The sequence below is a fragment of the Patescibacteria group bacterium genome (assembly GCA_020148045.1).
In the GTDB taxonomy this organism is placed as follows: Bacteria; Patescibacteriota; Minisyncoccia; order Minisyncoccales; family GWA2-38-27; genus JAHCRG01.
Map to the genome: position 1 here is coordinate 1 of JAHCRG010000007.1, position 57,671 is coordinate 57,671.

Here is a 57,671-nt window from a genome sequence, read left to right on the forward strand (position 1 = left end):
ACCTTTTCTTCTCCCAGTATCTCCAGCACTTTCGAGTTCCAGATAAAATCTATTTTAGGGTCGGCCTTCAGTCTCACCTCGAACACCTTATCCGCGCGCAGTCTCCCCCGGCGATGGACGAGAGTAACGCTGCGCGCAAATTTGCTTAAGAAAAGGGCCTCTTCACAAGCGGCGTTGCCTGCGCCCACTACAATAATTCGCCGGTTACGGAACAAAGGGCCGTCGCAGGTAGCGCAATATGAGACTCCGCGTCCGCTAAGTCTCTCCTCCCGGGGCACGCCCAGCCTTTTAGGAATAGCCCCGCAGGCCAGAATTATGGAATGGGCCTGGTAAGTTCTGCCTTCTGTCTTCACGGTATATCCGCTTACGGCCTGGGAAGACCCGGCAAAAACAATCTCTTTTACCTCTTCGCTAATAATCTTTAATCCCGACTTAACAGCCTGGGCCTTGAATCTCCCGGCGAGCGCCTGTCCATTTATCCCTTCGGGAAAACCGGGAAAATTCTCCACAAGGTCGGTTAAAAGCATCTGTCCGCCGGCAGAGGCCTTTTCTAAGACTTTAACCTTCATTCCCGCCCTTACGGCATAAAGTCCGGCGCTAAGACCTGCTGCTCCTGCGCCAATAATGATAATGTCGTATTCCGCTTCTGCCATCTTTTACGCCCCTCTTTTATCCATCTTCAAAACAAGCGCCACTAATCCTGCAATTGTAAGCATTATCCCTACAAACAGTAAAATCCAGAAGCGCCCAATCCTCTCCGCCAAAAAGGAGGTGAGAAACATAAACGAAAGAAAGCCCAGGTGCGCCACTACCTCCAGCGCCCCGAAGATTCTCCCGCGCATCTCTTCCTTGGTTACTTCATGAATTAGAGTGTGGGAAGATATTATAATTGGCGAAATAGTCAACCCTAAAATGAGACTTAAACCCTCGGCCAATAAATTTGAGGGACGGAGTTTCAAAAGGACTGCAAATGCGCTTAAGGCCGTCCCGCTTAACATTAGAGAAATAAATATTATTCTCATTCTGGAGACCTTCTGGCCAAACTGCCCATAAACAAGCGTGCCCAGGAAAAGGCCCAGCCCCAAAAACATCGCTAAAAACCCCAAGTCCTGAGTTACCGAGCCTAAAGAATCCTGCACGAAAACAATGCTCACTATATAAACCGCCCCTACCGCCGACCATAAAAGAAAAAAGGTCTGGGCGATAAAGCGCACATCGCTGTCTTTTACCAGATAATACCAGCCTTCTTTGATATCGGAAAAAAGGGTCTTCTTAAATAGCCTTTGCGCATCCTTAACTACTATTACCGGGCCTTCTTTTTTAAAATAAACGCGGGCTCTGGCGGCAATCATAAAGACCATCAATCCCGAAACAAGGTAAGTGAGCGCATCGACAAAAAATCCTCCCTGCGAGCCTATGCGTTCGACAATCAGTCCGCCCAGGCCAAATCCGGCAACCGCCGCAATCATCCCGCTTGTGGAGGAAAGGGAATTGGCTAAAAGCAGCTTCTCTTTAGAAACCAGTTGCGGGATAATGGCCATTTTCGCGGGGATAAAAAAACGGCCTACGGAAAACATCAGAAAAAGGATTATATATACCGGCCAGAGATTTTCTGCTCCTATGAAAAACAAGGCCAGCGAGGCCACCAGCGCCGCCCTTAAAAGGTCGCAGACTATCATTGTCCGGCGGCGGTCCCATCTATCTACATAGGCAGCGGCAACAGGCCCCACCAGAAATACGGGGATAATCGTAAAGGACAGGATTTTGGCCAATTGCAAGGTCGAACCGGGGGCGCGGGCGTAAATCAGGGCTATCAGGGCCATCTGACTTAAGCGGTCGCCGAACTGAGAAGTAATCTGGCCTAACCAGAGAAAGAGAAAATTTTTATTTTTCAGGACCTCTTTAAACTCAGCCAAGGTTATCCTTCTTCAGGAGCAGGCTTATCGCACCTAAATCGCCTACCGCGTCTTTTAGTTTAGCCGGCACAATCTTGCAACTGCGATAGGGCCTGGGCCAGGTGTAAGCGCGCACGGTCTTCATAAGCGGCCGAAAAAGTATCGGGCCGGCCCTGGATACCCCCCCGCCGATAACAATCATCTCCGGATTGATTATCTGAATAACATTGGTTATACTTAATCCGAGATAAAAGGCGGCCTGGTTGTAAATTGCCAGGGCAAGCCTGTCTTTTTTCAAAGCTGCCCGGGCTACGCAAGCCGCATCGATATCTTTCCTTTTCCCGGCCAATTTTAAAATCAGGGAACTCCTCTTTGCCTTTTCTCTGGCAATTCTGGCTATGGCTGTGCCGCTGGCCAGGGCCTCCAGGCACCCCCGCTTTCCGCAGTTACATCTCGGGCCTTGCGGCAAAACCACGGAATGGCCGATTTCTCCGGCGTCAAAACTTGCGCCGTGGAAGACCTCCCCGTTGATAATTAGACCCCCGCCGATGCCTGTGCTCACCGTGTAATAAAACAGGCTGTTCACGCCTTTGCCTGCGCCAAAGGTCTTCTCGGCAAGTGCGGCGCAATTTGCATCGTTATCCACAGCTACCGGGAGCCCGAAACCTCGGGCAAAGATTGTCTTTAAGGGCAGATTACGCCAGGTAGGCATATTCGGCGGGTTAATCAACACGCCCCTTGTTAAATCCAGAGGCCCGGCGCAGGATACGCCGATGCCTTTAATCTTTTTTCCGGCCTGCCGGCAGCTCTTTAGATAGGCCCGGATAATCTTTTTTGCCTCCCCGAGTGTGGCCTGCGCCTCTTTAGTGGGGAAAACCTGACGAATTAAGATTTTGCCCCGGCTTGTGCCCAAAGATACGGAAGTCTTTGTTCCGCCTATATCTACGCCAATAAGGTAAGACATAACTTATCTCCTTAGATTAGATTACTACAACCAGGGCAATCCGTCAAGACTCCTCTGCCGTTATCTTCCTCTTTTCTGCCAGACCCGGATAAACCTTTCGATGCTGCGCTCATAAGTTTTTTCTACATCGGCAGGGAAAAGACAGGCGGGCAGCTGCCCCTGCTGCCAATGATATTGGAGACACTCGCAGCACATCCCCTTTCTGGCGCAGGGCTCGTAAGTGCAGTTGCAATTTTGCTTATTTTGCTCTATTTTACATTCCGCCATGTTAACCTCCCCTCTTCAAGATAATATCGCCTAACTTACAGCCCAGATGTTTAACCACTACAGGGCACTTTGCCCTGAAGAGAAAAAAGAGCGGGGCCTTTTCTCCTGCTAAGGCCTCAAAGTTGCCCTGACCTTTACTGATAATAAATTCTGCGTCTCTAAAAATCCTCCTGAAATTTCCTGTGCAAAATTTTAAAATTGTCCCCGGCGCATCGCAGCCGGAAGAGACAATCCGGGCATATTTATCTATTCCGCAAAATGCGGCATCTTGGGCAAGGGCATCGTTAATTATCGGCCCTCCTCTTACAACATAAATGATTTCTTTGTCTTTCATTTCCTCAATTAAAATTTTGTCGAACACAACCTCGCCGGCATTATCTCCAATATAAAGAATCCTTCTTGCTTTCTTTAAGCTCCTTTTAAAAGCCGGATAAGCAAACAAGGCCTTGCTTTCTCTGCGAATAATCCTATCTTCCTCGGCAAAGAGCTTGTCTATCTCCCGGCCGATATTTAAAGAGCTTTTTATTCCGTAATCGATAATATTGCCGGCTATGGCCAGCTCAAGAGCGGCTAAAAGCCTGTCTTTAGACCTCTCTACCTTCTTTTTTAGACGGGGATATAGAGATAAGGCAAATTCATTGCTCTTTTGTTTAATTTCTTTAAAAGGGTCGTGCCTTCCGGTAATCTGCCTGACAAGTTTATAAAGAATCCTTCCCATAGCCGTGGGGCACTCTTTTAAATCAAACTTAAGAACCTCTTTAGAAAGCGCCTTCAGTATCCTTTTTTGAGCAGATTTATTTGCTCCGGCAAGTTGCGCCGCATCAAGCGCCTGTTTGAAGAAGCAGGGGATGCAGTCTAAAGATGTTTTCATTCTAAAATCTTGCCCCTTCTAAGCATTGTGCCTTTTGCGCTAATGGGGCGGACTTTTTTGCGCCTTGCCTCATCAAACGAAATTACCTTCATCCCGCGAAAATGTCTTTTTATTTCTAGAATCGCACGGCGGGAAAGGGGTTTAACTGGAGAAGGCCTGGTGGGCGTGCAAATCTGGATTTCATCGGGCTGGATACTTTTGGCAAGTTTTGCTATCTCTTTAGCAATGCCTTTGTTTTTCTGCACAAACATCACCTGCAGGGCTAATTTTCCGCGAAATTCTTTTCTAAATTGTTTAATAGCTTTTAGGATACTGGAAAACGTTATTCTTTTTGCTGGTCGATTTATTAACTTTAAAGACCTTGCCGAATCCGCATCCAATTTCACTGCTACCAAATCGGCCAGAGAAAGTTCTTTTCTTACGTCCTTTCTACACAGCAAAGTGGAATTGGTCAAAACGGCTACCGGCTCTTTGCGTATTTTCTTTATTGCCCTGATTGTCTCACCCAAGTTTACGGCCAGTGTGGGCTCGCCTCTCCCGGAGAAGGTAATGTAATCTATGCGCACATCCGGCAGCCTTTTTATCTCTTCAATAACCTTTTCCGTAGGGACATACAATTTCCTTTTCGTAGCAAAACCCTTCGTCTTGCCGAGTTGGCAATAGATGCAATCAAATGTGCAGACCTTTTTTTTAGTCGAGAGCAAATCTATGCCCAAAGAACTGCCTAATCTCCAGGAAGGCACCGGCCCATAGATATACTTAAAGTTATTTTTCCTCATTATTAGTTTTTCTGCGTTTTTTGAGGGCCATTTTGAGGTAACTAATGTTTTTTATTATCCTTGGAATTAAACAAGGATGGAAAAAGGCCAGGTAACTCCAGAGTTTAATTTCATAACCGATTATCCAGGGTAGATTAATTATAAAGTCTCTCGGGCTGTCGTTTTTTAATATAGTCATATACCTGTTTTTCACCAGCGAGGTCTTCAGCTCCGGCGACAAATAGGCAAAGTCGTATCTCTTTAAGAAACTTATTCTGGGCACATAAGCCTTAGCTGTGCCTCCTCTACGGTGGCAAGCCAGGGCTTGCGGATTGTAAAAACCTCTCCAGCCAAGAAGATTTGCCCTCCAGGCAAGGTCTAAATCTTCATAAAACATACCGTAATTTTCATCAAAATATTCGCCGTCTATCTTTATCTCTTCAAGCATCTTGCGTTTATAGAGAGGGGCTATGCCTCCGGCACTAAAAATATAGCAGGGCTGGTCAAACCTAGCGCTGTCCTTCTTTTTATATCCCCTCTCTACGGGCCGGCGCGACCTGCCGAGCAGCTGTCCTGCGGAATCAATAGTCGCTCTACCCCAGGACATAATCTTTCCGCATACCATACCTATGCTTTCATTGGCCTTCGCCGCCTCAAGGAGCTTTTCTACAAAATCTTTCTCTAACACCACATCGTTATTTAAGGAAATTACATATTCGCCTTCTGCCGTCTCGATACCCTGGTTTTGTGCCCGGCAATAAAGCTCATTATGTTCGTTGATTATTAACCTAACTTGAGGAAACTTTTCCTGTAACATCTGTTGCGAGCCATCGCAGGAGCCATTATCTACTACAACTATCTCTATAGGACTATGGGTCTGATTTAACAGAGAATTCAGGCAACTCTTTAGATATGCCTTTTTATTCCAGTTCACAATAATCACAGAGACCAATTCCATTGACCCTATCCCCATATCTGTGTTAGAATTATACCATAATGCAAGCCCCTAAATCAAATGTGGCCTGGAGAGTGCTTTTATTCCTTATCTTCTTACGGCCCTTTATCTGCCAGAGGTGCTATCCCCGTTTTGAGAGCTATTATTGCCTCATCTTTCTATCGTGCGCTTTGCTGTGGATACTCTTCAGACCGAAAACTTCCTTTAAGAGCCGTCTCAATTATCCCATTCTCCTTCTTCTTATAGCCCTGCTTATCTCTACAACATTTTCCATAAATATTCGTTTAAGCCTGAAGGAGATATATAAGTTTATTCCATATCTTGTGGCTTTCTATCTGATGTTCAGCATATCGCCCGGGCAAAAAAGAGAAGTCTTGATTGCTCTCATTGGCGCCGGCTCTTTATTAAGCCTGTATGCTATTTATCAGTTTTTCTGGGGCTTCCAGAATATCTTGGATTATCTTAGCCAAGCAGAGCCCTATCTTTATGCCGAGGAGTTTCTGGCCAGAAAAAGGGTCTTTGCTACCTTTCTCTCTCCGGATATGTTTGCCGGATACTTAATTATGATACTCCCTTTAGCCGCAGGCCTGCTTTTAGAACTTGCTGAAAAACGCCAATTTCTGTCATTGCGACCCCGAGCAAAGTCGAGGGGCAATCTCATTCTTTGCTTATTAGCAGGCCTTTCCGTAGCCTTTATGCTCATCGCGCTTCTGCTTACCAAATCCGCAGGGGCATGGATAGGCCTTTTTGTGGCCTTTTTAGTCTTCTCTGTCTTGTTATTTGTCTATCGTCCTCCCTTTTTAAGGCGAAAAGTTCTCTTAGGTGCTGTCATTACCTGTATCGTCATAATCTCAATTTTAACAGGCATTTTTCTCATCCGCACAGAGCAGTTCTTCGACTTCAGCAATCCCCAAAATTCCATAATTCAAAGAGCTTACTTTTGGAAGGCTGCGGTAAAGATAATTAAAGATTTTCCTTTCACAGGTGTGGGGCCGGGAAGTTTCGGCCTCATTTATCCTAAATATAAAAGCCCCGAGGCCTTCCAGACTCATTTTGCTCACAACAGTTATCTCCAAGTCTGGGCAGAGATGGGAATATTGGGGTTTTTGGCCTGGCTTTGGTTAATATTAAGGTCTTTTCAGGTTGGACTAAGGAAGTTAAAAGTGTCAAAGGGCCAGGGCTATTTGACAATCAGCCTGCTTGCCGCAAGTTCGGCTTTCCTGGCACATAACTTGATTGATTTTGATTTCTTTATACCCGAGGCGGCCTTTCACTGGTGGGTAATTGTGGGGTTTTTGCTAAATAAATATACGAAAGCCCCATCAAACTCTTCCCGCCTGGCTTCTTTGAAGTTTCCCTTTATCCTCTTGATAACTTCATATTCTTGACTGTCTATGCCTTTAAAACGCCAACTAGAAAATACTATCCACAATCTATGATTTTTTTCCAGATTTTTGACAATTTTGAATTCTTCAGGCAAAAATATAGTTGGGTGCAGTCCTTTATAGTCTATTCTAAATAACTCCTTTTCTTTAAATACATCCGGGTTAAAAACAATAACCGTGCCTCTATCTATTTCTTGAATCAAGTCGGCATTAGGCGATGTTTGCCTTATATAAAACTTCAAAGGAAAAACTGTATTTCTACAGGTGTGTACAATTCTGTCTCCTATTTTGTAGTTATCTGAAATGAACTTGTCAAACCCTTTAATATTCTGTCTTTCTACCACCCCTACATGCTGAGCATACTCATCTGGCAAATAATTTAAATTGTAATTTCTCAAGGCCAAACAATTGAAGGCAGTTATAGCTAAAACGAAAATAAATACGGTTTTCTTATTCATCCTGCTTAAGCCTATAGCTGCCCCCAACAGATAGAACGGAAACACAGAGAAAAAGTACCTATCAACATAGCAGTTTTTAATCCTGGATATAAAGAACATAGTTAAGAGCGGGGTAAATAGACAAGTTAAGAGCAGTTTCATTCCGATTTTCCTGAAAGACCATAGAGCGCCTGACAAAAAGAGAAAAAGACAAATAAGAGTTACGCACTTACCAGCAAGTGAATGATAATCTATATTATATCCGATACTGAAATTCTTTAGTGTATATATTAAGCTCCCGATATTAAGCTCTGCTCTCCATATAGGAAAATCGCTCATTTCAGGAGGAATTTTATTATGAAGAATAAATTCTAAATTAGGGTACAAAGTTAAGAAAACAGGTATAATCAAAATTATAATTACCCCATGCGAGAGAAGAAAGGACCTTAGAAGATGTTTGTATCTTCTTATTCTAAAGATGAAAAAAATGCAAAAAGACAATAGCGCCATTAAGCTCATATAGTGAAGATATACGCTCAACACACTAAAACTAATATAAGCAAGCCAATATTTTTTGCTTCCGCCGGTTATCACCTTTAAGAATGAATACGCGCTAATTAAGGTAAAAAGACATATAGCAGCATAGGGCCTTAATTCTTGGGAATAATATATATGAAAAGGCGAAATAGCAATAAGGAAAGCGGTTAATCGGGCAATCTTAATGTCAAAGAAGTCCTTTGCCAATACGTATAACATATAAATACTCAGAAGGGAAAATATAACCGAAGATAGTCTTAAAGCAAACTCCGATTCGCCAAATAACATTTTCCAATAATATACAAAGCCGTGAGTATAAAGCATCAAATAATCGTGGTGGTTAAGCAAGAAGTTGCCGTCGAATAATTTGGACAAAGCAAAGAGCTGGCCCACCCTCCGCGCATCCAACATAGCAATTGCTTCATCATACCAAAAGCTATATCTATCGAGGTTGTACACCCTAAGGGCCGAGGCTGTCGCTAAGATTAACCCCAAGATAATTATATACCTTAATTTGGAAGAATGCTTCATGTCAAAACAATATCTTAGTCTTTGTCTTATTGCCATTATAAACTTGAAAATTAATTTTAATAATGTCTTTTAATATAATAATACCGTCTTTCAACAATTTTACCTTCGACGTCTTGTTGTATGCCCACCTCACCGGCAAATCTTTTATTTTATAACCAAGTTTGTTGGCGATATATAATATCTCCAAATCAAATCCATAGCCGTTTATACTCTGCCTATTAAAAATCTTTTGCGCAACCGAACGAGTAAAGCATTTAAAGCCGCACTGCGAATCGGAAATATTGTGGCATATGAATATTTTTACCAAAAAACTAAGAAGAAATCTTGCAATCATCCGAACTCTCGGCTCCTTTCCATCAACTTCTGCGCCAAATAATCTACGAGAAGCAATTGCTATATCAAATCCGTCTTGCAAAGCATTTATTAGTTTTTTTAATTCTTCAATTTGAATCTGAAGGTCAGCGTCTGTATAGAATATATAATCGCCTTGCGCCTCTTTTATACCCCTCCTTATAGCAGCCCCCTTGCCTAGATTCTTGCCATTTCTATAAAGCCTAATTCCTTTCGTAGAAGTCTTTGCTGCCTCTACAATCTGGCTGCATAAATCGGTGCTTCCATCATCTACGACAATAATCTCATATTTACATTTTTCTTTCTCCAAGAATTTTTCTATTTTTTCTAAGCTGGCGGAGATAACCGCTTCTTCGTTATAGATGGGAATTATCACTGAAAGAAAAGGTTTGTTGCGTTCTCTTGCTTCTTTCTTATGCATCTTGCTAATTATATTAACCATTGGCGAATATGAATATTATAAAGTTTTTCCCAATTTTTTCACAATAGACCTTCCTAAATTCCCCAGGAAAAACATCTCGCAGTAATTTTTCGCTACAATAATTAATTTTTTTAATTTTGTTTTCGATGTATGTGACCAGCCTAAAAAGAGGTCCCTTTTGTTCTCTGCGTTGTGCCAATTCAATAACAATCAAAAACGCTTTTTTTTGCATAACTCTCTTTATTTCTGATGCAAGCCTGGCCACTTCTTTCTGGCTCATGTGATGCAAGACATTATTCAACATAATGAACGCGAACATCTTATCTTTAAAGCATAGATTCTCATTACAGGCAACATATGAATCTAATTTGTGAAATTTTTTCGCAAAATTTATAGAATCGAAATCTCTGTCAGCGCCGAAATATTTTACTTTGCCGTTCTTAAAAAGATTGGAAAATAACCCTTCGCCGCAACCAAAATCAAGAATTCTATTATTGTCCGTTTCAAGCTTCTGTAAAACGGAATTTTCTATTTGTCTTTTCTCTTCCTTTATTGTCCGTGTTAAAAACTGAAGGAAATAGTGGCAGAAAGAATATAAACTTTTAGTTGTTTTCATATTTAATGCAGAGTTCGGAAGGCGATTTAAGTTCCCATCAAGGATAAAACAACAGAAGCCTTTCTCCACAAAATTTACATCTGCCTTCTGCTGTATTATTTACAAAAAGAGTCTCTTTGTCTTTTCTATGTAAAATTAATTTGCCGCAATTAGGGCAGTATATCTTCTCTTCAAAGTCGGGCCCGGGATATTCTCTTAAATAATAAATATACACGCGCCTAACGCCTTGTGTATAAGCCATTTCTTTTGCAGCTTTTAATGTATTCAAAGGAGTGGGGGGGATATTCTGGAGAAGATAGCTTGGATGATAGCGAATAAAATGTAGCGGCACATCTTCCCCGAGGTTCTGCTTAATCCAAACACATAAATTCCTTATTTGCTCTAAATCATCGTTTACTTTGGGAATTACTACATAGGCTACTTCAAATCCGATCTCTTCATCTCTCAAAACCTTCAAGGTCTCCAGGACTGGGCTAAGTTCTGCAGAACAGTATTTACGATAAACTTCTTCTGTGAAACCTTTTAGCCCCACACTTACTCCATCCATATATTCCAATAGCTCTATCAGAGGTTCTTTATTAATGTAACCGCAAGTATTCAAGACATTCTTCCAGCCTCTTTCCTTAGCTAATTTAGCTATATCTAACACATATTCATAATATACAGTAGGCTCATTAAAGCAGTAATTTATTATCTTGCAATTATATTTTTCCGCCAAAGCTATAACCTCTTGCGGCGTGAGAGCAAAATTCATCTTGTTGCCCCCTAAGTATGTTGCTCCACTTATAGCATCTATGTTGTTTAAAGAAGGGACAATTTCTATTTCTTCTGGTGTGGCCTGACTATACTGCGATGTTAAACAAAATTTGCACCTCATATTGCAACCCACTGTCCCTAACCTTAACATTCTGTAGTCTGCGGCACAGTAAATCAAAGACCGCTGGTAGATAGGAAATCCGTTAGTATTTACACGCGCCTTTCCATAGACTAAACTGTAACACTTGCCTTTCTTATTTATCCGCGCATTGCAGAAACCCCTCTGACCATTTTTTAAAATACAATTTCTCGGACAAAGCAGGCATTGGATTCTATTATTTGGCAACTTTGAATAATACAGTGCCTCATGGAGAGCTGGTATGTCGTTAGTTCCGGAGGCAATTTTTTTATAGTTGGCGCAAGGCCCGATAGCATGTATCCAAGAATATTGCGCCAACCATATTGTTCCCAAGATCAGGCAAAGCATAATTGCTTTTTTTAAAATACCGCGATATAATTTGTATCCTTTAGAAAAGCTTTTTTGCATTTTCAATTTTTAGGTGCCTTGGTCTAAAACAAATTCCTTGTAATGTAGTATATAAATTTCAATACCTTTGAGGTCTTCGTCTTTTTAAAATTTATAAAATTACTTAAAATTAGCTTAATGCGCTTGGGGCGAATATAAGAGGTAATATAAGCAGCGGAATAAAGCTTTTTTAATTTCTTCGAGGGGATTTCTGAAATATCAAATGGGCGATTCCCGAAAAAATAAAAATTGTTCCAATCAATCGAGCTTAATCTTGAATTTTTGTATCTTTTATTAAAAATTTCTGTTCCGGGTAAGGGAATTGCATGGCTGAAAGATAAATAATCCAAGTCTGAATTCCGGGCAAAGCTTATAGTCTGTCTAATAGAATCTACAGTGTCTTGCGGAAGGCCTAAAATAAAATAGCCAAATGTCTCTATTTTAAATTTTTTAACCATATGGATCTTCTCAAGGATTTTGAGTCTATTAATGGGTTTCTTAACTTCATGCAGTACATTACTGGCAAAAGACTCAATCCCAAAGGCTAATTGATAACAGCCAGAAGCAATAAATGCCTCTAATAAACCTTCATCTAACGTATCCAGCCTCAGCCCAACCGTGGTTCTCCAAACAATATTAACTTTTCTTTTAATAAGTTCTTCGCAAATTCCAATTGCATGATTGCGGTCTTCTGAAAAGGTATCATCAGAGAAGTTAATTTCTCTTACACCGTATTTTTTTACCAGGCATTCTATTTCGTTGACTACATTTTTTGCTGAACGCTTCCTTAAGCCTCGCCCATGGATAAGATGAGAAGCGCAAAAAGTACATTGATGAGGACATCCCCTGGAGGTTAAAATAGAAGCGCAGGGAAATTGTCGAGGAGATGTCTGGCCAGCAACATCACCATATGCAGTTGGCGGAATAGCCTCCCAGTCAGGAAAAGGCAAATTATCTAAATTCTCAATTAGGTTGCAACCAGGATTTAAGACAGCCACATCGTCTTTCCAAAAGGCCAAACCCTTAATATCCTCAAAATAATTAAAATGTGATAGGGAGCGTTTAATTATCTCTAATATGGCTTGTTCGCCTTCCCCTACTACAGCAAAATCCGCTCTCAAACCTTCCAGACTAAATTTTGGCAAAGCTGAAACATGAGGTCCGCCAACTATAACTTTTATTACAGGAATAGCTTCTTTTATTAAGCGTATCATAGATTTAATCGCATTATAATTATAACTATATACAGTAAACCCAATAAAATCGGGTTCCTTTAGGATTATCTCTTTTACAGCCCTGTCTAATGAGTACTTTTTTTTAGAAAAATCTAATATTTCTACATCATACTGATTTTGTTTCAGCACAGCGGTAATATAACCTAGTCCTAGGGGGTAGGCGCAAGAAAAAATTTTTACGGGCGCAATTACAAAAATTATATGATGAGGCACTTTGTGAAGAATCATTTTTTAATCAAACCTAAAATAAATTTTAACAAAAGGATAGAATTAGAAAACGTTAATTTCCATTGTCTGCTTATTATACACGCACAAAAATATCTAAATAATATTTTTGGCCTTAAATAGTATTTTCTGTAGGCCTTCTTCCTTAAACTCATAAGCAGACCTCTTGAGAGGCATTCTGTTTCAAAGACAGGTTTTGTATGAAAACTATATTTAGACCAATTATATGTGTTTAGATAACCTTTTTTAGAAAAATTATTAAAGCACTTTGTGCCTGGAAAAGGAATTAAGAATAAGAAGGAGCAAAAAGTCGGGTCTATTGCTTTGGCGAACTCTATTGTTTCCTCTATGCTTTGTTTATTTTCTCCTTTATTCCCTATAATAAACGTAGCCCATGAATTAATTTTTGCCTGTTTTAACAATTTAAAAGTTGAAGAAATAGTCGAGGTACTTATTCTTTTATTGCAATTAGCCAAAATACGATCGTTGCCGCTTTCAATTCCAATCTGCATTTCTAAACATCCCGAGGCCTTCATCTCTTTTAATAAATCCAGAGACAGGCAATCGGCGCGGGCATGGCAAATCCACTTTAATTTAGAAAAATATTTTTTCTTCCTTTTGCAAAACTCAACAACCCTATCTGCGTCCTCTGTAAAATTATCATCGTGGATAAATAATAAGGATATATTCGACTCTTTTATTAGTTTTTCTATTTCTTCGCAGATGTTATCTAAACCCCTGTATCTGACTTTGCGTTTCCACATCAGTTCGTTTGAACAAAAATTGCAATTGAAGCTACAGCCTCGAGAAGTAATGATAGTATCATAATTAGAGTTATCTAGGCGATAAGGATAAATATGCCGGAAAGTATATTTAGGAAGTAAGTCGCGCGCGGGAAAGGGCAATTGATCTAAGTTATCTACAAGAACTCTCTCCTCTGTCTTACAGTAGCTGCCGTTCCTTCTAAAGGCAATGCCTTTTATCTTATCCAACGATAAGCCATTTAGGAAGTTATTTACAATCTCTGCAAAAGTTTCTTCGCCTTCGCCAATAACACAGACATTCGCAACATCTAAGTTTTCGAATGGCAGAGCACTAACATGCGGGCCGCCAAATACAATAAAGGCCTCCGGCAGCAGGCGCCTGGTGCCTAAAGCTACGGTCCTTGCAAATTTCACTGTTGGAGTAGCTGTGGTTATTCCAATAATATCTGGCTTAAATAGCTTGATGTACTCTAAGACACCATTTTCTTTAATATTTAAGGCCGATGCATCGCAAATTTTTATATCCACTGGGCAATTTCTTCGAATATACGAAGCAAGGTATGTAAGCCCTAATGCCGGCTGTTTATAATTTATTGAGTTCTCTAACCACCCAGGAAAATATTTAAAATCAGGATTTATTAATAACAGCTTTTTCAACATTTAAATCTTGCCAGGTTATTTTATAAATCTATTACTGGTTATGAGTAGTAAATAGATAGACATTAATCTTATTGCTTTTCCAAAAGGACTCTAAGTTTAAATTGTACTCTAAAAAGTTTATATATTTCTTTAAGAATTCCTGGTTTGTGCTCGGTATACCAAAATAATCTTCCCAAGGAACAATCACCCAAAACCTTTCGTAGCACAATTCCTTCTCGAATAAATCTGCCGGCCTCATGGTTGAAGAACTCCCTTTCTCCCCTCCAAAATATCCAGAAGAATTAAAGTAGATAGCGTAATTTATCCAGCTCACAGGCCAGACAACATAATCATTGTCTTTTAGTTCTTTCTTAATAAAGCTCAATGCCTCTTTATAGGAAGGGCCTAGATTCTTCAATAACAGCTCGTTGGATAAATAAGCGTTCCAGATAAATATTAGAGAGAAAGAACAATAACCCATTATTTTATATAGCTGTTTTTGTTTGCTTAAGATATATAAACCATAAGCATAAACGATGGCCACAAATGGAATTAACCATACAAAATGTCTAACGTTAAAATATGTCTTTCCTATACAGCGCCATATGCCACCTAAGAATAATAATTCAAACAACAAGCCGGAAAATACTACACATCCAAATAAGGTATAAAAAGAAACATGTGCCCTCCTTAATTTAACGATTATAAAAGGCAATATCAAGATAGGTAAATAACCAATTACTTTTAATAGGGGTAATCCTAAAACTAATTTTCCAATACTGTCAAGGACAGAAGCGATATTTTCTTGCGGCAAATAAAAATTGTTGCTCCAGGCATTTTGAAATAAAAAAGGGTTGTTGAAGATAGATAGATAAATAGCAGGGGCATATAATATAAAGATAAAATTTAAGATTAACATTGCTTTTAAAAAACGCAAAAACGAAAAAGTTAGATTAAAGCGGTGTGTTCTATATCTAAGTATAAAGATTGCCAGAAATTGGGAAAGGACAATGTGAAATGTTAAATAGTGAGTAAAAAAACATAATATGGTAACCAAACAATACTTCCATACCCCTCTTTCCTCTCCAGAAATAAAAGTCTTCCAAAAATACAAGTAACTCAATAATGATAAGAAACATAACATAGAGTAGGGTTCTATTCTTCTTGAGTAAAATAAAAAAAGGCTGTGAATGTTGAAGAAAACAAACCCAGCATAAGAGATAAATCTGCTTTTAAAAATCTTTTGAGAAAAAAAGAATATTAAATATCCAGACGCTACAGCAAAGAAAATAGAAATAAGCCTGGGGAAAAAAGTATAATAATCAAAACCCGGCAATTGCATTGTTGCATTCAAAATTAATTTATATAACGGCTGGTGACCAAATGAAATAAGATTTTTAAACGGTAAATTATGCGGTAAAAAGATATTTGTATGTATTTCTTGCGCCGCGCCCATATTAAATGATTCCATTTTGTCAAGGCTTTCACTGCCTAAATTAGTTGTCTTCCAAAACATAAATGCAATAGCTAGAATAGTGAGTAGGACAAAATCTTTTCGCGACAGTCTAATACTGCATAAATCGGGCTCTTGCCCAGCAAGTTTTTCCCTTTTAAAATATCTATTTATCAAAAGGAGCAGGGAAAAATTTAAAAAAAGTGCGATAATAATCCAAGGCCAAAGATTGCGATAGCTATCTATTAGTCTAAATAATGGGTTCTGATGTTTTAAAAACGACTCGAAAAAAATAATGATGATTATCCCCCTATTTTCTGGCCTCGAATTGTCGCCTCTTTAAGCCTTATTTCGCTATAAGATTCGCTTTCTTCAACCATAGCCCTTTCCTCAAGTTCAGGCGACCCGGCAATCCAATTTTTTTGTAACTTTGTTTCTTTGACTTTACCAATGCCCCTGGCATACCAATCTGTTTGTGCAACAGTAGTTTTAAAGTTCTTTGCCTCAACAGAAATTGAAATGTAAATTTTCTGGCAGTCTTCAAATTTCCCTGCGGGGACAGTTATGTCTTCAGTTCCTTCAAACTCACTTTTTATCTCAAATTTTCCTTCAGTAAGTGCTTCGTTCAATCTCAATGCCTCTTCGCTGGTATCGTAGATTTTGACTAATGCTGAATCATTTCTCTCTGGATTCGACTTCTGAAAAAGTACTGTTATCGGAGGAGAAAATACAGTATCTCGGCCTCCGGATATCGCTTTATGTAACTTTATCCCATCTCTATCTAAACTATAATAGAATATATGTTTTCCATCCGGACGATTTGACTCGACCGAATATACTTCTTTACCATCTAACATCTCTTTAGCCTTAACAACAGTAGCCATAGTATGTTCCACCATCGCTTCTTCTAATGTATAAACTTGATATACCCATTTATTCCCTATATCCAACGGAAAGTATTTAGATACTTCGTAAGGTTCTTCTGCTTTTGTAGATATTCCGCTTAATGAAATTAAAATGCAAAAAACAATAATAAATATATTCATTTTTTTAATCATTTATTCCTCCTTGAATTTCTGTTTCGACATTATTAATGGGCCTAATTATTCTCCTTGCATCTAAGCGCATATTAGTGTGCCATATCCACCTCCTTTCAGTTAAGCTTCAGTCCTGAGAGCCAGGCAAGAAGAGCTATGCATATTCCCAAATTAATTGGGGTAAATACTTCCCTGCCTTGGTCTGAGATGGGTATTCCTGCAATTCTCGCATATTTGGGGTCATCTGGGTCATAAAGAATATGTACCTTGTCTCCTTTTGACAGTTGGTTGCAATCTTTACTTTTTACTTTGCTATACCCCCTATGTATTCGGCCTTGGCTATCTCCGTACTCATATATAACCAAATATTCTCCGGATACATTCCCTGGCTCATTTACGGTACTTCTTTCGACAATAGTCGCAACACCAATCTTGGCAATCCGTTCAAGCCGACGGTATTCATTAACAACCTTTAAATGGGCAACAGACCTCATCACTCCCAAAACTATTAAAACCAACCCAATAGCCCACATTGCTAAAACGATCTTCCGGAGCATATCTCTATTTGCCTTTCTGTTTACAAAAAATTTCAGTTATCTACGAAATAACGCATCAATATATCTATCATTTATATATCTTGCTACAATCTTATCTTGCCGGCGTTTTAAAGAAATCCAAGGGCAAATGCATATTAAGAAATTAACTATTTTTCGTGGCGTCGCAATAATAAGTTTTTTAAAAAGAATAAAGTACAGTCCGAGAATTTCCCTTCGGTGCCTTGTATTACTTGAAATCATTATTTTAAAGGCGTTGCCGTTAATTATTGATTGCAGTCGCTCTAAAATAGAAATAGACACCTTGTTCCGTTTACGGCCATTATATGCAGATATATACCTGGCATTATAAAATGTGTCTATTGCAATAATTCTTCTTCTTTTAAGTCCTTCGTATCCCAAGATGCCCTTCATGGGTATAAGCTCCTGGTGCATAGCAATATCGCAAACTGAATGATGCTTCATCGTATTCCTGTAAATGTTGCTCCCGGAAAGGCTATCTTCGACAAATGCACCAAACACAAGTACGTTGCTCTGCTTCAAGGCCTTATAGACGTCTTTGAAATTCTCAACTGCCATTCCATCTTCTATCTGTTTACTATACTTCTTTAGGATTTCTTCATTTAGGCTTTCATAGCCGATTATAACTTCTTTAAGGCCGGCCTTTACGGCAAGTTCTATAAAGTCGGGGTGATTAAATATTAAATCGGCCCGGCAAAACATCCATAAATACACATTCATATTTTCACTTATTATACCTTCTAAGATTCTTTTATCTCGTTGATAATTTGAACCGAAGTTATCGTCGGCTATTACTATATTATCGATGCCCCTTTTATAGAGGTATTTAAACTCCTTAATTACTCTTTCTACAGATTTATATCGTTGAGAGTATCTCCACATCGAGCTTGCGCAACAAAATATACATTTATGTTTACAGCCTCTGGAGGTTTCAATAGAAGCAGTGAAGCCTTTGCCCCCCAGCTTAAATTTATAATTAGCTAAACTAAGCTTATCCCAAGCAGGAATGGGCAATTTATCGAGATCCAAAATATGGTCTCTATCGGCAGTAGCAATGATTTCGTCATTATATTTGAAGGTAATCCCTTTGATTCCCTTCAAATCCTCATTGTTGCAAATGGCGGCAATAACTGCCTTAAAGGTTTCTTCTCCTTCCCTTCTAACTACAATATCCGCCCCTTTCTGAATCCATCGCCTGTCATAAAAAGTTGCATGGTGTCCCCCTAAAATAACCGTAATGTCTTTTGATATTTTTTTAATCATTCTAATCGTAATTTCTGTATTTAAGGACGCTGCCGGCGATATAACACTGATGGCAATAATATCATATTGTGCTAATTTATCTTTATACTCACTTAAACTAATTTTTTCCACATTCCCGTCGAAAATATCGCAATAATACTCAGGAATAACTGCCGCCAATTGGGGTAGAGTCGTACCTGCTATTTTCCTCCAGCATCTCCAAAAGTCTGTTGGAAATGGCCAGCACTCATAAAAGATTTTAGGCATTAATAACAATATTTTCATATTTTTTTAAATACCTTTTCACAATTTTTTCTTGATAAAATCTTTTACCTAGCTTTGGTGCATGCAAAATATAATAAAAATCTTTCATGCAATCAAAACTAATATTGCAAAAAGAATGAAATAAATAATTATAAAGAGATCTAAAGAAAGAGCTTGTAAGCCCATTTCTATTAAATATTTTTAATAATGTTGCCGGATTAAGGCAGTATTTGAGTATAAAATTTCTATGTGGAATTATAAAATCTTCCGAGTTATATGTCCTTACTTGAGAATCGTGATAGAACATATCGTCTAATAAACTATCTTTTACTAATTCATATGCCTTCGTGGTTCTTGCAGGGCGAAAAGGGGTCATTAAAGGGTAGTCGCATACTAAACTATGCTGAGCAAGAGTGAATTTTATATCTTCGATAGGCTCGCCGGGATATCCAATAACAAACAGCCCTAGCGTAAATATATCGTTTTTTCTAAATAGTTGGTATATCTTTTTGTAATCCTCCAAAGTCATATCCGCGCTATAACCTTTATTCATCAAAGAAATATTTTTTGTAGTCATTGTTTCAAAACCGGTTAAGACTAACTTCAGACCGGACTTAGCAGCAAGTTCATATAGGTCGGGGTAGTCCTTAATATAGTCGGTCCTGCTAAAAGCCATCCATTGAATATCGAGTTTTTGTTCTATAATTTTTTTACATAAGGTAATATCTCTTTCATAATTTGCCCCAAAATTGTCATCAACAAAATAAAATTTGTTTATCCCCAAGCGCCTCATTGACTTTAACTCTTCAATCACTCTTTCCGCAGATTTAAATCTTTGCCTTTGGTTCCACAATCTCGAGACTAAACAGAAATGGCATTTAAATGGACACCCCCGGGAGGTCTCGACTGAACCGGTAAAACCCTTTTTCATAAAGCGGGAATTGTATCTTTTATAATTTATCAATTCCCATCTTGGCATAGGCAGATTATCTAAATTCTCAATAAAAGACCTATCGGGATTGACTATAATTTTTTTTCCAACTTTATAGCTGATTCCTTCGACTTTACTTAGGTCCCCATCTGCTTCAATGGTTTCAATAAGCTCTTTAAAAGTTATCTCGCCTTCTTTTCTGATGACGAAATCCACGCCTTTCTCCAGCCACTCTCTATGGTAAATTGAAGGATGATGCCCCCCTGCTATTATCTTAATATCCGGCTTTATTTTTTTTATCAAGCGTACATTTAGCTCAGCATTTAAAGATACAATACTGGAGTGTATAGAGATAGCGACAATATCTTTGTCTTTTACTTTCTTGATAAACTCTTTTAATCTTATCTTCTGTACCACGCCATCCAAGATTTCACTTTCGTGTTTTGGAACACATGCCGCTAGTTGAGCAAAGGTAACCGAAGGCACATTTAACGAGAACCTTACAAAATCCACAGGGAACGGCCACCTTCTATACAGGGTGATTGGATTTAAAAATAATACTTTCATTTGTATTGTTACTTCAAGAGCCCAGCGCAAAATAATGCTTAAGAATGCAGCGCAACATGTTGCTCAGTAAGTATTTAAGAAGAAAGGAAAGATATATCTTAATAGATAAATTTTTCTCGGCATTCTTATGAATAATTTAGCCAGTCTTTTGGGATTTAGATAAAATTTCCTATAAGCGCTCTTTTGGGTTTTCCTTAAAGGCAGGCCCAGCAGTTTCTCATAATGAATATTTTTAGCATAATAATAATAATACTCGAATTCTATCTCAAAAGAAGGATAGCGCTTTTTAATCAATCTATACAATTCAGTATTTTTTTGTGGGGTAACTATAAAAAAACTCGAGAATGTTAAAGGAGAATTGCAGGCAAAATTAACGGTTTCTTCTATCTCTTTAATTGTTTCGCTGGGAAAACCAATCATAAAATAACACTTTGTCAATATCCCCAATTTATCTGAAAATTCAATAACTCTCTTCAGTTGTAAAATGTCGATATTTTTCTTTAGCATTTTCTGCAACCGAGATGAAGCAGTTTCTAATGCATAAGTAATTGCGTAAGTGCCAGCTTTTTTCAATTTCCATATCAAGTCTTCATCCATAATATCGCCCCTAAGCCCGTTAGGGAAAGCTAGTTTTATAGGCAAATTAGAAGATATTATAAGGTCGCATATCTTCTTTGCTCTCCCCACATCCAGGTTAAATACATCATCGAATATATGGAATTCATCAACATTATACCTATAATAAAGCTCTTTAATCTCGTTAAGAATGTTCTCCGGCGACCTTTTTCTGTGATGTTTACCAAAGATATTGTGACAATAAATACATTGATAAGGGCAGCCGCGCGAAGTAAAGATACCCATGTATCTGCGACCAGCTAATATTACATTCATAGAGATTACATTAATACTAGAGTATTTATCTATTTCTAGCAAATCCCAAGCCGGAAAAGGCAAGGCATCCAGATTCTCAATTGGCTTCCTTGTTTCAGTTACTTTCAAATTGCCATCTTTCTTAACAGCAATGCCGGCAACATGTTCAATGTTCTCTTTCTTCTCAAACTGCTCTAACAATTCACAAAGAGAAACCTCTCCTTCCCCAATTACTGCTATGTCAATATTAGAATCCCGTAAAATATCCTGGAAATACATAGTGGGGTGTGGGCCACCTACGATTACTTTGCTCTTTCCATTGAGCCTTTTAGACAACTTTGCTATCTCGTGCATGCATCCATCTTCATCGCTACACACACTACATGCTATAATGTCGGGCTTGAAATCTCTCACAATTTTAATTAGCTTATGGATAGGCATCTTGTAAAGTTTCATATCGACCAACTTTATAATATAAGCATCTGCGAACCTCTTGCGAACTGCCGCAGCTAAATACATTAAGCCCAATGGTGGAGCAATAGAGAAGTTGGGTTGATAATTATATGTTCTGATAAATAGAATTCTCTTCATTTCAAAAATAGCTCTATCTTAAAAAATGCTTCCGAAGACTTCTTTAGATATTTTTGTCTGGGTTTTCCTGTCCTTTTAAATTAAAGAGATACAGCTTAATATATTCGAAATCTTGAGAAAGTATAAGCTGATACCTTTCCAGGAACCGCTTTAGCAGCATGTCGCTATTTTGGTAACCCACTAAGGGGATGCCAAAAAATTGTTCACGAATATCCACAAACCAGATTCGTTTAATCTTTCCTTCGGCTAATGTCTGTTTGACCTCGTCAGAGTAAACGTTCCCTGGAGAATCCGGCTCAGGCCATATCGGCCCGTAATAGCGTATCTGGTTTTCCAGTTTCGCTTGAGGTCTTGCAATTATCCTCCAATTTGCGAAAAACATGTTAGATAAATCCTCTGTATCCCGATGCATATAGTAATTAAAGCCATAAACAAACCATATATTGGGGAAGAATACAGCATCTTTATCGGCGATATTACATTTTACAAATCGAGTTGCTTTTGACAGATTTGGCTTTTGTTGATTGGCAATTAAGTTATAATCGGAATAAATGGCTGCTATAGTCATCAAACAGAATATGCCTGTTACTGTCTTTTTCTTAAAAAGGTGGCCAAAGAAATAAGCCCATACAACTATTATTAATGGGAGTATATAAATAATATGGTCCCACATAATATAAACGCCTGTTAACGCAAGTTTCATACCACGAGAGCCCACTATATGACAAAAAGCATGAAAAAATAAAACTGTGAATATTGCAATAGCCAGGAGGATATATTCTAATTTATCATTTTTGTTTATGGCCCATAGGCCTATTATAAAAAACACGATGGCTATGATAGATACATAAGCTGAATGCACAATAATACCTGAAAAAGATGGAATTATCCTGAGCAATACCCAAAATGACTGGGCTGTCTGCAGAGAATAGGCCTTGTGTTGGGAGTAAATAGTGCTATGAATATGGCTATTCAACGAATAATGCAAAAAAGGAAACCAAATAATAACAAAGTAACTAAATATGCAAAGGGTTAATAAATAGCGAAGTAAATTTTTAGCGTTTTTACTGTGCATCTGCCTTATAGAAATTATAATCAAGCTCAGTAATTGCGCAAAAATAACAAATATCATAAAATAATGCGAAAAAAAACCAAGTATTATTGAACCGCAATACCAAATCGCTGCATTTGGGATATTTTGAATAAATGCCCTATAGAAGAAGTAGAAAGATAGAACTGCAAAAAAACAATAAAGGGCGTAAGGAGAAATCTCTCCGGACCAATAGATATGCATAGGATTTATAGAAATAAGAAAGGAAGAAATTAAAGCTATTTTCGGTCCAAACATACTCTGCGTTAACTTGAATAGCGCGATTATAGTTAATGTTCCCCAAAACAAAGATAGTAATCTCAAAAATGTCTCATTTGTACTGAATCTACTTAAAAGAAATAACATAAAATTGTATAAAGGTTGATGGAATAGGTTGATAGATATATCGTGAAATATTACTTCTTTTACATTATCGCTAAGAACGCTTGGTAAATAATAATAATGTTCTCTTAAGCCCATGTCTGCACCCGTATTAAGTCCAATAATACGGAGAACAATACCGATGAGCACTATACCTGAAAGAATATAGAGCTGCTTCTTGTCTACTTTTTTCCAACGGGACATATGGCTGGAAAAAGATAAGGCCCTATATTTTCTAAAGATTAAATTCGAGATAATAGATAGCATAAAGGTATTTAAACAGAAAAAAACCGCCATTAGCTTTATGGCTGAAGGGTTATAAATATGCCTGTAGTTAACAAAGGGAAAGCTCATAATCCCTGCTCTTTATTTTAGTGGCTTTTTACATTTATCTCGAACTCTTCTGCAACTTTTATTATCAAGTCATTATCGGCTAACAGTCTTTTTTCGAATTCTTCGGATAACGAAGGATTTGGGATATAATCTTTATACCCAACCAATAAATAACTCCTTTTGCCTAATTCTGTTCTTTCTCTTAAATAACCGCGTGCAATAAAACCGGCTTTCTGTAAATTGGCAAAATATTGTTTAAGGAATCCGCTTCTTTTATGCCTTGAGCCTTCTATCGCTATGGCAATAACACCTCCTGGCTTCAGTTTGTTTTTGATTTGCTTAAATGACTGGACAGAATATGAGAAATGAGATGGGGCAATGAATCTTCTGAACATTCCAAATTTACCCCCGGTATTAATAATATAGATTAAATCGTAGTCCTGCCCAACTGTTTCGAGATATCTGTTTGCTTCCATAGTAACGCATTTTACATTTTTTCTTAAAAAGATATTTTCATTGCTTTCCGGGCACTCATTCTGTAAGGCATAGATAATTTCAGATATTGGCTCCAGGGCAATAACTTCTTTAGGGTCAAAAAACAAGGCATACTTAACCTGCATTCCACCCCCTGCGCCAATTATTATTATAGAAGAATTTTTAGGAAGAAGAAGAAAAGGCAATATATCAAGGCTCTCTTGAATAGAAGGCGGTGAAGTTAAATAGCTTGTATAGGCCCAATTGAGTCTGCCATTATACAGCCCATATAAATATCTGCCGGATTTTATTAACCCTAAGTGGCAGTATTTAGTCCACTTTTGAAACAGGATTTCCGTAACATCAAAGGTATTATCCCTTTCGCCAAACTTAGTGTTTAGTGGTTTCATGGCAAATTCTTTATTTAAAATAGATTTTGTGCTGAGTGCACCATTGCCTTGAATAAAAACAACAAATTTGTCTTCAAAATTAGAAGAACCTGTAGATAAAAAGTATAAAACAACAATGCAGGCCATCCCAAATAAATATCTTTTAGCTAAAGCGGTTGTGTTCACTAAGAATTGAATAAATAATAAGCTCAGGAAACTTAAAAGTATTGTTTTTATTAATCCGATATAGGGAAAGGTAAAGTTTGCAAAGCAATAAGCTGCAAAGGCCCCTAAAATAGATATGCCGTAAAAATATTTCCTTTTCTTTAGCTTTCCCTTTGCCAATTTGTATGCACTGTATTCCGATGCGCTCCATGCAATGAAGAATGGAGAAAACAAAAGTAGCTCACTTATCCATAAAAGACCTAACGATAAAAAAGGAAAGTGGTCTTTAGCTATAAAAGTTGAAAGAGGGTCGGCAATTTTTAGGCAAACGGTAAATCCTAAAAGAGAAAATAAAAGGGCGATTTGCAGGAATAAATTGCTTCGCAGCAAATTTATTTGGGATTTTGCAAAACACTTTAAAGTAATTATTCTGCCTATTGGGATACAAAAAACTAAAAAAAACAAAAGTACCGGCATCAATGCAACAGTAAATGAAAGCACTCTAAAAATACAGATAAGAAAGAGTACGCTGCCAAATGCAAGCAGGAAAAACGCCAAGGCAAATGGAGGCTTTTCTATTCGTTTATTCTTAATCATGTTTTAATTATTCAGGTTATAAGATTTTAGCAAAAGCCTGTAATAGTGGTCTGTTCCCTCTAAGGACACGCTTCCAAATTCCTTTACAATGCCTATATTTGGGGCTTGCCATACAACCGAGTAACCATTTGGTCGTTCATAGTAATATTTGTAACATCTAAAGCTCCCGGCTGGTACAGTTACTTTTTCATTTGTTGACTTTATGGTCATTCGCTCGCCTTTCCCAAGTTCATAACTTTCTCCCGCAATACCGGGATACTTAAATACCAAAACCGGAGACGCGAACATGCCATATTCTAAAAAAAATTGTCGGCCAAGAACGCCATATGAAAATAAGCCACCTTCTTTATTTTTAAAATGCTGGTAATAATGCTCTGACTTGCTGGAGATATCTACAATATATACTTCATCGCCTTTTAACTTCTCGGTCTTTATTACCTCAATATAATATTCTGGAGATTGGTAACCATGATAAACCCAGTTGTTCCCTACTGCTAAAGGCCAAACTACATTTTCTGCCTTTTTGTCTATCCGGTATTTTAGTTCATAATTCCAGCATTCTATTAAGAGCAGCAATATTGCTATTCCAATAATAGTATTTTTTTTCATAAAATCTAGCTATATAGTAATGCACGGACCTTAGGAATTTTTCTCATCCATACAATAATTGATATAAAAAAGACAAAAGCGGCTGTGCCGATGAGGAAAGAATTCGGCAGGTAATACATAGTTATCTCTCGATTATATCTATTTACCGGAATGCCTATTAACCCACGGTGATTAATGACTTGGCCCTGAAATGAATGCCACCCGGGAAAATAATTCTGATTTATTACTAAAATATCCTCCTCTTCTACAGCTATACTAAATTTGAGTTTGTTCGCAGAGAAGTATATCTGTTCTACCTTCCCCGAATTATTCAATAAAAAATACTCTCCCCTATAACCCTGCCTTTCTCTTGGAATAACTTTTGTCTGGATCTGGCTTCCAATATTGTCATACCCATACACCAGTCCTTGATTATTATAGATACTTTCAAACATTTTTTTGCTATTGCCGCTAGACTGGGAAAATGCACTTTCTCGATTACTTAAATTATATCTTATTATTGTGCTCTCTTTAAAAATTTTTCTAGCGCAATTAAAGACATTGAAAGAAATTAAAGAGAATAAAATTAGGACAGCGAAGAAAGGCAGTTTAAGCAAGCGCGGAAGTCTCTTCTGCAGTTCCTGTATTACCAGGCCCAAAGATAACGATAACATTGCAATTAATGGCCCAAAGAATTTTTTAGGCTCTTTAAACGCACTTAGAAAAAAATGCAAAATCCGCCATAAGTTGACCGGGCTATTGTCACCTAAGGCCAGTAAAAGGAAAATCGCATTTATAGCTACCAATATCTTGTATTTGCGCCATAATAAAAAAACGCTTAAGACAAACAAAGAAATCGTAATAATTGAAAAATGATACCCGATCATCTCTTCATTTATGAATCGCGAAGCAATATATGTATTCTCTCTTGAGAAGAAAAAGTGTCTTAGTTCAAGTAATCCCGCATATATATTATTCATATTAAGAAAGCCGGGAAATGGCGGCAATCCTGTATGGCGGGGGTATTGGTTTAATAGTTCCAGCATAGGAAAAAGCTTTATGCCTCCCAAAAAGAGAACAAATAAAGCTATTTTTAATAATAATAAAATAAATTTTGCTTCTTTTTTAACAATTGCATAATAAATTGCATCGATAGATATTATCATACACGTCATAATAAAAATATAAATATTTCCCGCATAGATAATGAGGGCAAGAAGAACTGAAGCAACTAGGAGATATTTTTTTTGAATCTTGCTTTTCTGGAAGAATAAATATATCCAAGGAAGGAAGGATATATTTAAAAATGTAAATCCGCCAACAAAGGTTAAGATATTAAAAATGTTTAAGAAGAAGATAGAGCTTAATAAGCTTAAGATATAGCCTAGCCCATAGTGGCGTGACAAAAAATACATGCCTAGTAAACCCGTAACTGCTTGAATAAGATAAATAATAATTGTTCCTTGAATGGTTCCAAAAAATAATATAAATATAAAATAGGGCGATAAGAAGTCTGAGTTAGGGCGAGCTAACCATGGGGTCCCTCCGCTTAGATAAGGACTCCAGAGAGGAAACTGACGATAGAATAAAATAGTTTTTCTTTGCAGTTCATGGAAAGTAAAATATTTATCCCAGTCACACTGGTCAAGCGGTTGAAAACCGGAAAAAACAATTATCCACCACAATAATGCGATGGCAATAATAATAAAAATTGAAATCAAATCTTTTTTCAGCCGTAATTTATTCCCCATAATTTCAGAATTGAAAAGTTATCTAAAAATTCATAAAGATAATCACAATGTTAGTAGTGAGGCTTTGCATAATATTTGTTTGGGCTTGAACATTTTTTAAGCATCTTTTCATTCTGCTGCTCTTGAGCTTTCCCAGTACTGCCGATAAACAATATTTTTTCTTTAACTTGAACATTTCCTATGCCCTTTGCGAGAAAGAGTTCTTCTGTAATACGCAGCGCTGTCTTCGCCTTGAAAACAAAAAAAGTAGAAATTTTTAAGCAATTCTTAAATCTACCTGCGGGGACACTGATATCTTCAGTCCCTTCCAACTTGACTTCTCTTTCAATTATGCCTTCCTCAATTAACCTATCTTTAGTGTCGTAAACTTGCATTTTCGAATAACTGTTATATTCCCGGCCTATTTGTAGCCTGCGGGGGAAAAACAGCAAGCCGGAAGAACAGATTATATATCTATCGGCTTCTTTAATTTTATACAAATAAATACCTTCCCCTTCTAAACTGTAGTAAAAAATAGGAAATCTGTCTTTATCTGGTTGAAAAAGATACGCCTCCTTATTATTTAACTTTTCTTTCGAGGCAATTGCGCTAACGCTGTTAATCTCAGATCCTTTTTTGCCTTCTAGAAAATGCCAACCTTGATATTGCCACTCAAATCCAACATCCATGGGAAAATAGCTAGAGATATCGAAAAACCTTGCTGTTAAGAAAATATAACTTAAGGCAAAAGAAATGCAAAGCGCAAAAATAATTAAGAAGGCCTTTTTCAATCTCTCTCACCCTTCTTTTTCTTGGCTAAAACCATCGCTGCTCCTATAGCTGCAGTTAATTGCGGAAGAGCAAGCCTTTTAATGTCCATCATAATCTCTTCTTGTAAAGCAAATAACAAGTTATTATTCTGCGCGGGGCCGCCGTCCAGATAAATCTCTTGCTCAATATATAATCCTCGCATCAGGTCAGATAGCCTTCTTGCTATAGACTGATGTATTCCGGATATAATATCTTCTTTCTTGGCTTTTTTATATAAAAGAGATGCTATTTCGCTTTCAACAAAGACAGCACATGTGCTATTGATGCTAACTGCCTGGAGATTCTTTCCCTCTAAATTCCCAAATTCATTAATGGGGGTATCTAATATCCTTGCTGCCTTTTCAAAAAATCTACCTGTTCCTGCTGCACACTTATCATTCATTCTAAAATCCAATGTTTTCCCATCGGAACGAATTTTAATAACCTTGATATCTTGTCCCCCTATATTGACTATTGTCCTGGCAGTTTTATTGCTTAAATGATAGGCCGCTGTGGCAATTGCTGTAATTTCATCTACTTTTTTTTCTGCTGCTGGGAAAATCCGTTTTCCATAACCTGTAGTAGCGATACCCGAGAGTTCTCGTTTTTGTATGGAAAGCGCCCTTAGTCCTTCTTTTAAGAGTTCTTCCGATATCTTAAAATTGCCAAAAGTTGCAGGAGCAACTTTTGACCAAAGCAATCTATTCTCCTCATCAATAAAGACAACCTTAATCGCGGCTGTTCCCAAATCAATGCCTGCTATTAGCATATAACTCTCCCTCTTCTAGTGAAGTGTCTCCTTAAAGGCCTCAAGCCTTAATAATATGCCCTCTTTATCCTCTACAGAATAATCTGTCTCTATTCTTATAAAATGATAGCCATTCCTTTTTACTGCTTTTTCGAAACTAAAACTCTCCATATCAAAAGGATGGCATCCTTTAAAGACATGATAGACCACACCTTTTATGTTACGCTCTTTCATTGCTACTAAAGTATTCTTTATTTTGCGCTCATTATCTACGAATGTAGGGCAGGTACAAGAAAGTTGGTACCTCTCTGCTACGGCTCTAAGAAGTTCATATTCAGAGGTCCCATCGTAAACTATGCTATTAAAAAGCCTTTCGGACGTACATAAACTGTCGGCTACAATAAACATGCCTATCTCTTCAATTAATTCAGAAATCTTCAAATGCGGGAAAAACAAAGGGGAGCCAGCAAGAAATATTTGTGGTTTTTCATTATGGCCAGAATTATTATAGCTGTTAAGAAGTTTGTTTGTATTTTCTATCCAGGATTCAACATCATCCAGCATAAAGGCATTGGCTATAATAATACTCCATGTACCAGAAATTAGCCCCTTGCACCGCAGTTCGATTAAACGACTGAATGTTCCCCAGGCCCTCATATATTTATGGATCGAGCTCAAAAAATTCTTACAATTTAATTTCTTTTTTGTGTATCTTTCTAGATATCTTTTCAAATCATAGGATTCCTCCAGCCATCTTTTTTGGCTTTTTTCGCTTTCCTTCGCATGGGGTAATTCCATCTGGTAAATGTGTTTTTTCTTTTCCTTTATTATCTCGGGAATCTTAACTCTCCAGTCACAACTAGTAGGCATTACTACTAGGTCGCACAATTTTTCTAATGATTGTTCTAAATGGTAGGGGCTGACAGAAGATTTAATCACAGGACAAGCTAAAATAGGTAAAAAGGATGACGAAAGTTTTTGCACGCATAAGGATCCGCTGCATAATCTAACGGGATGGAATCCAAATGCATCTAACAGTTCTAATGGAACACTATTGCAGTAAAGACCGGCAAGAGGATTTTTAAATCTTTCCTTAAATCTTTGGGGATAAAGTGGCAACGAAAGGACTTCTAAAAAATATTCAAGTTCCTTAATAAAGTCGTCCCTTGTTTTGAGGGAAGCAATTTCTCTTTGGGTTTCCCTGAGGACCTCCTGGTAAACTTTTTCCTGCATTTTTCTGTTTACATTCCCAGGCAAAACTACCATTGCAATCTATGCCTCCTTTTAAACCAATCGGAAAAGTATTTTTTTGAGGAAGAAATAATATTTTTCTTTAGGAATGTGGCAGATAATGCCTTATCTTGCGGACATGCCTCTATGCATTTTAAGCAGAGATTGCAGTTTTCTTTAAGGACATCTTTCTCTTTTTTCTCTAAATACACTTCTTTAATATCCATGGGGCACACGCGCCAACAATTTCCGCAACCAGTGCAAGAATCCGCCTGCTTTTTAAGCCGGGGAAGACCAATTCTACGAAATGTATCAAAGAGAGCTCCAACAGGACAGATAAGGCAAAAGATGCGATCTCGGAACATAATTCCTACTAATACAATCCCTGCCAAGGCCGAGGTAGCAATACTTGTCCAAAATCGTTGTATGCCAACAGTAAAATCAACGGCCTGGTTTAAGAAATTCCCTTCAAATGGCGGTAGAAATAGCTTAACCGGGCATATCCTGCAATATGGCGGGTCGATATCTCTGGGGAAATCGCTAATTAAGTAAAAGTGGACACCTAAGAAAAGTATTAGTAATATATATTTAACTATCCGCAAATTTCTCTTTGTCCTATAAGAGATTTGACACTCTCTAATTGAAAACCTTCTTCTCATTGAGGCAATCCAATCCTGAAATGTGCCGAATGGACAAGCCCAACCGCACCAGAATTTACTAAATATTAAAGCAACTACAAAGAAGCTTAGGAATAAACGTAAATATGCACCGGAACAACGCCAAATAATAGTATATCCGGGGAAAGGCATCATTCCTCTCTCCTTCTCCGGATCCATTTTTATTCCATATTGCAATCGCTGTAGTGGCAATAAATAACAACCGCCGCCTAAATAGCTGTCATTGTTAGAACATTGCTGAGCGGGAAAGAGATTGCCAGCCCGCAGCCCAAGATAACCACCATAAATTAAAAATAAAAAACTTAAAATTTGGATTAAATAACGAATTCGATAAACTTTCATAATTTAGATTTCTTTCTTGCAATAATTGCGCCAGTAAGCGAAAGAACAACCGACAAAATAAATATAGTGGTACCCTTTTTCATATCTAGATCCCTTCTTTGCGTGGCTACATGGCACTTGTGTTTAAATAAAACTGTGTAAGCATATTTATAGACTATGCTGCCTAAGATACGTTCTGCAACGACTAAATTTTGGCCAAAGCCCTTTTGTCCTTTTTGAAACGCTCCCGGATTCCGAGGAATATAGAAAAAACTACCATTTTTATCTGTCTTTATTTGTTGAATATTTCCGGAATTATCAATTACATCCACCTCTTGATAGCCAAAGGGCTTCTTGTCAAAGGCCACTGTAAGCCTTATAGGAAAACCAAACCTGCGATAGAGGGTATTACCTTCGTTTATATGCTCTCGATAAATAACCATATCAAACCGATTGTCAGTCTCTGTCGGGGAATACCTGCTCTCTCCACCCAAGCTCTTGCTATTGCCAAAGAGGAAGAAAGACGCCTTTGCCAGAAAATGGTATTTTATTTCTCTTTTAAATTTCTTTCCCTTGACTAAAACCGTATACCTGTTTGTGTCTGTTGAATTAATACAAATATATGGCTTATTCTCTTCCGTTCCAATCTTTAGTTTATAAAAAATTATTTCATTCTTTTTGTCTTTTTTGTCAAATGTATAGATTGCCTCAAGCGCGTCTAATTGGGAAATATCCTTTTTTTGGTCAGGGAACTGACCATAACAGATATATAGCAATTGAGTTACACTGCCATCTTCATTTTTAACCTCATTGCCATACTCGAGCCAGAGATAATCATCCTTCAGCAAACTTCCATGGGCCTTTTGGGCGCCTATGCTCGTTAAGTTAAGAAAAAGAACTATTGCTATAACTAAATTACTCCGCATCACTTTCCCATGTCTTTCCTGCGATAACCGCTTTTTTAAGCTTGAATACCTCGGTAAACGGGCCGCAGTATCTATTCATTATAGTTTTTTCTCCGGCCCTAATATATCTTAAATTTTGAAGAGGAATAAATGTGTGCATAAATTTGACAAACCCCAGCCCGGGAGCAAGCCAAAAATTATAGATATGCATTTTTTTACTATTCTCTGCTGCATCTCGATAATTATGCCTTACAAAGAAATGGATACATTTAAATTTTCCTGCTTCTACAGCTATATCTTCAAACCCCACGAAACTAATGTTGGCTTCTATTCTTTCCTTATCGATTAAGTTGCCTTCATAGTCATAGATAGATTGGATAGCCGAGGAAGAAATATTTTTTCCTAATTCGGAGGGTATCATTAAAAGCGGTGGGGAGAATTCTCTTATTACCTTCAAAGGCACCTCCCCTACCAGATGCTTATTCATGCAAAACAATATGCCTTTAGAAGAAAGTATATTTGTCTGAATGCGATCGTTATATTCGCCCTGCCAGAGAAAATTAAATTGTCTGCCCTCAGCTACCTGCTTAACATTTTTAACAGTTATAGTTACTATGCCTTCAACAGAACCCTCCCGATGCGCATATATGTATTGATCATTTTCATTTAAAGGGAAAAAATCAGATGCAAAAGAAGGGCTCTTTACTTTCAAAATATAATGCAAGCTTAGAGTTATAAAAATTATTAATATTATACCCGTCGATAGCCGGTTAAATAATTTTTTCATCCAGGAAGTCCTTAATATAATAGTTTATTCTCAAGGGCTATTAATTCTTGCCGATATTTAATCTCTTGTTTGCCGTGCTCAATAGATACAATATATACCTGTTGATTAAGACATACCCGCCGTAAAAGAATTTCCAAAGATTTGCTTTTCTGTATCTTAAATAAGATATAATCACTTTGGGCCTCAGGTAAAATTCACACATTGCTTTTCGCTGAAAATTTAGCAAATCCTTAGCGTCCATATCGCATGGGACATAGACAGGGTTACCACTGCAATCAGCCCAATCGTGCCAGGAAGTAAACTTTTCCGGCTCAAAAATAGAATCTGTATTTTTAAAGAGGTCTTCAAAGAACTTGGAGCCTGGATAGGGAACGGCAAGGTTGAATTTTGTAACATCGCAATTTAATTCTTTAGCAAACTTGATGGTCTCTTCACATGTCTCTTTTGTCTCCCCGGGTAAGCCTAAAATAAATGAGCCTAATGTATATATCTTCGATTTCTTAACAATCCTCATTGTCCTCCTTGCTTGCTCTAATGTAGTTCCTTTATTATTCCTATCTAAAACGGCCTGGTTTCCCGACTCAAGGCCAAACATGACCAGATGAACGCCTGCCCTCTTCATCATCAGCAGTAATTCTTCATTTACTAAATCTACCCTGGTCTCTGTGCACCACTTAATCTTTTTATGCAGGCCTCTTTGAATCAGTTCTCTGCAAAATTGCAAACCGAATTCTATAGAAAAAGGGAAATTGGTATCAAAAAAACCAAAATATCGGGCATCATATCTATTGCACATATATTCTAATTCTTTTATAATATCCTCGCTCTTTCTATAATTTGGCCTTGGATAAATTTTGTCCTGGGCGCAAAATGAACATCTATAAGCGCATCCCCTCGAGCCTAAAATTGGCAATGCCAACTGTTTATCTATAATTGCAAGCGGAATATCTGTATAACGCCTAAGGTCAAAAAGATGCCATGCGGGATAAGGCAGTTCATCTAAATTTCTAATAAAAGGCCTGTCTGGATTGTGGGTTATAGAATTCCCATCTAGAAAACTAATGCCTCTTACACTGCGTAAATTGCCTTTTTTCTTAATCGCTAAAGCAAGCTCCAAAGTCGTAACTTCGCCCTCTCCTCTCACAATAATATCCCCGGTTTTTTGCCCTAACAGTTCTTCTGCAAAGATTGTAGCATGGATGCCTCCTAATGCTATCGGGGCATTGCTAAATCCCCTTATTTGATTAACAAGTACTTTTACATTATTAATTGTCGGCGTAAGGCAAGAGAAACCTATAATTCCCGGATTATATTTTTTAATTTCGTCTAGAAGTCTTTTGTTATTCATCTTATTGGCAAATTGATCTATAGCCTTAACTTCTATGCCTGCTTTCTCAAGAACAGCGGCAATAGAAGCAATGCCAAAAGGAAGAATGGGGCGAAAAAAGCTTCTAAGTTTTTGGCTTTTTTCGACCAAAGCCGATGTAGGGTTTACTAATAATATTTTCATAATTTATTATTACTTATAGGAGTTTCCCTACCAAATTAACCCCAATATTTAAAAATTTCGCCTGAAATAATCTCTTTCAAAAACCTGCTGTAATTATTAGCATCGTTTTGTTTATATTCAGGGTTAATCCTAACAGTTTGTTCGGCAATTTTTATACAATATCTGCAATCTTCGCAAGAATTGAGGTAGCAGTCTTCTTTCAAGAAATGGTCTATAAAGCCATCTAACTTTCTATTGTCAATATAGACATCTAAATCTTTCAGCAGGCCTTTTTTTCTAACTAATTTAAATATATTTACCGCAAATGGATGGAAGAAGTATTTTATTTTATGGAGAAAATTTGGCCTTTTAAGCCATAGGCTCTTTGATGGATTCATAAACAGGTCATACAAGTTGCCATCGTGTTTCCTGTTTAAATAAGTATCTACAATAAAGGCGATGGCTTCGGTGGTCATATTCCTATCTACAACCTTGAATTTTTCAATGCCCATGTCTTCATAAACTGCAATATCCTCCGGCCTTATCCACGCCGAACGGATAAAATTTACTGGGTCGGCAATCATCTTGCTCCTGCACATAAACCGGCAATAATCGAACATAAAGATTCCCAGCTTACTCGATGTTTGCGAACCGTGTGAACTAAGATTATGGTGGTAAAGAAATAACGGACAATCTTGGATGCAATTATCATTTACAATAAGTTGCAATTCGCATCTTACGCTTTCCTTAATCTTTTTCATCAATTTAAATCTGCGTGTCATCTCGGTTTGCGGCAAAGTGATTATTGAAGCCCCTAAGTCTTCCCAAAACTTGGCCTTAATTACCGAATTGACATGGGCAAAACAAGATACCGAAATTTCGAAATGGGGGTAATGCTTCCTTATCAACTGCGTAAGATAGGGAATTGCTACCACAACTCCGTCTGCCTTAATTTCAGACAACCAAGTTAAAAGTTCATGTATTCTCTTCTGGCCAGACCCGGTCAATTCTCGACCGCCTATACAAGTAGAATTTAAGATATAATAAAATTTTAAGCTATTATTATGGATTTCACAGATGTGTTTCTTTATTTGCTTCTTTGTTACTTTTAGCGATATACAAGAAGGCCTTCCGCCTCCAAAAAAGTCCCTGTCCAATTTTCCATACACTGTGTCTATATTTGGTTTATTTATTTTCTTGATTAAATCGTTCTGCCAGTTTGTAGGAACCGTTAACTTCATAGCAAGCAACGCCTTTTATTTTTATAATTCTTTGATTTAGCGATAATTCCTTTGAGTAGCATTGAAGCCAGCCACAAAAATCCAAGAAAAAGGTTTTTCAAGGTTACTGTTCTCTGTAAAATATGGTTCATAATAGCCCTAGGCCTTACATAAAAATCAAACATTGCTCTCCTCTGCAAATATCTCAGGGTCTCGCTGTCTAAATCTTCCGGGCAATAAACAAGGTCGCCTTTTGCTGATGTCCAATCGCTCCAACTAGTAAACTTTTCTGGCTCAGCTACCTTTTTATTATGCCTGATGAAATCTTCAAAGAATTTGGATCCGGGGTAGGGAACGGCAATATTAAACTTTACCAAGTCGCATCTTATCTCCTTTGCAAATGTTATAGTCTCCATACAAGTGTCTTTAGTCTCACCCGGAAGTCCAAGCATAAACAGGCCCTGGCTCAATATCCCGGCTTTTTTTGTTTCCTGTACTGCTATTCTCGCCTGTTCTAAGGTAGTTCCTTTATGGATACTTTTAAGGATTCTTTTATTTCCGACTTCTATGCCATACATAATAAGATGCACCCCTGCTTCTTTCATTGCCTTTAATAGTCCCGGGGAAACCTTATCAACTCTTGTCTCTGTACACCACTTAAGCTTTTTGTGCAGCCCGCGCTTTATCATGATATTGCAAAACTTTAATCCGGATTCCTCATCGAAAGGAAAATAGGCGTCGGAGAATCCAAAATACCGTATTTTACAAGAAGTTAAGAAGTATTCTATTTCATCGACAACCTTATTTAAATCGCGATACCTTACCTTAGCGTATACAGTGTCTTGAGAACAATAATAACATCTATAAGGGCACCCTCGTGACGCCATTATCGGTATTGCCCTTGAATTAGATATCGCAGATAGAGGAACTTCACTATAATCATCTAAATTTAAAGCATCCCATGCCGGAAAAGGCAGTGCATCAAGATTATCAATAAGCCTGCGCTCTGGGTTGTGTCTTATTCCTCCAGGCAAACGGAAACTAATGCCGGCTACATCCTCTAATTGTTTGCCCTGCATAAGATGATTGCATAACTCCAGCATAGTTGTTTCTCCCTCTCCCCTCACTACAATATCAGCTGTGTAATCCTTAAGCATTTCTTCAGGAAAACAGGTGGCATGAATATTACCCAAAACAATTTTACTGCTAATTCTTGACTTGCGGATCAGTAAAACCAGCCTTCTAATATCGGGCATAACCGGCGTAAGCGCAGAGAAACCTATAATAAACGGCTTTTGCTTTTTGATAGAATCGATAAGTTCGCTGTCAGGCATCTTTCTTGCATACTGGTCGATAACAGAGACCTTTAGGCCATTGTTACGGAGCACGGCGGCAATATAGCATAGTCCAAGCGGAGCGATAGGAGTGCAGAATCTGCGGTAGCCCCAACTGTTATTTATTAATTTAGAATTAGGATTTATAAGCAAGACATCCGTATCTCTTTGCATTTGCACAGGCCCTTAAAATTTCAAACTGTTTCGAAGAGTTTATTAATCTCTTTCAATAAGCATTCTTTTTTGGTCTGATCAACCGAGACCTCTACGCTGTCCATATAAAAGGTATCCTTTGTTAAATATATCTTTAACAGGGACTTAATATGCCTTTCCTTTGAAAGTACGCCATAGAGCTCTTTGCGATTGCAGAAATATAAGCATTTGAGGCCGGTCCTAATAAAAAGCGTGGGAAAAAATTTTAAGAGAATGCTAATAATCGAAGAATATCTACTTTCCGCAACCGAAGTGTTTACTAACCTAAAACAATTGCCGTTATAGCTTTTTTGGGAATATGCCATCGCACAATTAATAATCCAGTTGGCAGGCTTGGTTCTTCCCCCCAGTTTAAGGAAATCAACCCCTATCCCCTCATATTTTTTCACATCATTTGGGTAAATAAACCCCGTCTCTCTAAATAATGAGGGATTGTTTAATTTTAGCTTTAAGCACTTGAATATCCCTTTTTGAAAGTGCCCTGCGCTCTCTAAGTGCTCTCTCCAATAAGGGCAATTGGGAAGGCAGATGTTATTTGCCAAAAGCTTTATCTGTAAAGCTGTCTTTTGCTTGACCAGCCTGATAAACTCCAAATCGCTATTTTTAGTATAATCTAAGCAAATGACGTCACAGTCGAGTTCTTTAAATAGCATTGCCTCCTTAAGAGAATCGATTTTGCAGGCAATGGAACTGCAGATTTTGAAAGGATATTCCTTCTTAACGAATGAAATAAAGCTGTAATTGGAGGCAGTTACCATATCCACATTGATTTTGCTGAGTCTATCTAAAAGAGCAATCCTCTGTTTGGTAATAGTTATATTGGGATGATTTAGGACATAGTTAAATTTGATGCCTAATTCATGAGAGTATTCTACATATTCTTTAAATCTTCCCGTATCAACTTTAGGCAAAGCGTACGAAGGCAAAACAGTTCCGCCGGCATCATTCTGTAAACTACCATAAGTATCGTGGACTGTGCCTTTCAGCTTTTCGAGAATCCTAAAGTCAAAGTTTGTGGGGGCGGATATCTTCATTTTTGTTTTATTCTAACAGAAGTCGCATAATATAAATTAATGCTTCTGCATTTTTATTTTTATTGTATCCTTTTCTCGCCAGCAGCCAGCCGTCCTCCATATGCACTACTCCGTAGTTATCTTCCGCCAAAAAGTATTTTAATTGCAAGAGAAGTTCTTTCCTATCGATGTGATAAAGGTCGTCTTTTAGCAAATCTACAAATATATAATCCCATTTATATTTCCTGATAAGGACTTCTCGGGATAACACACCCAAGAATTTACATCGTCCAAGGTGCGGCGCTAAGGATTGTAAAGTTATGCAAGATGCTCCGGAAGGAATCTTCTTTAATAATTTATGTCCGATTTCGCTATGTCTTGTGGGCCTGTAATATCCAAAATGAAAATTTTTGCTAAATGGCATAGGCCCCAACTTATCCCCAAATACGCCTTTCGGCTTTACATAATAGTGCTGCAGAAATGCAACTATTAAGATCAGTACAGCTAATATCTTATGTAATAATTCCTTTTTTATGCCTTTATATTTAACAAAGAACTTATTAATGGCCTTCTCTGTTCCATATACAGCGCCGGCAAAGATAAAGGCTAAGATTAAAAAATGTCCCGAGGAATGCTGATTTCTGAGCAATATAAACCCTATTTCTGGTATGATAGGCAGAAGATGCAAAGGGGACAAAAATACAAAGATATTAGGCAAAGGATAAAAAGCATAAAGGAACATATTGTCTAGGTTGAAGAGATTTTTTATAAACAACGATGGGTTATTTAAAGCGTATCGCAAAGCCTCTATCAGACTACTGCCGTATCGGTCAAAATGCAACATTGGCGCGGGGAAAGACTGAGCTGTTAATTTAAGATAAATAAAGCAAAGGCCCGTTGTAACTATTAGCCAAATAGAGCTGATTTTTACAACTGTTTTTCCATATTTGCTTTTTGCTTTAGAAAAGGATAGGATTAACCCCAAAATAAGAGTCATTACCACTGTATCGACCTTTGACATATTAGCTAAAATTATAAAAAAAATGAATTTCCCGAAATTCTCTTTTTCCAAATAATAAAAAGCAAACAAAAGGAAAGGCAGCCCCAGCGAAAGAGGAATATAGCCTAACATTGCGCCTGTGGTTACAATAGGATGCAAAAGATATGCGATAGAAAAGGCGCCGGCTAAATAGGCACTATACAAGCGCTTTCTTGCGAGAAAATATATAGGCAGAGCCGCGCTTGCCATTATAATACTTTGAAAAATATATAGTGCTTCGGCTCTGAGAATAAATTTATAGATAAATGCGATTAGGTAATTAATAGGAGTGAACAAAAAAAACAATACAGCATATTCGGGGCAAACATATACATTAAAAATACTGATACCTTCAGATAATTTTGGATAAATATGTATGAACTGCCATCCAAATAAAGTAGGAGAAAATATTTTAAATTTTAAAATATTTATAAAAGCGAAGGCGATTGCAAAAATTAGGCTAAAGACGCAAATTATAATAAAGCTTAAATTATAATGTTTGTTGGAGCTCATGCGCGCGCTCTGTAATGTATTTATTTTACACCTTTCGGGATAAATAATTATGGATTGTCTCTGCCCTGAGGTCCTTTCTTTTGCACCATGCCAGAAAGTTATCCAGCAAGCCTAAAGTCTTATTTCCCGTATTGCGTGTTATCACATAAGGCAACTTAAAAGGCATTTTCCGGTCAATATTAGCAAAGTCCCAAGAATGAAAATAAATGTTGATATAGTCATGAGTAAAGAGCGCCCAAGATGTGCAAAATTTAGCATAATTCAGGCCAAACCATCGAAACCAAATCCAAGAGAAAGGCAACCTGATAATTGGAGTAACCGAGATAGGAATATTTACTAATCCGCTCTTTGACTTCATTCTCCTAGATTTCAAAAAATTACAATAGCGACCGGGGACATATGTAGGATGGCAACTGTTGTCATAATCAAATCCAGACTTTCTAACAATATCAAAAGGCAAAACAACTAATTTGTGATTTTTGAAACCGTAAATCTTCGTCCTTATATTCTTTTCTATTTTTTCTTTGATATATTTAATCTCGGCAATGGTCTCCTGGGCATTGCCATTTTTTTTATAATCTATGTTAGCATGAAGGCCCACTTCATGCCCATCAGCGATTAATTGCCTTAATAGGTCGGGATACGTCTCTGATATCTTCTCAGTAACAAAAAAGGTAATTTTAATTGAATGGTCTCTAACAACTTTAAGCAATCTCTGTATTCCCGCAAAAGCTGTCTCGAGCATTAATTCTTCCGATATCGCTGCTCCGAAATCAAAAGGCAGGCTAAACTCCTCAAAGTCGCATGCTAATAGCAATATTTTCATTTTTTACTCGAATGTCCCTTTGATAACTTTGATTAAAGAAGGTATTTTAAACAAATAAACCATATTAAGCTCTAAAGTCCCTGTGCACCAGCAATATGGGCAGGAATGTAACGGTAAAGCGCTAAAGGCTTTTTTTACGCCGGCGTTTACACAATTTGCTGTGCCTGCAACTCTCAGGCCTTCACAGGGGTGCATATCTCCATTTGGTTTAATATGGCAAAAAATCCTGCCGCCGATGCAACTGTTAAGTTTTTTCCCCTCGGGGTAAAATCTGAGATAACTTAAAGCGGGCAGGGAATTAAGCACGTATTTATTTCTTTTAGCCTCCCGTATAATATACGCAATCTTTTCTCTATATAGACCGGTGGGAGGAGTTAACCATTTTATATCTTTTTTGCCAGAGTGGATATATTTTAAAGGAGAAAACCTCACGGGAATTTTAAGTTCCTTGCTTTTATTTATTATAAATTCAATATACGGTAAATTTAATCTATTCAATGTAGTGTTAAAAGCTACTTTAATTTTGTGTTTCTTGGCTATAGAAGCTGCTTGTAAAGTCCTCTTATATGCTCCTGGTCCTCTTAATTCATCCTGAATGAATTCTGGACCATCAAAGCTCAGCTTTAGCATATATATATTCTTTAAAGATTCTATGCGTTCCGGGACCAGGGCTCCATTGGAAATAACTTGAGTTTGTACATTTTTACGCCGACAATAATTGATTATTTGACCGAGGTCACTCCTCAACAATGGTTCTCCGCCGCAGAAACTGATTATCGCAGTCCCCATTCCTTTTAAATCATCAATAATTGATAAAACTTCGCTCGTTTTTAACTCGCCCCCTGAATCAAACGCAGGAATACCGCAATATTTACAATTATAGTTGCATCGGTATGTCAGATACCAACTCACCGCCAAAGGAAGCCTTTTATTGAATAATCGCGCACTCAAAAGCCCTAATGCGCTTTTACATTTTGACCTGAAATCCATTTTTCAGTATTAAATATAGGATTTTTAAGCCCTTTTGCTATTTTCTTCATTGTAAAATAGGAATAACGAATATAATATCTTCTCCGGGAAATATCCAGCCGGTCCTTTGCCAGCATGGTAAACGGGGCCTCGATGATTGACGGACTAAATAAAGGCAAGAATAGATACAGCCTTTTCTCAATAAACCAATTGTATATTCCCGGGGGCAAAAAATGTAAAATAAGCAACAACCAATGAAATCTAATTTTATTTTTCGGGTGAACTTTGTTCTGCAGCGTGTTAGCTGCCTTGCATGGGTTCTCTTCCAAAACATCAATAAGTTCATTGGTTAAAGCTCTTTCTCTAATTCCTGCTTTAATAATTGGGGTGCCGGGAAAATATATTAACCAAAAAACACAAATCCTATTTGGCCTATTCTCATTATAGAATTTTGCCATTTCTACCAAATCATTCTCGGTCTCCTGAGGTAAGCCGATGATATTATCTACCACGCAGCGAATTTTGAATTTTCTGCACAGATGTATCACTTCTCTTACCTGATTGTTGTCTTCTTCTCTGTTGAGAATCTTCTTTCTTAAAACCTGGCTTGTGCTCTGGACCCCCAGGCATAATTGGTAACATTTGATATTTTTCAAATATTTCATTACATTTTCATTGATGGTGCCTGGCGAACCAAAACAATATGACGGTATGTCTATATATTTTTTATATTGATTAGAAAATTCTTTCAACCACTGCTCATTGCATGTAAAGAGGTCATCGTTTATCCGCAGGCGTTTAAAATTATATCTTTTTTTTGCCTCTTTTAACTCTTGAATAACATTTTGCACGCTTCTGAAGCGTATTTTCTTCTGGCCGGGATAAAGCTTCTGCCATACGCTATTGTGGCAATAGGAACAGCTATTTACGCAACCCCGGCGCGTTATCGCTGTATAACCATTCCTGTATCGAGGGATTACCTCATAGTATAATTCTTTATCGGGGAAAGGCAGTGTATCCAGGTCATCAATATAAGGCCTTAGGGGATTCCTGATGATTTCGCCATCATGTCTAAACCAGATATTTCTAATTGAATAATCTACCTTTTTCTTTCGAAAGCTATTTGCCAGGTCCAGAAGCGGGTATTCTCCCTCCCCAATAATTACGGAGTCTACGCAACTGTTTTTCAACACCTTCTCAGGCACAGATGTAGGATGAATACCGCCAAAAGTAATGTGCGCGGGGGGAAGATGTTCCTTTAGCTGTTGAGCTAATCTTAACGCCCAAATATATTCAGAACTAACTACAGAGAACGCCACGATATCGGGGCAATAGTCTATGATTTGCTTTATGAGAAATTTCTCATAATTAAAGACTTTATCTAAATATTTAATGCTAATAAACGGATCGTTAAACAATTTAGGATCGAATGCTAAACGGGTAAAATGGCCATGCGATTTTAAAACTGCTGATAAATATTCAATGCCTAAGTTCTCAAAAGCGCCATAAACGAACATTAGTTTCATATTAACTTCTCAATCTAATTTTATATCGCTTTTCACTGTCCACAGCCCAATAGCAGACCTGAAATATCTCTTACATTCATCGAAGGATTTTATGCCAAAAATAATTTTTGCTAAACGGGAAGGCCTGAAATAAAATTTACGATACGCTTTAATTGTATAATGTTCGATTTCCTTCTCAGAAACATCTGTCCAGGGTGTCGGAAGACGCTCTTCGCCCGCTATTCCCAGAATATGCTCTCTCCAGTAGTCTCTATTTGTAATTCTTTTTACCTCATCATACAAAATTGTTGTTGGCTTAGCCACAGTTTTGTGAAATTGTGCATAGTCCAAATTCAATTTCGAGGCGAAATTAATAGTATCTTTTATGGTCTCTATAGTATCGCCCGGCGCGCCTATAAGGAAAAAACCGAGAGTTAATATGCCTTTTTGTTTAGTCAGGTTAGCAATCTTCCTAATGTACTCTAAGGTTATGCCCTTGCTTACATTATCCAAAATATTTTGATTCCCACATTCTATTCCATAATAGATTCTACTGCAACCTGCGCTTTTCATCTCATTCAATAATTCTTCATCTATTTGATCGGCTCTTGCTCTACAAGCCCAAGACAGACCAATTCTTTTTTTTCTTATAGCTTTACAGATCTCAATTACTCGCCTTTTATCAAAGGTAAAAATGGGGTCGAAAAATTCTATCTCGCGTATATTGAATTTTCTAAAACACTGCTCAATTTCATCAACAACGCCCTCTGCCTTTCTGGCAGAATAAGGTATGTTTTTCACATGACAGAATCCACACTTGCTTGGACAACCTTTAGAAGTAATCATTATCGTGAAGTTTTTTCTTTTAGACATAACTGTGTAATACTTATGATTAGGCAATAGCTGCCTGGCGGGAAAAGGTAAGGTATCAAAATCTTCTTTTAATGTGTCGGGAGAGTTAATAAAAACCTCTCCCTCACGCTTATAACAAACCCCTTTAATCTCACTAATATCTGCTTTATGCTTTAAAGCGTCTAATAAATGTGGTAAGGACTTTTGGGCTGAACCAATAATGCCATAATCTATTTCTTTATGCGACATTACCTCTTTAGGGTAAAGCTCCAATAAAATATTTCCTACTATCATTGGTAAATTTGTAGTCTCTTTTAAGGACTTTATCCATCCCAATGTCTGGCGAAACATATATACCGTAAGCATAAAACCCAGCATATCCGGTTTAAAACTATTAATCTGCTGTAAAACTTTTTGTTTTGACAATCGGGGGCGGCAATTAGCGTCGATTATTATTACTTCGTGCCCTGCTCTTTGAGCAATAGCAGCAGCATACGCTAAACCCAAAGGCGGAGGCTGTGTAAACTCCCGGCTTACAACATCTATATCTTCTTCAAACCTCTTGTGGTCAAAAGGAGGAAAAATAAAGGCAATTTTCATAATTTTAATCAATTATCATACCATTTTGGTCTTTTTAAACGCATAAAACCCGTAATTCCCTTATATTTCTTTCTTCTTAAGATAATATCTCTAATCTCTAAAAGCATCATCTTTATAGTATTTCTAAAAAACCACCAATAAAGCCCCCGTTTGTGTTTGTAGCGAGAAAAAAGGCCCCTGACTAGCCAATGAGGACGATACAAGACATATCTCTTATTAAGTTCCATATTCAAATTAGCGAAATCCTCTCCGGATAAACCGGTGGAAGAACGCATTACGGGAGTAGACCAATCATACTTTGTGAAATCCTTTTCTTCCAAGAGATTCTTTTGTTTGGCTTCTTGATGAAGGTAAGTACCTGGAACAGGGGCAACAGGATGGAAGGCAGGGTAATCAATATCTATCTCCACGGCATACTTTACTAAATTCAACATAGATTCTTTGGTATCAAAAGGTAAACAAGTAACGAAAGTCCCTTGTCTAAAGACCTGGGGATATTTCTTTTTAAAGATTAAGAAAACCTCTTTTACTAATTCGCGAGTATAAACAGATTTCTTGATTTTTCTAAGGTCTTCACTGCAGTCCCTTTCTACCCCGATTAAAGGATGAACCAATCCTGCTTTGACCATCTTTTCTAAAATTCCCGCGCGTTCGTCTCTTAAAACAAAGTCGGCGCGTAAAAATGCCCACCAATATAGATCTTTATAATTTCTCTTCAGGAGTCTTTCGCAAAATTCGTCCGACCACTCGGGGTCCACATTAAAGGTAGGATCAGCCCAGATTATATATCGCCTATTATATTTCTGATAAACAATATCTATTTCCTCCAACATCCTATCCACACTCTTACTTCTATATTTCGGATTTACTTCCAAATTTCCTTTTTCTATATCTACTTTGACTTGCCTGCCCCAGAATGTCCAGAGAGAACAAAAATTACATCTATCTATACATCCCCGAGAATGTTCCAGAGTAGCGCTTTGCGGCCAAAGATAGCCGAATGGAGAATACTCCCCCATTGGCATAAGGTCATAAGCCGGTAAAGGCAATGTGTCTAAGTCTTCAATTAAAGCTCGTAAAGGAGTTCTAATTATCTGTCCGTTACTTTTATAAGCTATTCCTTTTATTTCAGATAAGTCTGCTTTATTCCTGAGCGCATCGATTAATTCTACTATTGTCTGCTCTCCTTCAAACCTTGCAATGATATCAATTGGAAAGTTAGTTAAACTATAATCGACCATCCAGGAAAAGAAGTGGCCGCCGGCAACTGTAATTGCTTCCGGGTTTACGTCTTTGGCCAACTTAAATAACCTTACTGCCTCATGATGGTAAAGTGCTTCTTCCCCAGCTCCTACTATATCTGGTTTCTCTTTTTGCAATATTTTCTTTAAGTTTTCCCACCCTATTTTCAACGGCGGGCAATCAATAATCTTTACTTCTACCTCAGGCAATTTTGCTCTTATGGCTGCGGCAATACAGGGTAACCCCAGGGGTAAAAGGAAATTATCGGATTCATTTATAAAAGGCCAGAGATACCTCGGAGGCCTTACTAAGAGTATTTTTTGCATATTTTTCTCCTTTTCTTTTCCCTCGTGTGGCATAGTATTCTGGAATAAGCACCTTATCTAAAAGTTGAGGATCTTTTTTAGACATCTCAGAAATCATTGCTATCATAAGTTTTGTCTTATAACGAAATAATTCGCAATAATAAGGATTTGGTTCTCTTAAATTTTTATTTGCGAAATAATTTAAGTTGTAACAAGAACCGCAACCCCTACAAATCCTTCTTGCCCAACATTTGTTGCAGGCATCACTTGAAGAAATTTTGATAGCTGTAAAGTTTTTTAGTTTTTTCTCATTTATCCCATTATTTACTGTTCCTATTCTACACTCTGGAATTCCTATAAAGGCAGTGCAAGGATATAAACTTCCATCCATATCAACTGCAATAAGACTGAAACCCGCAGAACAAGTTCCTACAACTGACTGAATATGATATAAGCGGCTTAGCTGTTTAAAGAAACGATTAAAATAGGTATTCTCATAAGCCAAGCTTCCTTTAATAATCTCTTGGGTGTAAAAAATAGCTAAATTGTAGTAAAGGGATTTAAGCTTCCGTAGTCCATCCGGACCAGAAAAGAAAAACTGATTATTTGATTCTAATCCATAACCGGCTTTCTCACTTTCACAAACCTCTATACGCTCAAATCCTAAACCGCGTAAAAATTTAAATGTACTTATAATTTTGGTATAATAAGGAGTGAACGTTGCCCTTCCCACTATGCGCCTTCTATACTTCCCTTTAAGAGAATTTATATTATCTATTATTACCTCAAAAGAACCTCTGCCATCAGGAAAAGGGCGCTGAACATCCTGAATCTTCTTTGAACCATCAAGACTCACAGCAATATCCACCCCATTTTCAATTAAAAATTTAGCCCTTTCTTCAGTAAGCAGCGTTCCATTAGTAGCAAGCAAGAAACGGAAGTTAATCTTCTTTTTCTTCTGAATCTTTCTACAATATTCAACAGTTTCTCTAATAAGGTTGAAATTTAAAAGAGGTTCGCCTCCATAAAAATCTACTACTAAATCTTTAGCACCTTTTGACTCCTTGATTAATAGATTTACTGCTTTAAATGCAACTTTTTCCTCCATTTTTTGTTTGCCTGTGAAAAAACCGCCATAGGCACCACTTTGATTCCAACAATAGCGGCAACGTAGATTACAGTTATTTACAATATTTAATGTAACATCGGTTATCTTCCTTTCAATATCTCTATCATTCTTTACCTGCACTGGTGAAAAAAGGATTCTTTTTTTCTTTAATTTGGATAAATTCCTGATAGCCACAGCGACAGATTCATATTCATATTTCCCGCTGAGTCGATGCATTACTTCTCTTTCAGGATAGCGATGCAATAGAGTAATAGCTTCTGCAGCAATCTTATCTACTTCAAAAAAATTACCGCTCCCGATATCTACAGCAAAGCTTTTACCCCACATTTTAAATTGGTAAACTTGCATTTTATTTGTCCTTTTTAATCAAGAAAATCGCTGCGTCAACAGCACCTGCGGTTCGCGATAACTCTAATACGATTTTCGCAGTGGTATCTGATGTTTTTATACTTTCCTATACCATAAAGAAGATGTTTCACGGGGGGAGTGCCGGTAGGCATTCCCCCCGTGAAAGAAAACCTTACCAAAGCACCCGACCACAACGACAGAAAGCTGCACGATACTTACGTGTGCTTTTGCGCCTGTTTAGTAATCGAACCACAGCCACGCCTCCTTTCCCTCATTTTAGAATCCTATACTTTAATAGGGTAAATATGGCTATAAAACCGTCGAACCAACGAATCTTCTTTCCTTCTTTCCTGCTTCGTGGTTGATAGATAACAGGTATCTCTTTAATCCGACACCCTCTCTTCAGTAATTTAGCGGTTATCTCAACCTCAAACTCAAATCCTTGCGAATCAAAGCCTATATCGCTAATAATTTCCCTCCTAAATAGTTTAGTTGGCGTCTCCACATCCGTTAGCTTGGAAAGAAATAATATATTTGTAAACCATGTAACCAATTTGTTCCCCGCCAGCATCAATATTGGGAATTTATTCCTTTTGTATAAGAACCGTGAACCATAAACTACTTCTGCTTGTTCTTCTTCTGCCGTCTTTAGAACTCTTAATATTTCTTTAGGCGCGACCTCCAAATCAGCATCTTGAATAACGAGATATTCTCCTCTCGCATGAGAAATAGCTGCTCTAATAGCAGCTCCTTTGCCTTTATTTTTCTTAAAATAAATCTTTTTAACAAAAGAGGGAACCTTTTTATTTTTTATTATCTCATCGGTGCCATCAACAGAGCCATCATCGATTACTATAATTTCCTTGTCAATGGGTAATTCTGCTGTTTCATTTATAACTTTCTTTATGCTGTTCTTTTCATTATATGCGGGGATGATAATAGAAACCATTTATTTTAAGGCTTTTATCGTACCTCTATTAGTAAGAACTAGATAAAGTAATCGAGGTAAGTCATAAAATAATAAAGGAAATACTCTTTTCGAATAATTCTTAAGACCTTCATTTTTTATTATGGAATAATAGCGGTTGCGAAAGCAAAGATACTGTCTTACCTTTTTGGATGTACCTGAGCTATTGCCATAATGATAGCAAATAGCCTCCGGGCAAAATAGGGCTTTCCAGCCTTTTCTTTGCGCACGCCAGGCTAAATCCACATCTTCAACTAAAAAGAAAAACCTTTCATCAAAGTAGCCTGTATCTTCTTTTATATCTTGGAGCATCTGCTTTTTATAAAGTGCGCAAGCTGTGCAGGCACCAAAAATATATTTAGATTTGTCAAATCGTCCACAATTCTTTTTTCCCTTCCCAATATCGTAGAATCTTCTCAACCAAGAAAGATATATTCCATAAGAGTAAATTGTTTTTCTATCAGAATTTAATATTTTTGGCTGCAGTATACCTATTTCAGGAGAGAGATCCCCGATTGCTTTAAGGACTTTAGAGAAAAAATCTTTTTCTAAAATTACATCACAATCTAAGATTAAAATCCATTCGCCTGAGGAGGCTTCAATAGCTTGATTTCTTGCCCCGCAGGCGCCAAAATTTCTTGGATTTTCGATTAAGTTAACTTCAGGATAGTCTCTTTTAACTAAAGCAACGGTACCGTCTTTTGAGCTATTATCTACAATAATAGCCTCAAAATCTTTGTAATCCTGGTAAAGTAGAGAATCTAAGCAGGGTTTGATATATTTTATGCTATTGAAGGTTAAAATTATTATTGAGAGCAAGTCTTATCCTTTCTAAATCTCTATTGCTCAACTCTTGCGTCTTTACAACACACTTATAATTAGCATCATAGTCTGGCCAATGTTCCGAAAGCAGCCTTCCTTTATTCCTGATATATTCGAAATATTCGGTTCCAGGGAATGGAGTGGCAAAAGAAAACTGCAATGAATCCGGCTGGGAATCTTGAATAAATTTAACCGTCTGCTGGATGGTTTGTTTTGATTCTCCCTGAAGTCCCAGACAAAAAGTTAGATGCACCTTTATACCCAACTTTTTAGTGAGTCTGATTGCCTGATACGCTTTATCTAAATCCATATTTTTTTTACAAAGATTCACTATATTCTGGTCTGCCGACTCAATGCCATATTTAATAGCGCATAACCCAGCACAAGACATAGACTCCAAAAGGGTCTCATCCATAAGGTCAGCCCTTGCCATAGCTGCCCAAGGGATTTCAATCTTTTTCTTTATTATTTCATTACAAATAGCTAAAACATGCTCTCTGTCAATGTTAAATACATCATCGTCAAAATAGACTGCCTTAAAATTAAATCGCCTAATCAAACATTCCATCTCTTCTACGACAGCTAAAGGGCTTCTTTTGCGGTGTTTATGCTCTCTATACATTGTTTGCGGCCAAAGGCAATAGCTGCAATGAAACGGGCATCCCCGAGTTGTCCACATCTGCACATTAGGAGAAGGCAGGCTTGCAAAACCATCATTATATTTATAGATCGGGACATCCTCCCTTTCCGGCCAAGGCAAGCTGTCCAGGTTGTCAATAGAGGGCCTTTCGTTATTAATCCTAACTTCCTCACCCCTGCGATAGGCTAAACCTAATATCGATTCTAAATCCAAACTGTTTTCTAAACAATTAACCAAATCTAATAGAGTATACTCGTATTCTCCGACTAGTATATAATCGATAACGTCGTATTCTTCGAGACTTTCCTTAGAGAATACGCTTGCATGAGGGCCGCATATTGCTATGCGGCAGTTGGGTAAAGCGTTATAGATTCTATGAATAGTCCTTAAATCGTTCTTAAATGAAGGGGTAGAACTCTCCACAACGATAAGTTCTGGTTTAAAAGAATTTAACTTTTCAATCAGGCATTCTTCACCAAGACCCTCGGCAATGGCATCGATTAATTTAACCTTTCGGCCTTCTTTTTTCAGGAGCGAGGCAGCATAGGCAAGAAAAAAAGGAAAAGGAATATAATGGATTAGGCCGTCTTTCTCCGGTAGAGAAGTAAATGGCCATCGTGAACCAGCCCTTACGCCTAAACGCCGGTTCTGTCTCCATGGAAGATTCAATAACGCTATACGCATCATTTCTTAAGGTCTAAACGCCTTTCGATTTGTTCAAAAAAGGCCTTTATTTGATAAATATGTTGGTTTATATCCTTTAAATCGCAATTTATTTGTTCGCAGTTGTTAGAAATGGACTGCAGTTGTGTCTTTAGGTCTTTTTGGAAATCAATCAAGAGAAAATCTTTTAAATCAAAAAGCATTTGCCCAATATCGCCAAGCATTCTAATTACTGCAGCTAAAAGCAGGCCGCCCAACAGTATTGAAAGGCCGCCTATTAATGAACGGACTTCACCAAATTTGAAAATGATTAAATAGCCGCTTATGGAAATTGCAGAAATTGCAATTAACCAGGAAAAAACCAATAAAGCCATCGTTATAGGCATCTTATTTATCTTCATTTTTTAGACATCTCCTTTCTAAAAATAGAATTATCATAATCTGTTCTTTCTGCAGAAACTTCAATCATCTTAACTATTTTCGGGAAAGCGAACATTAGCCCGTCTAACCACTTCTGGAAGTTAGAAGATAATTCTCCCAAAAATAAAGTATTGAGGTTGGAGTGTTCCTTTTTGCAAAATTGATGCCAATTCGGGTGCAGGTCGATTAGATTTAGTAGCTTATTTAATAAATAATAGTCGCTTATTTCATAAATAGAAAGTAATAGATGTTTATATAATATCTCCTGAAAATGTTTACTGTTAAATCTCTCCTGAATGAATCTACCCAAAACTAGATTTAAAGCAAAAAAGTTTTGTAAAAAGGAATTTATCTTCGGCATTAATGTGGATAAATTCTTTTTGGCAAAATCGAGATGGTAAAATAAAGTTAAATCCAGCAAAGAGAGCCAAAAGGACAAAATAGGATTGCTTAAATATTCCTGCTTGGCTTGAGAAGTAAAATACTCAAAATCTTTCAGGGAATGGTGCAAGGCTAATAAAAAGTCCAAATAAATTAATTCGTGTTTATCAGAAGCGATGTCTTCTCCTATATACCGATTTGCCAAACCAATATTATCCTTCAGTTTGCAAGAAAAATTGTTTTGATTAGAATAATATTTCCTGTCCCGGTAATAAGCCGCATTCCAGCTCCAAAAAGTATTTAGGACTGAACAGATATTATCCCGTTTTAAATGGTGGGCTATTGCTTTAGGTTCATAGATAAGTGTATATTCTTCTTGCTTAAGTTGCTTGCATATATCTACATCCTCGTAATTATTCCTGAGGTGTTCATTATAAAGGCCCGCCTTTACTAAAGCCTGCCTGCGAAATACTGCATTTGAACCAAATAGGAAAGGAGGCGCTGTTTGCTCGTCAATCCAATACTGCTTCATATGCACACGCCGCCAGAGATCAAATACCGAAGAAGAATGCGCTTCCAGGAGCCTCCCTCCTACTCCTGCTATCTTAGGTGAATCAAAGCGCTTCATCAGGCTTTCAAGCCAGTCAGGTTTAGGGATGCAGTCCGCATCCAAAGCAGCAATAAATTCCGCATTTGTATTTTTTATCGCTGTATTTCTGGAACTTGCTAATCCTGCATTATTTGTATGTCTGATAAGCCTCACCGGGTAGCGAGAAACAATATCAACAGTTCTATCCGTCGAAGCATCATCTATAACTATAACTTCATCGGGGGCAAGGCCTTGCTTAAACACTCCTTTAAGCGCTTCTTCTACATATGCCTCGGCATTAAAACAAGGGATATAAAGACTAAGTTTCATCTTTCCTTATTTATTTCTCTCCTAAGCCTTTCCTTTAATAGACCGATCTCTTCAAGCGCCTTCTCAACTTTATCTCTATTGTCCAGAGTTATGGCCTTAATTCTTTTTTGAGGATTTTTAGATACCCTATTAAAGATGTTTTTCAGGGAGCCCCTGTAAGACCTATAAAACCTATATCTTAATTTCATCTGAGCAAGTTCACTCCTTAAGAATTGAATAAATTTATTTATTAGTCTTTTGCAAGAGATGCTCTTTATCTTTTTGGCCTTATTAAGCAGGCATTTTTTTCGCCCGTCCTGTCCAAACAGCTCATCATAACAGCTCATCATGCACCCGGGACAACCCTCTTTAACGATTGATTCTCTTATATAATTATGTCTTTTTGAATTCCATAATTCAAAAAAGCTGATTTCTTTCAGACTCCCTATCTGCCTATTCCCATTTGCAATAACCCAGCAAGAAAAAACATCGCCTTTTGCATTTATGGGACAAGATGTCCAAAGCGCGCTGCAGTCCTTCTTAGAGACTATCGTTTCTCCGCTTAAATAAGAAGGGACCATCCTCAAATAGCTTTCGGGATTAGTGGAAATACCGTATTTAGCGCTAAGGATAATTATTCCCTCAAATATTTCCCGCAATTTCTTTTTATCTTTCCTGTCTATAAAGAAGTCTTTTTCTCTTAATGGATCATTAACAAAAATTCTACTAAAGGGCTGGAATCTTACAGTAGTAGCCCTGTAATTCCTTGCCAATTCTACAATATAAGGCAGCTCTTTATAATTATGCCGCGATACCATCGCGGCTACGGTAGATTCGATTTTGTATTTTCTTAAATTTTCCAGAGCAAGGACTGCTTTATTAAACGTCCCCTCACCCCGCAAGCTATCATGGACTTCCTCAGTTCCCTCAATAGAGATGTTAACCACATCCACCCCTGATTTAGAAAGTCTGCGCGCAATTTCTTTATTTATCAAGCATCCGTTAGAGGTAAGACAGACATTAAGTCGATTGCTTTTCGCAAAAGCGATTAATTGAAATATATCTTCTCTTAATAAAGGCTCTCCCCCGCTAAGCACTATAGTCTGCGCGCCAAGTAAAGATATGTCCTTTATGATTTCTTTCCAGCGAACAGTGTTCAACTCTTCCATCTCTTTAGATGGGATATCACACATTTTACATCTTAAGTTACAACGATTAGTTAATGATATAATGACTTCTTTTAACTTAGGCATCTTTATAGTCTCTTAGCCTGTTTTCATAACTCTCGAGTATTTTTAATGCTTCTTTTAAAAGTTTATCTCTACGTGTCTCATTCTTTAAGTTCTCAATAAAGTTATCAAAAGCGCTTAACAATGAATCGGACTCGGGATGGGCCCAACAAGTCTGCAAGCACGGCTTTTGGCAGACCTTCATTAATCTTCTCGCCCTGAATGCCGCTTCTGTATCCAAACATTTATCCAAATTCATATCTTTGATATTTCCGAAAGCAGAGCCACAGCTTCTTACTTCACCATCAGGGCCTATGTTTATAAATACAAAGGGATTGCACTTCCAATTTTCTCTACTCAGGCTGCCATCAAAATATTTAATCCAAAGATAGGGATCATGCAAGAAAGCTATCATCCCATATTTGGCTTGATAATCTACAATTATATCTATTTGTTCTTTTAATACCTCTAAATCCTCTCCCCTTATCCAAAAAGGAGCGCCGGGAGAAGTATTCTGCATATCGTCTTGAGAGACAATTACCGGATGATAAACCAGACATTCCACCCCTAAATCTCTGACCAAAGAGATAATACCAAATAATTCTCCTAAATTCTCTTTCATTATAGTTGTCCAAACCGATATTTGCGGACCATTTTCTATCTTTCTTTTTGCTTCTACAAGATTGTCTATGCCGCTTATAGCTTTCTGGAAGCTTCCTTTTTGCCTTATTAAATCGTGCGTCAATCCTTTTGCTCCGTCTATGGAGATGGCAATGTTTCGCAAGCCAGAGGAAATTATTTTATATGCCAAATTTCTATCTATTAATGCCCCGTTAGAAACAACCTCTATTTTTAAGCCGGCTTTAGCTGCATAATCAATTAATTCAAATATGTCCTCTCTTAACAAGGGCTCTCCGCCTGTTAGCACTATTACGCTGTCCTGTTTCCAGCCAGCAATCTGGTCGAAGGCCCTCTTTGCTATTTCTGTTGGCAGTTCATAGCCATTTAATATCTTTACTACCCCGCACATCTGGCAATTGTATATACATTTGTGGCTTAAACTTATATAAACCCAGCATGGCTTCGCATAAGGGCATTCTAAGACTTCTGAGAAATAATAAGCTAAATTTGTTTTAAATTCCTTAAGAGAATTCTGATTCATCTGATTATTTATTCCTTAACAGTCTTCTAAAAGATGGAAGGGAAAAACACATCTGATAACAATAAGTTTTACAGCGCCTTATTGCAATACGCGCTTTATATGCCCGATAAGAATACCACATCTTTTTAAGGTTATAATCATAGTCTCTTAATGGAATATGGGTCTTGCACATAAACAAACACGGCTCAAGCCTACCCTGTCTTTTTGGATCGGACATAGTGATAAAAAAGTTCTTAAAACCGGCAAAACATCTCCAGTCTTTAGATTGCATTATTCTTTTATAATATTTACATAAAAGCTCGGCGTTAAAATAAGTATTAAGTTTTGTACAATTGGCATTCGTTGCAACAATCTTTTTATAAATATTAACAAATCTCTCTATGTCTTCAGCGTCGGGCCACAAATAGGTTGCGTTAGTATTAGAGAACTCGGTATTATCCGGAAGATATGCAAGTAAATCAAATATATTTACACCCAACTCATCGCAACAGTTATATAAATCATAAATCTCATTTATATTCTTTTTTAACACAAGCATAGCTATTCCTATGGAATATTTATAATTATATTTCTGCCTGACCTCTGCTAAAAATTTTATGCTTTCTATAACCCTATCAAATGATTCAGGATTACCTCTCAAATAGTTGTGCGTATCCCGCAAACCATCAACAGAGATATGAAAATGAGAAACACCTGCTTCTGTTAAACGATATGCGTACTCTTTGAGAAAATACCCGTTGGTAGTAAGGGTAACTTTAATGTCTTTTTGATGTGCAAACTTTGATACTTCAACGGCCTTCTCTCCAACAAGTAAAGGCTCCCCTCCGGTTAAAATAAGTTCTTTTATCCTAAAGTGTTTTTTAGCAATATTGATTATCTTTTTCACCTCTTCCAAAGTCATTTCCTCTTCTTCAGAAGTTGTATATTTATTAACCGAACACATTTTACAGCCTAGATTGCACCTGCTGGTAATGCTAATCTGCAAGACATCAGGTTGAAGTATAGGAAAATTCAGCGAACAGGATATATTAAACAGCCCTAACTTAGCTAAGCTTGCTAAACTCTTAATATTCATTTCTCAAGTTCCCATTCTTTGCTGCTTCTTCTTATCATATAGACTCAAGAATATTATTACATTCTTTGCATATTATTTGTTTTTTATCCAGCCAATTTCTAAATTTTAAATAATTTGAAGCAATTTGTTTAATATGCTGCCTATAGATATTCCCGAATTTTAGACTTGATATATTACAACAAGGGTACACAAATCCTCTAACATCCATATACATCCCATAATGACAGAATTTGGTCTCTTTTGTTTCTAAAGATATTCCTAAGTTTAATTCTACTGCCAGCTCTTGCGCCTTATCTTTTAATCTTTTAAAACTTTGCTGAAAATCCTTACTGTAGAAATCTACTTGTTCTTCAATTGTAGGCATCCCTCCGGAAAACACTACTAAAGGTATCAAGGTTATCTCTTTTACTCCTATTTTATTAGCCAAATTTATAAGAGCTTCGAGGCCGGGGAACGTGCTTTTTAACACTACGGTGTTAAATGATAGAATAGGACTATTTTTTTTAAGTTTATATTTATATGTATTTAATCGGTGAATATTCTGCATTACCTTATCCAAGGTACTATTCGATTTTATTCTTGCATATAATTGCGGGTTTGCCGAATCTATAGATATCCTTATTTTATCTATACCAGCCTCAACGAGTTCCTCTGCAATAAAATCATCGATTAATGTTCCATTGCTCACAAGCCACACAGTCAGCCCTTTTAATTTAGTAAAATGCAGTATCTTTAAAATATCCGGACACAAGAATGGCTCTCCTAAGCCCTGGGAATTCAGCTCCTGTATGTTAAACATAGTAAGTATTTTATCTAAACCCATTTTAAACTGTTCAAAAGATACACTCCGAAGTTGCGGAGATTCCTTCCTTAAGGTTCTCCAGCATATACTGCAGTTGAGATTACAATGGTTAGTAACTTCAAATTGAATTGTTCTAATATTTTGTAAAAGCGGATTTCTTTTATAAAAATCTTTGCTTATGAAGAAACTTTTCATAGTAAAATTAAACAATATTTGTTCTCTCCGACTTTAAGTCTGTAATACCTGTAAAGAAATAAGCCTGGTTACAATCTTAAATATTTTATGACGGAATTCTCTCTCTTTAGGTGTATTATTTGGGGCATACCAGCCATCCTCTTTGAATTCTATGCCATATTTTTGGGCACGGCGATACAGAATAGAATTCCCGGGAATTCCACATTTCTGCCCACTGGAAATAGAACCGAAGTAACGTCTGTTTTTTATTATAAACCATAAGGTCCTGATAAAATCTACCCTTGTCTCTCCCGGAAATCCTATTATAAAAAACGTTGCTGTGCTTATTTTAACTTTATGGGTATTTTTCAGCACTTCCTGAGCCAACTTTATATTAAAATTCTTACCCATAGCTTTTACAATTCTTTGCGAACCACTCTCAATACCGTAAGATAGCCACCTACATCCTGCGCCGTACATTTTTTCCAGAAAATCTTTATTCATTTCCGGCCGAATAATAGCCTTACCCCCCCAATAGACTCCAATTCTCCTTCGGATAAACAAATCACATAGTTTATCCAGCTCTCTTATATTCCCATTGATTAAGGCATCAACTATATCAAATTTCTTAATACCATACCGACTCTTTAGATAGCAAATTTCTTCAAAGACATTCTCCGGCTTTCTATAACGGTACTTATTCCAAAGGGGTTTTGCCCCGCAAAATTTGCAATAATTTATACAACCGCGACTAGCAAGAATAGGCAACACCTCGCTGATATAATCGTCCAAGTTAAAACCGTCAAAAGTAGGAAACGGTATTTTATCGATTTCCTCTATTTCTCCACCTAAGTTATCATAAAGTTTATCTTCTTGATATAAGATTCCTTTTATATGCTTTACATCCTTCTTGTTCTGAATAGCTTTAATGGCATTTTCCAGGATAAGTTCTC

The 57,671-nt window shown here is 37.4% G+C and carries 52 protein-coding genes (1 of these 52 running past the window's edge); 2 read left to right on the plus strand and 50 right to left on the minus strand.

The window, feature by feature from the left end:
• The 7 genes from KJA13_02635 to KJA13_02665 form a co-directional block, all read right to left on the minus strand.
• On the minus strand, window positions 1–653 hold a 653-nt coding region (locus tag KJA13_02635; GenBank protein ID MBZ9577909.1), incomplete at its 3' end, for an FAD-dependent oxidoreductase.
• A 3-nt stretch (window positions 654–656) separates the two neighbouring features.
• Window positions 657–1,916 carry an MFS transporter gene (locus KJA13_02640; GenBank protein MBZ9577910.1) on the minus strand — a complete coding sequence of 420 codons (1,260 nt, stop codon included), beginning with the start codon at window positions 1,914–1,916 and terminating at the stop codon, window positions 657–659.
• Entirely contained in the window at window positions 1,909–2,859 is a 951-nt protein-coding gene (locus KJA13_02645) for an ROK family protein (GenBank protein ID MBZ9577911.1), read from the minus strand. Before KJA13_02645 ends, KJA13_02640 begins: the two co-directional genes overlap by 8 nt.
• Window positions 2,860–2,919: 60 nt before the next feature.
• On the minus strand, window positions 2,920–3,126 hold the full coding sequence (locus KJA13_02650) for a hypothetical protein (protein MBZ9577912.1): 207 nt from the start codon (window positions 3,124–3,126) through the stop codon (window positions 2,920–2,922).
• Between the two features lies 1 nt (window position 3,127).
• Window positions 3,128–3,997 carry a DUF89 family protein gene (locus tag KJA13_02655; protein ID MBZ9577913.1) on the minus strand — a complete coding sequence of 290 codons (870 nt, stop codon included), beginning with the start codon at window positions 3,995–3,997 and terminating at the stop codon, window positions 3,128–3,130.
• The gene (locus tag KJA13_02660) at window positions 3,994–4,776 is read right to left on the minus strand and encodes a radical SAM protein (GenBank protein ID MBZ9577914.1); all 783 of its coding nucleotides are present in this window, start codon (window positions 4,774–4,776) and stop codon (window positions 3,994–3,996) included. Before KJA13_02660 ends, KJA13_02655 begins: the two co-directional genes overlap by 4 nt.
• A complete protein-coding gene (locus KJA13_02665; GenBank protein MBZ9577915.1) occupies window positions 4,763–5,728 on the minus strand; it encodes a glycosyltransferase family 2 protein in 966 nt (321 codons plus the stop codon). The genes KJA13_02660 and KJA13_02665 overlap by 14 nt, the downstream gene beginning before the upstream one ends.
• A gap of 320 nt (window positions 5,729–6,048) precedes the next feature.
• On the opposite strand from KJA13_02665, the gene KJA13_02670 reads away from it, so the two are divergent.
• Complete coding sequence (locus KJA13_02670; protein MBZ9577916.1) at window positions 6,049–7,098, plus strand: O-antigen ligase family protein; 1,050 nt, start codon at window positions 6,049–6,051, stop codon at window positions 7,096–7,098.
• Here the strand turns inward: KJA13_02670 and KJA13_02675 are convergent.
• The 14 genes from KJA13_02675 to KJA13_02740 all read right to left on the minus strand — a co-directional run bounded on the left by KJA13_02675 (window position 6,981) and on the right by KJA13_02740 (window position 24,675).
• The gene (locus KJA13_02675; GenBank protein ID MBZ9577917.1) at window positions 6,981–8,357 is read right to left on the minus strand and encodes a glycosyltransferase family 39 protein; all 1,377 of its coding nucleotides are present in this window, start codon (window positions 8,355–8,357) and stop codon (window positions 6,981–6,983) included. The genes KJA13_02670 and KJA13_02675 overlap by 118 nt on opposite strands.
• Before the next feature lie 244 nt (window positions 8,358–8,601).
• Window positions 8,602–9,393 (minus strand): glycosyltransferase family 2 protein, encoded by a 792-nt coding sequence (locus KJA13_02680; GenBank protein ID MBZ9577918.1) that lies wholly within the window; start codon window positions 9,391–9,393, stop codon window positions 8,602–8,604.
• Entirely contained in the window at window positions 9,386–9,988 is a 603-nt protein-coding gene (locus KJA13_02685; protein ID MBZ9577919.1) for a class I SAM-dependent methyltransferase, read from the minus strand. The genes KJA13_02680 and KJA13_02685 overlap by 8 nt, the downstream gene beginning before the upstream one ends.
• 37 nt (window positions 9,989–10,025) lie before the next feature.
• A complete protein-coding gene (gene amrS / locus KJA13_02690) occupies window positions 10,026–11,291 on the minus strand; it encodes an AmmeMemoRadiSam system radical SAM enzyme (protein ID MBZ9577920.1) in 1,266 nt (421 codons plus the stop codon).
• A gap of 23 nt (window positions 11,292–11,314) precedes the next feature.
• On the minus strand, window positions 11,315–12,733 hold the full coding sequence (locus KJA13_02695) for a cobalamin-dependent protein (GenBank protein ID MBZ9577921.1): 1,419 nt from the start codon (window positions 12,731–12,733) through the stop codon (window positions 11,315–11,317).
• A complete protein-coding gene (locus KJA13_02700) occupies window positions 12,730–14,151 on the minus strand; it encodes a radical SAM protein (GenBank protein MBZ9577922.1) in 1,422 nt (473 codons plus the stop codon). Before KJA13_02700 ends, KJA13_02695 begins: the two co-directional genes overlap by 4 nt.
• Before the next feature lie 34 nt (window positions 14,152–14,185).
• Window positions 14,186–15,604 carry a hypothetical protein gene (locus tag KJA13_02705; GenBank protein ID MBZ9577923.1) on the minus strand — a complete coding sequence of 473 codons (1,419 nt, stop codon included), beginning with the start codon at window positions 15,602–15,604 and terminating at the stop codon, window positions 14,186–14,188.
• Window positions 15,605–15,888: 284 nt separating this feature from the next.
• Window positions 15,889–16,644 (minus strand): hypothetical protein, encoded by a 756-nt coding sequence (locus KJA13_02710; GenBank protein ID MBZ9577924.1) that lies wholly within the window; start codon window positions 16,642–16,644, stop codon window positions 15,889–15,891.
• Between the two features lie 95 nt (window positions 16,645–16,739).
• Window positions 16,740–17,180, minus strand: a complete 441-nt coding sequence (locus tag KJA13_02715) for a DUF3592 domain-containing protein (GenBank protein MBZ9577925.1) — start codon at window positions 17,178–17,180, stop codon at window positions 16,740–16,742.
• A 36-nt stretch (window positions 17,181–17,216) separates the two neighbouring features.
• On the minus strand, window positions 17,217–18,725 hold the full coding sequence (locus KJA13_02720; protein ID MBZ9577926.1) for a B12-binding domain-containing radical SAM protein: 1,509 nt from the start codon (window positions 18,723–18,725) through the stop codon (window positions 17,217–17,219).
• Window positions 18,700–20,202, minus strand: a complete 1,503-nt coding sequence (locus KJA13_02725) for a cobalamin-dependent protein (protein MBZ9577927.1) — start codon at window positions 20,200–20,202, stop codon at window positions 18,700–18,702. Before KJA13_02725 ends, KJA13_02720 begins: the two co-directional genes overlap by 26 nt.
• Window positions 20,203–20,265: 63 nt before the next feature.
• Window positions 20,266–21,663 carry a radical SAM protein gene (locus tag KJA13_02730; protein MBZ9577928.1) on the minus strand — a complete coding sequence of 466 codons (1,398 nt, stop codon included), beginning with the start codon at window positions 21,661–21,663 and terminating at the stop codon, window positions 20,266–20,268.
• Window positions 21,664–21,706: 43 nt separating this feature from the next.
• A complete protein-coding gene (locus KJA13_02735; protein ID MBZ9577929.1) occupies window positions 21,707–23,338 on the minus strand; it encodes a glycosyltransferase family 39 protein in 1,632 nt (543 codons plus the stop codon).
• Between the two features lie 167 nt (window positions 23,339–23,505).
• Window positions 23,506–24,675 (minus strand): hypothetical protein, encoded by a 1,170-nt coding sequence (locus KJA13_02740; GenBank protein MBZ9577930.1) that lies wholly within the window; start codon window positions 24,673–24,675, stop codon window positions 23,506–23,508.
• A gap of 34 nt (window positions 24,676–24,709) precedes the next feature.
• On the opposite strand from KJA13_02740, the gene KJA13_02745 reads away from it, so the two are divergent.
• Window positions 24,710–25,099: a hypothetical protein gene (locus KJA13_02745; GenBank protein MBZ9577931.1), complete on the plus strand. Its 390-nt coding sequence runs from the start codon at window positions 24,710–24,712 to the stop codon at window positions 25,097–25,099.
• Here the strand turns inward: KJA13_02745 and KJA13_02750 are convergent.
• The 29 genes from KJA13_02750 to KJA13_02890 all read right to left on the minus strand — a co-directional run.
• The gene (locus KJA13_02750; protein ID MBZ9577932.1) at window positions 25,096–25,701 is read right to left on the minus strand and encodes a hypothetical protein; all 606 of its coding nucleotides are present in this window, start codon (window positions 25,699–25,701) and stop codon (window positions 25,096–25,098) included. The genes KJA13_02745 and KJA13_02750 overlap by 4 nt on opposite strands.
• 5 nt (window positions 25,702–25,706) lie before the next feature.
• Complete coding sequence (locus KJA13_02755) at window positions 25,707–27,431, minus strand: hypothetical protein (protein ID MBZ9577933.1); 1,725 nt, start codon at window positions 27,429–27,431, stop codon at window positions 25,707–25,709.
• A 50-nt stretch (window positions 27,432–27,481) separates the two neighbouring features.
• Entirely contained in the window at window positions 27,482–28,099 is a 618-nt protein-coding gene (locus tag KJA13_02760; GenBank protein MBZ9577934.1) for a hypothetical protein, read from the minus strand.
• 98 nt (window positions 28,100–28,197) lie between these two features.
• Window positions 28,198–28,989 carry a hypothetical protein gene (locus KJA13_02765; protein MBZ9577935.1) on the minus strand — a complete coding sequence of 264 codons (792 nt, stop codon included), beginning with the start codon at window positions 28,987–28,989 and terminating at the stop codon, window positions 28,198–28,200.
• A gap of 15 nt (window positions 28,990–29,004) precedes the next feature.
• The gene (locus KJA13_02770) at window positions 29,005–30,234 is read right to left on the minus strand and encodes a 2-hydroxyacyl-CoA dehydratase (GenBank protein MBZ9577936.1); all 1,230 of its coding nucleotides are present in this window, start codon (window positions 30,232–30,234) and stop codon (window positions 29,005–29,007) included.
• Window positions 30,228–31,217: a 4Fe-4S binding protein gene (locus tag KJA13_02775; protein MBZ9577937.1), complete on the minus strand. Its 990-nt coding sequence runs from the start codon at window positions 31,215–31,217 to the stop codon at window positions 30,228–30,230. Before KJA13_02775 ends, KJA13_02770 begins: the two co-directional genes overlap by 7 nt.
• Window positions 31,214–32,122 carry a hypothetical protein gene (locus KJA13_02780; protein ID MBZ9577938.1) on the minus strand — a complete coding sequence of 303 codons (909 nt, stop codon included), beginning with the start codon at window positions 32,120–32,122 and terminating at the stop codon, window positions 31,214–31,216. Before KJA13_02780 ends, KJA13_02775 begins: the two co-directional genes overlap by 4 nt.
• Window positions 32,112–32,813 (minus strand): hypothetical protein, encoded by a 702-nt coding sequence (locus tag KJA13_02785; protein MBZ9577939.1) that lies wholly within the window; start codon window positions 32,811–32,813, stop codon window positions 32,112–32,114. The genes KJA13_02780 and KJA13_02785 overlap by 11 nt, the downstream gene beginning before the upstream one ends.
• Before the next feature lie 115 nt (window positions 32,814–32,928).
• On the minus strand, window positions 32,929–34,398 hold the full coding sequence (locus tag KJA13_02790) for a cobalamin-dependent protein (protein ID MBZ9577940.1): 1,470 nt from the start codon (window positions 34,396–34,398) through the stop codon (window positions 32,929–32,931).
• 35 nt (window positions 34,399–34,433) lie between these two features.
• Window positions 34,434–35,618: a U32 family peptidase gene (locus KJA13_02795; GenBank protein ID MBZ9577941.1), complete on the minus strand. Its 1,185-nt coding sequence runs from the start codon at window positions 35,616–35,618 to the stop codon at window positions 34,434–34,436.
• The gene (locus KJA13_02800) at window positions 35,615–37,105 is read right to left on the minus strand and encodes a B12-binding domain-containing radical SAM protein (GenBank protein ID MBZ9577942.1); all 1,491 of its coding nucleotides are present in this window, start codon (window positions 37,103–37,105) and stop codon (window positions 35,615–35,617) included. Before KJA13_02800 ends, KJA13_02795 begins: the two co-directional genes overlap by 4 nt.
• 20 nt (window positions 37,106–37,125) lie before the next feature.
• Window positions 37,126–38,178: a hypothetical protein gene (locus KJA13_02805; protein MBZ9577943.1), complete on the minus strand. Its 1,053-nt coding sequence runs from the start codon at window positions 38,176–38,178 to the stop codon at window positions 37,126–37,128.
• Window positions 38,179–38,185: 7 nt separating this feature from the next.
• Entirely contained in the window at window positions 38,186–39,709 is a 1,524-nt protein-coding gene (locus KJA13_02810) for a DUF2079 domain-containing protein (GenBank protein MBZ9577944.1), read from the minus strand.
• Between the two features lie 25 nt (window positions 39,710–39,734).
• Window positions 39,735–40,535 (minus strand): polysaccharide deacetylase family protein, encoded by an 801-nt coding sequence (locus KJA13_02815; protein ID MBZ9577945.1) that lies wholly within the window; start codon window positions 40,533–40,535, stop codon window positions 39,735–39,737.
• Between the two features lie 3 nt (window positions 40,536–40,538).
• The gene (locus KJA13_02820; GenBank protein MBZ9577946.1) at window positions 40,539–41,525 is read right to left on the minus strand and encodes a radical SAM protein; all 987 of its coding nucleotides are present in this window, start codon (window positions 41,523–41,525) and stop codon (window positions 40,539–40,541) included.
• Entirely contained in the window at window positions 41,492–43,030 is a 1,539-nt protein-coding gene (locus KJA13_02825) for a B12-binding domain-containing radical SAM protein (GenBank protein MBZ9577947.1), read from the minus strand. Before KJA13_02825 ends, KJA13_02820 begins: the two co-directional genes overlap by 34 nt.
• A gap of 9 nt (window positions 43,031–43,039) precedes the next feature.
• Window positions 43,040–44,461: a cobalamin-dependent protein gene (locus tag KJA13_02830; protein MBZ9577948.1), complete on the minus strand. Its 1,422-nt coding sequence runs from the start codon at window positions 44,459–44,461 to the stop codon at window positions 43,040–43,042.
• 8 nt (window positions 44,462–44,469) lie between these two features.
• Window positions 44,470–46,029 (minus strand): radical SAM protein, encoded by a 1,560-nt coding sequence (locus KJA13_02835; GenBank protein ID MBZ9577949.1) that lies wholly within the window; start codon window positions 46,027–46,029, stop codon window positions 44,470–44,472.
• Window positions 45,974–47,485, minus strand: a complete 1,512-nt coding sequence (locus KJA13_02840; GenBank protein MBZ9577950.1) for a radical SAM protein — start codon at window positions 47,483–47,485, stop codon at window positions 45,974–45,976. The genes KJA13_02835 and KJA13_02840 overlap by 56 nt, the downstream gene beginning before the upstream one ends.
• A 271-nt stretch (window positions 47,486–47,756) precedes the next feature.
• Window positions 47,757–48,434, minus strand: coding sequence for a glycosyltransferase family 2 protein (locus KJA13_02845; GenBank protein ID MBZ9577951.1), 678 nt, complete (start codon window positions 48,432–48,434; stop codon window positions 47,757–47,759).
• Window positions 48,435–49,271, minus strand: a complete 837-nt coding sequence (locus KJA13_02850) for a glycosyltransferase family 2 protein (protein MBZ9577952.1) — start codon at window positions 49,269–49,271, stop codon at window positions 48,435–48,437.
• The gene (locus KJA13_02855) at window positions 49,240–50,601 is read right to left on the minus strand and encodes a radical SAM protein (GenBank protein ID MBZ9577953.1); all 1,362 of its coding nucleotides are present in this window, start codon (window positions 50,599–50,601) and stop codon (window positions 49,240–49,242) included. Before KJA13_02855 ends, KJA13_02850 begins: the two co-directional genes overlap by 32 nt.
• A complete protein-coding gene (locus tag KJA13_02860; protein ID MBZ9577954.1) occupies window positions 50,598–50,978 on the minus strand; it encodes a hypothetical protein in 381 nt (126 codons plus the stop codon). Before KJA13_02860 ends, KJA13_02855 begins: the two co-directional genes overlap by 4 nt.
• A complete protein-coding gene (locus KJA13_02865) occupies window positions 50,975–52,297 on the minus strand; it encodes a glycosyltransferase family 2 protein (GenBank protein ID MBZ9577955.1) in 1,323 nt (440 codons plus the stop codon). The genes KJA13_02860 and KJA13_02865 overlap by 4 nt, the downstream gene beginning before the upstream one ends.
• Window positions 52,294–53,529, minus strand: a complete 1,236-nt coding sequence (locus KJA13_02870; GenBank protein ID MBZ9577956.1) for a radical SAM protein — start codon at window positions 53,527–53,529, stop codon at window positions 52,294–52,296. The genes KJA13_02865 and KJA13_02870 overlap by 4 nt, the downstream gene beginning before the upstream one ends.
• Window positions 53,522–54,667, minus strand: coding sequence for a radical SAM protein (locus KJA13_02875; GenBank protein MBZ9577957.1), 1,146 nt, complete (start codon window positions 54,665–54,667; stop codon window positions 53,522–53,524). Before KJA13_02875 ends, KJA13_02870 begins: the two co-directional genes overlap by 8 nt.
• 4 nt (window positions 54,668–54,671) lie before the next feature.
• On the minus strand, window positions 54,672–55,742 hold the full coding sequence (locus tag KJA13_02880) for a radical SAM protein (protein MBZ9577958.1): 1,071 nt from the start codon (window positions 55,740–55,742) through the stop codon (window positions 54,672–54,674).
• Window positions 55,743–55,776: 34 nt separating this feature from the next.
• Window positions 55,777–56,739 carry a radical SAM protein gene (locus KJA13_02885; protein ID MBZ9577959.1) on the minus strand — a complete coding sequence of 321 codons (963 nt, stop codon included), beginning with the start codon at window positions 56,737–56,739 and terminating at the stop codon, window positions 55,777–55,779.
• A 33-nt stretch (window positions 56,740–56,772) separates the two neighbouring features.
• Window positions 56,773–57,671 carry the 3' portion of a radical SAM protein gene (locus KJA13_02890; GenBank protein MBZ9577960.1) on the minus strand. The gene runs 466 nt beyond the window's last position, so 899 of the gene's 1,365 nt are visible here — the last part of the coding sequence; its start codon lies beyond the right edge, outside the window; its stop codon occupies window positions 56,773–56,775.

Bases quoted from the DNA above. Each gene is read 5' to 3' on its own strand.
- KJA13_02775 (MBZ9577937.1), bottom strand. From the start codon at position 31,217: ATGAAAGTTTATCGAATTCGTTATTTAATCCAAATTTTAAGTTTTTTA.
- KJA13_02750 (MBZ9577932.1), bottom strand. From the start codon at position 25,701: ATGAAAAAAAATACTATTATTGGAATAGCAATATTGCTGCTCTTAATA.
- KJA13_02765 (MBZ9577935.1), bottom strand. From the start codon at position 28,989: ATGCTAATAGCAGGCATTGATTTGGGAACAGCCGCGATTAAGGTTGTC.
- KJA13_02835 (MBZ9577949.1), bottom strand. From the start codon at position 46,029: ATGCAAAAAATACTCTTAGTAAGGCCTCCGAGGTATCTCTGGCCTTTT.
- KJA13_02780 (MBZ9577938.1), bottom strand. From the start codon at position 32,122: ATGCGGAGTAATTTAGTTATAGCAATAGTTCTTTTTCTTAACTTAACG.
- KJA13_02755 (MBZ9577933.1), bottom strand. From the start codon at position 27,431: ATGGGGAATAAATTACGGCTGAAAAAAGATTTGATTTCAATTTTTATT.
- KJA13_02725 (MBZ9577927.1), bottom strand. From the start codon at position 20,202: ATGAAAGTATTATTTTTAAATCCAATCACCCTGTATAGAAGGTGGCCG.
- KJA13_02865 (MBZ9577955.1), bottom strand. From the start codon at position 52,297: ATGAAACTTAGTCTTTATATCCCTTGTTTTAATGCCGAGGCATATGTA.
- KJA13_02820 (MBZ9577946.1), bottom strand. From the start codon at position 41,525: ATGGATTTCAGGTCAAAATGTAAAAGCGCATTAGGGCTTTTGAGTGCG.
- KJA13_02855 (MBZ9577953.1), bottom strand. From the start codon at position 50,601: ATGATGCGTATAGCGTTATTGAATCTTCCATGGAGACAGAACCGGCGT.
- amrS (MBZ9577920.1), bottom strand. From the start codon at position 11,291: ATGCAAAAAAGCTTTTCTAAAGGATACAAATTATATCGCGGTATTTTA.
- KJA13_02645 (MBZ9577911.1), bottom strand. From the start codon at position 2,859: ATGTCTTACCTTATTGGCGTAGATATAGGCGGAACAAAGACTTCCGTA.
- KJA13_02800 (MBZ9577942.1), bottom strand. From the start codon at position 37,105: ATGCAAAGAGATACGGATGTCTTGCTTATAAATCCTAATTCTAAATTA.
- KJA13_02720 (MBZ9577926.1), bottom strand. From the start codon at position 18,725: ATGAAAATATTGTTATTAATGCCTAAAATCTTTTATGAGTGCTGGCCA.
- KJA13_02805 (MBZ9577943.1), bottom strand. From the start codon at position 38,178: ATGAAGATATCCGCCCCCACAAACTTTGACTTTAGGATTCTCGAAAAG.
- KJA13_02770 (MBZ9577936.1), bottom strand. From the start codon at position 30,234: ATGGTAGTTTTGCCTGGGAATGTAAACAGAAAAATGCAGGAAAAAGTT.
- KJA13_02875 (MBZ9577957.1), bottom strand. From the start codon at position 54,667: ATGAATCAGAATTCTCTTAAGGAATTTAAAACAAATTTAGCTTATTAT.
- KJA13_02825 (MBZ9577947.1), bottom strand. From the start codon at position 43,030: ATGAAACTAATGTTCGTTTATGGCGCTTTTGAGAACTTAGGCATTGAA.
- KJA13_02710 (MBZ9577924.1), bottom strand. From the start codon at position 16,644: ATGATTAAAAAAATGAATATATTTATTATTGTTTTTTGCATTTTAATT.
- KJA13_02830 (MBZ9577948.1), bottom strand. From the start codon at position 44,461: ATGAAAATTGCCTTTATTTTTCCTCCTTTTGACCACAAGAGGTTTGAA.
- KJA13_02790 (MBZ9577940.1), bottom strand. From the start codon at position 34,398: ATGAAAATATTATTAGTAAACCCTACATCGGCTTTGGTCGAAAAAAGC.
- KJA13_02860 (MBZ9577954.1), bottom strand. From the start codon at position 50,978: ATGAAGATAAATAAGATGCCTATAACGATGGCTTTATTGGTTTTTTCC.
- KJA13_02665 (MBZ9577915.1), bottom strand. From the start codon at position 5,728: ATGGGGATAGGGTCAATGGAATTGGTCTCTGTGATTATTGTGAACTGG.
- KJA13_02670 (MBZ9577916.1), top strand. From the start codon at position 6,049: ATGTTCAGCATATCGCCCGGGCAAAAAAGAGAAGTCTTGATTGCTCTC.
- KJA13_02735 (MBZ9577929.1), bottom strand. From the start codon at position 23,338: ATGTCCCGTTGGAAAAAAGTAGACAAGAAGCAGCTCTATATTCTTTCA.
- KJA13_02680 (MBZ9577918.1), bottom strand. From the start codon at position 9,393: ATGGTTAATATAATTAGCAAGATGCATAAGAAAGAAGCAAGAGAACGC.
- KJA13_02705 (MBZ9577923.1), bottom strand. From the start codon at position 15,604: ATGGAATCATTTAATATGGGCGCGGCGCAAGAAATACATACAAATATC.
- KJA13_02650 (MBZ9577912.1), bottom strand. From the start codon at position 3,126: ATGGCGGAATGTAAAATAGAGCAAAATAAGCAAAATTGCAACTGCACT.
- KJA13_02730 (MBZ9577928.1), bottom strand. From the start codon at position 21,663: ATGAAGAGAATTCTATTTATCAGAACATATAATTATCAACCCAACTTC.
- KJA13_02795 (MBZ9577941.1), bottom strand. From the start codon at position 35,618: ATGAAGTTAACGGTTCCTACAAACTGGCAGAACGATTTAATCAAGAAA.
- KJA13_02675 (MBZ9577917.1), bottom strand. From the start codon at position 8,357: ATGTTATTTGGCGAATCGGAGTTTGCTTTAAGACTATCTTCGGTTATA.
- KJA13_02745 (MBZ9577931.1), top strand. From the start codon at position 24,710: ATGAAGAATGGAGAAAACAAAAGTAGCTCACTTATCCATAAAAGACCT.
- KJA13_02655 (MBZ9577913.1), bottom strand. From the start codon at position 3,997: ATGAAAACATCTTTAGACTGCATCCCCTGCTTCTTCAAACAGGCGCTT.
- KJA13_02810 (MBZ9577944.1), bottom strand. From the start codon at position 39,709: ATGAGCTCCAACAAACATTATAATTTAAGCTTTATTATAATTTGCGTC.
- KJA13_02660 (MBZ9577914.1), bottom strand. From the start codon at position 4,776: ATGAGGAAAAATAACTTTAAGTATATCTATGGGCCGGTGCCTTCCTGG.
- KJA13_02695 (MBZ9577921.1), bottom strand. From the start codon at position 12,733: ATGATTCTTCACAAAGTGCCTCATCATATAATTTTTGTAATTGCGCCC.
- KJA13_02880 (MBZ9577958.1), bottom strand. From the start codon at position 55,742: ATGAATATTAAGAGTTTAGCAAGCTTAGCTAAGTTAGGGCTGTTTAAT.
- KJA13_02885 (MBZ9577959.1), bottom strand. From the start codon at position 56,739: ATGAAAAGTTTCTTCATAAGCAAAGATTTTTATAAAAGAAATCCGCTT.
- KJA13_02840 (MBZ9577950.1), bottom strand. From the start codon at position 47,485: ATGCAAGTTTACCAATTTAAAATGTGGGGTAAAAGCTTTGCTGTAGAT.
- KJA13_02715 (MBZ9577925.1), bottom strand. From the start codon at position 17,180: ATGCTCCGGAAGATCGTTTTAGCAATGTGGGCTATTGGGTTGGTTTTA.
- KJA13_02815 (MBZ9577945.1), bottom strand. From the start codon at position 40,535: ATGAAAATATTGCTATTAGCATGCGACTTTGAGGAGTTTAGCCTGCCT.
- KJA13_02760 (MBZ9577934.1), bottom strand. From the start codon at position 28,099: ATGGATGTTGGATTTGAGTGGCAATATCAAGGTTGGCATTTTCTAGAA.
- KJA13_02685 (MBZ9577919.1), bottom strand. From the start codon at position 9,988: ATGAAAACAACTAAAAGTTTATATTCTTTCTGCCACTATTTCCTTCAG.
- KJA13_02870 (MBZ9577956.1), bottom strand. From the start codon at position 53,529: ATGCCTAAGTTAAAAGAAGTCATTATATCATTAACTAATCGTTGTAAC.
- KJA13_02845 (MBZ9577951.1), bottom strand. From the start codon at position 48,434: ATGGTTTCTATTATCATCCCCGCATATAATGAAAAGAACAGCATAAAG.